The organism is Gemmobacter sp. (genome assembly GCF_046292685.1).
In the GTDB taxonomy this organism is placed as follows: domain Bacteria; phylum Pseudomonadota; class Alphaproteobacteria; order Rhodobacterales; family Rhodobacteraceae; genus Wagnerdoeblera.
Window position 1 is genome coordinate 1 of the sequence record NZ_JBKBQM010000022.1, and the last position, 47830, is coordinate 47830.

A 47830-nucleotide genomic window follows, 5' to 3' on the forward strand; every position below is an offset into this window, starting at 1 on the left:
GCTCTGGCCCTGTGGCGCGTCACTACTTCCCCGCGGGGGGGGGGGGGGGGGTGCGCCCCCCCGGCCCTTTTCGCATCGCGAGGGTCCGCATCATGCGCGCATATGCCATCGGCGACATCCACGGCCATCTGGACCTGCTGCAGGCCGCCCATGAGCGCATCGCCGCCGACCGGGCCGCGACGGGCGATGCGACGGCGCCGGTGATTCATATCGGCGATCTGGTGGACCGTGGCCCCGACAGCCGCGGGGTGATCGCGTATCTGATGGCCGGAATCGCCGCCGGCGCGCCTTGGGTGGTGCTGAAGGGCAACCACGACCGGATGTTTTCCTATTTCCTCGAAACCCCGTCGCGGCGCGACCCCAAGCTGCGGGCCGACCTGTCGTGGCTGCATCCGCGGCTGGGCGGGGGGCCGACGCTGACCAGCTACGGTGTGCATGCCCCCGCCGACCGGCCCGAAGCGGCAGTGCATGCCGATGCCCTGGCCGCGGTGCCGCAGGCGCACCGCGATTTCCTGGACGGGCTGCCGGTGCTGCATCGCCACGGGCAGGCAGTGTTCGTGCATGCCGGGATCCGCCCGGGGGTGGCGCTGGACGCGCAAACCGAAGACGACCTGACCTGGATCCGCCACGATTTTCTGGACGATCCGCGCGACCACGGGCTGCTGGTGGTGCATGGCCATACCGCGGTGGACCGCGCCACCCATTACGGCAACCGGCTGAACATCGACAGTTCCGCCGCCTATGGCGGCCCGGTGAGCGCGGTGGTGATCGAAGGACGCGACGTGTGGTTGCTGGGTGCGGCCGGGCGCGAACCGTTGCGACCCTGACGCTGCACAAGCGGGCGCGCCTGAAGGGGCGCGCGGGGGGCCAGCCCCCCGCCCCCCCCGCCCAATGGGGCTGTCGGCCCCCTTGGGGAACCCCCGAGGATATTTGCCTCAAGGTGAAAGGGGCGCCGGCAGGACGGGCGCCCCTGGTGGTTGTGGCCGCGGTGCGACCTACATGCAGGCGTCGAACAGGGCGCGGGTGTTTTCGCGCGTCATCGCCACCGGATTGCCGCCGCAGGAGGGGTCTTCGAGCGCCATGTCGGTGAGCATGTCGAGATCGGCCGCCTTGACGCCAAGCGCGGTCAGGTTGGCAGGGATCGCCAGTTCGGCGCGCAGGTCCATGATGCGGGCGCGGAAGCCATCGAACCCGCCGGCGATGCCGAGATAGGCGGCGGCGGCCGCAATCCGGTCTTCGATGGCGGGGCGGTTGAAATCCAGCACCATCGGCATCACCACGGCGTTGGTGGTGCCGTGGTGGGTGTTGTAAACCGCCCCGATCGGGTGGCTGAGGCTGTGGATCGCGCCCAGCCCCTTCTGGAAGGCCACGGCGCCCATCGCGGCCGCGCTCATCATGTGACCGCGGGCCATGAGGTTGCCGGGCTCGGCATAGACCACAGGCAGGTTTTCGAACACCAGCCGCATGCCTTCGAGCGCGATGCCCTGGCTCATCGGGTGATAGAACGGGCTGCAATAGGCCTCGAGGCAATGCGCCAGCGCATCCATCCCGGTGCCGGCGGTGATGAAGCGCGGCATGCCGACGGTCAGCGCCGGGTCGCAGATGGTGACGGCGGGCATCAGCCGGGGGTGGAAGATGATCTTCTTCTTGTGGGTGGCGCTGTTGGTCAGCACGCCGGCGCGGCCGACCTCGGACCCGGTGCCGGCGGTGGTGGGCACGGCGACGACGGGGGCGATGGCGGCAGCATCGGCGCGGGTCCACCAGTCGTCGATATCCTCCAGATCCCAGACCGAGAGGTCGTCGCGCTGGTTCGCCATCAGCGCGATCATCTTGCCCAGGTCGAGCGCCGAGCCGCCGCCGAAGCAGATCACCCCGTCATGGCCGCCCGCCTTGTAGGCAGCGATGCCGGCGGCCATGTTGGCCTCGTTCGGGTTCGGATCCACGTCGGAGAATACCGCCCGGCCCATGCCGGCCGCCGCCAGCACATCGAGCGCCTGCGCCGTGATCGGCAGCGCGGCCAGCGCCTTGTCGGTGACCAGAAGCGGCCGCTTGAGCCCGGCGGCGGCGGCGTGTTCGGCCAGTTCGGCAATGCGGCCGACGCCGAACTTGATCGCGGTCGGGTAGGACCAGTTGCGGTTGGGAACGCCGTGGGTCATGGGATCAGACCTTCTTGAGGTGATAGGATTTCGGCCGGGTCACCGAATGGAACCCGAGGTAGGACAGCGAATTGCCGCGGCCCGTGTCCTTGCAGCCGGTCCAGCACAGCGCGGGGTCGAGGTAATCGGCCCGGTTCATGAAGATGGTGCCGGTTTCGATCTGCGCGCCGATGGCGGCGGCGGTGTCGTAATCTTCGGTCCAGATGCTGGCGGTCAGGCCATAGGGGCTGTCGTTCATCAGGGCGATCGCCTCGGCGTCGTCCTTGACCGGCATGATGCCGACCACGGGGCCGAAGGATTCTTCCATCATCACGCGCATCTTGTGGTTCACGTTCACCAGCACCTGCGGCGCCAGGTAGGCGCCGCCATCGTCGGCAAAGCGGGCGGGGTCGATCAGCGGTTTCGCGCCGGCGGCCACGGCTTCGGCGATCTGGTCGCGCACGACGCGGGCAAAGCGCACGTTGGCCATCGGGCCGAGCGTGGTGGCGGCATCGAACGGGTTGCCCAGCACCAGGCTGTTGGCCCAGGCCACCGCCTTTTCCACGAAGGCGTCATAGAGCGTGTGGTGGACGTAGATCCGCTCGATCCCGCAGCAGCACTGGCCGGCGTTGTACATCGCACCGTCCATCAGCGTATCGACGGCGGCATCGAGGTTGGCATCGGCGCGCACATAGCCCGGATCCTTGCCGCCCAGTTCCAGCCCCAGCGGCGTAAAGGTGCCGGCCGCGGCGCGTTCCATCGCCTGCCCGCCCGCAACCGAGCCGGTGAAGTTGACGAAGTTGAAGGCGCGGGCACGGATCAGCCCTTCGGTGGTGGCATGGTCCAGCACGACGTTCTGGAACACGTCTTCGGGCACCCCGGCGGCGTGGAAGGCGGCCGCCAGCCGCTCGCCCACCAGCAGGGTCTGGCTGGCATGCTTGAGCACCACGCTGTTGCCGGCGATCAGCGCCGGAACCAGCGTGTTGATGGTGGTGAGGTAGGGGTAGTTCCAGGGCGCGACGATGAATACCACGCCCAGCGCCTCGCGCGCGAGCAGGCGGCGGAAGGCGGCACTGTCCTCGATCACCTTCGGCGCCAGGGTTTCGGCGGCGATGCCGGCCATATACTCGGTGCGGGCGTTGACGCCGCCGAATTCGCCGCCATAGCGGGTGGGGCGGCCCATCTGCCAGGCCAGTTCCTCGACCACGGGGTCTTTCATGGCGTTCAGCGCTGCCACCCCGGCCTTGACCAGGGCGATGCGCTCGTCCAGCGGGCGCGCGGCCCAGGCCTTTTGCGCCGCGCGGGCACGGGCAACGGCGGCCTCTGCCGCCTCGGGCGTCAGCGGCATGCGTTCGGCATAGACCCGGCCATCGACCGGCGAGATCAGTTGAATCGGTTTCATCCTGTCACCTGTAAAGCGGGGCCGGGCCCCGCCGTTCGGGGGCAAGGCCGGGGAAAGCCCCCAGACCTACGCCCGTTCCAGCAGTCGCTGCAATTCGAAATCCGTCACCACGCGGTCGGTTTCCGAAATCTCCCACCGTGCGGCGTGGACGTAGTGATCCACCACATCGTCACCGAAGGCCGCGCGCAGCATGGCCGACCCTTCCAGCAGGTCCGCCGCCTCGCGCAACGTCTTCGGAATCTCGCGGATGCCCCTGGCCGAATACATGTCGCCTTTCAGCTCCGGTTCCAGTTCCAGCTTGCGTTCGATGCCGTCGAGCCCGGCGGCCAGCAGAGCGGCACAGGCAAGATAGGGGTTCACGTCGCTGCCGGGAATGCGGCATTCCACCCGCACGGCCTTGGTCCCCTCGCCGCAGACGCGGAAGCCGGCGGTGCGGTTGTCGGCGCTCCAGACCGCCTTGGTGGGGGCGAACATGCCGATGGTAAACCGCTTGTAGCTGTTCACGTAAGGCGCGAGGAACGCCGTGATGTCGCGCGCATGGGCCAGCTGGCCGGCCAGAAAGTGCTTCATCAGCGCCGACATGCCATGCGGGTCCGAAGCGTCGGCAAAGGCAGCGGTGCCGTCGAGGCCCCAGAGGCTCTGGTGCACATGGGCGGACGAGCCGGCCTTGCGATGGTCGTATTTCGCCATGAAGGTCACCGACTTGCCCGCGGCATGCGCAATGTCCTTGACGCATTGCTTGACGACCACATGGTTGTCGGCGGTGTCGAGCGCATCGGAATAGCGGTAGTTCACCTCGTGCTGGCCGCTGTCAGCCTCGCCCTTGGTGTTTTCCACCGGGATGCCCGCACCATAGAGCCCGTTGCGCACCGCGCGCATCAGACCTTCTTCCTTGGTGGTCTGGAAGATGTGGTAATCCTCGTTGTAGGCACTGATCGGGCGCAGGTCGCGCAGGCCGTGGTCGCGCAGGTTCTCGTAGCTGTTCTCGAAGATGTAGAATTCCAGCTCGGTCGCCATCATCGGCGCAAGCCCCATCGCCCGCGCCCGCGCCACCTGACGCTTGAGGATCGCGCGCGGCGAAATCGCCACGTCCTCGTGGGTGTGATGGTCCAGCAGATCGGCCAGCACCAGCGCGGTGCCCGGCAGCCAGGGCAGGCGCCGCAGGGTGGCCAGATCGGGCTTCATCACATAGTCGCCATATCCCTGCTCCCACCCGGCGGACTTGTAGCCGGGCACGGTGGTCATCTCCATGTCCACCGCCAGCAGATAGTTGCAGCAATGGGTTTCCTTCCAGCCGCCATCGACGAAAAACGCGGCGTGAAAGCGCTTGCCCATAAGGCGGCCCTGCATGTCGATGCCCGCGACCAGCACAGTGTCGATCTCGCCGCGCTCGACGGCCTCTTTCAGCGCCTCAAGGCTCAGGTTGCCCGGCATTCCCTGTCACTCCCACAACGGACCCGACGGACCCGCTTCATTTTCTGTCTCGAAATATCCTCAGGGGGGTCTGGGGGGCAGAATGCCCCCCAGTGCCACACTTACCGATACGGCGCGCCCGCCTTTTCCGCCACGGCGTTGTAAGCCTTGAAGATTTCCACCACCTTGGCCTTGGTCGGGCTTTCGGCGGCGATCTCGTCCCAGAACTTGCGGGCGGCTTCCTCGACCTGGGCCCATTCCTCGGCCGGAATCGAGGTCAGCTTCAGCTTGTCGCCATTCACGCGCAGGTTCGCCTCGCCGTTCCAGTACCACTGCTGGCGGTGCAGGTGCGACTGGTCGCAGGCCAGCTGGAACAGCGCCTTGAGGTTGTCGGGCAAGGCGTTCCAGCGGTCCATGTTGGCAAAGAAATGCCCGATCCATGCACCCGAGATGTTGTTGGTCAGGAACCAGTTGGCCCCGTTCGACCAGCCGTTGGTATAGACCTCGGTGATGCCCGACCAGGCGATGCCGTCGAGCTCGCCGGTTTGCAGCGCCACCTCGACATCCTCGAACGGCAGCGTCACCGGCACCACCCCGAACTGCGCCAGGAACCGCCCCGCGGTGGGGAAGGTGAACACCCGCTTGCCGCGCAGGTCGGCCAGGCTGTTGATCGGATCCTTGGTCGAGAAATGGCACGGATCCCACGACCCGGCAGACACGTGCTTGACGCCGACCTTGGCGTATTCTTCTTCCCAGATCTGCTTGAGGCCCCAGTTGTTGAACAGCGCCGGCACGTCCAGCGAATTGCGCAGCGCCAGCGGGAAGTAGCCGCCGAACACCGTGACTTCGGTCGGGCTGGCCATGCTGTCGTCGTCCGACTGCACGGCGTCGATGGTGCCGCGCTGCAGCGCCTGGAACAGCTCGCCCGTGGGCACCAGCTGGTCGGCATAGAACAGTTCGATTTCCATCTGCCCGGCGGCGGCCTGGTTGAACAGGTCGATCGCGGGCTTGATGACCTCGGCCCCCAGCGCGGCGCCGGCATAGGTCTGAAGCCGCCAGCGGATCGGGGCCTGTGCCAGCACGGCCGGGGCGGCCAGGGTGCTGGCGCCGGCGGCCAGTGCGCCGGTGGTCAGGAACTTGCGTCGTGTCGTGGTCATGGTCTTACCTCTTGTTGCAAATCCGGGCCGTTCGGGCCTTCTCAGGGGTTGTAAAGCGTGTCGGGCAGCCACAGGGCGATTTCGGGAAACGCCATGACGATGCCGAGCGCGACGATCATCACACCGACAAACGGGAAAATCGAGACGTAGATGTCGCGCAGGCTGACCTCGGGCGGGGCCATCGCCTTCATCAGGAACAGGTTGTAGCCGAAAGGCGGGGTCATGTAGGCGATCTGGCAGGTGATGGTGTAAAGCACGCCATACCAGATCAGGTCGAAGCCCAGCGCCGCGACCAGCGGCACATACAGCGGCGCCACGATCACCAGCATCGCGGTATCGTCGAGGAACGTGCCCATCACGAGATAGCTGAGCTGCATCAGGATGAGCAGCGTCCAGGGCGACAGGCCCATGTCGGTGAGGAACAGCCGCTTGAGCGCATCGACGGCGCGCAAGCCGTCGAACACCGCGCCGAAGGCGAGCGCCGCGAGGATGATCCACATGAACATGCACGAAACCAGCAGCGTCTGGCGGGTGGCGGTTTCGAATACGGTCCAGGTCAGGCGGCCCTTGATCCAGGCGGCGGCCAGCGCGGCCAGCGCGCCGATGACGCTGCTTTCGACCAGCCGGGTGTAGCCCATCACGAAGGGCCCCATCATCACCACGAAGATGCCCAGCGGCAGCGCCCCGGCCCACAGCAGCCGCCGGCGTTCGGCCGGGGTGATGCGGGCGCGTTCCTCGGCACCCAGGGCCGGGCCGAGCCGCGGGTTGATGCGGCAGCGGATCCAGATGTAGGCGATGAACATGGTGGCCATCAGCAGGCCGGGCAGCACGCCGGCCAGCCACAGCTTGCCCACCGGCTGGCGCGCGATCATGGCATACAGCACCAGCACCACCGACGGCGGAATCAGGATGCCAAGCGACGACCCCGCCTGAATCACCCCGGTCATCATGATCTTGTCGTAGCCGCGCCGCAGCAGTTCTGGCAGCGCGATGGTGGCGCCGATGGCCATGCCCGCCACCGACAGGCCGTTCATCGCGGAAATCAGCACCATCAGCAGGATGGTCCCGATGGCCAGCCCCCCGGGGACGGGGCCGAACCAGACATGGAACATGCGGTAAAGGTCGTCGGCCAGCCGCGCCTCGGACAGAACGTAGCCCATCAGGATGAACATCGGCAGCGTCAGGATGGGAAACCACCCCATCAGCTTGATCGTCTGGGCAAAGGCCAGGTCGTAGCCGCCCCGGTCCCCCCACAGCCACAGCGCCGCGACCACGGCGACAAAGCCGATGATGCCGAACATCCGCTGCCCGGTCAGCAGCAGCATCAGCATCGAGCTGAACATCATGAGCGCAATGAGGTCGGTGGACATCAGATCTCGCGCCCCCGCAGTTTCGCAATGTCGCGGATCAGGAAGGCGGTGCATTGCAACAGCATCATGCCCAGGCCCAGCAGCATCACCGCCTTGATCGGCCACATGTAGGGCCGCCACAGCCCGCGGCGCCGCTCGGCGGTGTCGATGGCGTATTGCAGGCTTTCGGTGCCGCCCCAGAGCATGACGACAAGGTAGAAGATGATGGCCAGGATCGTGACCGCATCGACCGCAGCGCGGGTGCGGTCGGACCAGCCGGAATACAGCAGATCCATCCGCACCGCCGAGCCCTGCTGCAAGGCATAAGCCCCGCCCAGCATGAAATAGCCCACCATCAGGAACTGCGCCATCTCGTCGGTCCAGACCTGCGGCGCCCAGGCGGCGCGGGCGACGGCGCCCCACAGCAGCACCCCCATCAGCAGGTAGAGCGACCACATCGCCACCTTGCCGATGCGGCGGTTGAAGCCCTCGACCCAGCGGACATAGGCGACAAGGAACCCCGGCATCATGCCCCCTTCAGCGCGACAAGCGCGCGGGTCAGCACCGGGGCCAGACGGTCGGCCATATGCGCGCAGGCCTCGGGATCGGCGATCAGGTCGTTGCGGATTTCCAGCATGGCATGCGGCAGGCCATAGGGCACAGCGTGCAGGCGCAAAAGGTGGGTCACCTCGTCGGCCGCGGAATAGGGGGCGTTGAGCTCGGCGCGCAGGTCGGTCATCGCCCAGGCGGCCGCCAGCACGGCGCGGGCGAAACGGTCGTCGCCGGGGCGGGTGTCGTCGTGGATGACGCCGAGTTCCACCTCGCGCGGCACGCCGTGCCAGACCGGGGTGAAGGAATGCACCGTCACCATCACCGGGTGCAGGCCCAGAGCGATGCGCCGCGCCACCACGGCAGAAAGGCCGGCATGGAATGGGTCGTAAACGGCGGCGACGCGCGCGGCGCGGTCGGCCGGGGTCAGGCCGCGGTTGCCGGGGATGTCGTAGACCTCGGACCGCTGCGGCATGGCGCCGGCGCTGTCGGGCGCGCGGTTGAGGTCGTGGATGAGCCGGCTGACCGGGGCATGCACGAGGCAGGCGTCGAGCCGCTGCGCCAGGGCGCGCGCCAGGTCGAGTGCGCCCGGATCCCAGGCGATGTGCGCGCGGCGAGCCGCGGGATCCAGCCCCAGATCGCCCCAGGGGGGCGGAAAGGCATTGGACGCATGCTCGCACACAAGTAACATTCTGGACGGCGCGTCAGGATTTTCCACCTGCGCCGCAAATCCGTGCTGGTCGGTCATAGGCCGAGTCACCCCTGTTGTGCCTTCAGGCTGGCGCAGGCCGGGGCGGTCTGTCAAGAATCTTTCGTTCGCTGAAATTCCTGTTACAAAGCTTTCAATGTCTTCGGGAGGTGCAACGATGAACATTCAGGCAGACCCCGCCGCAACCATCGAGGAACAGATGCGCCGTGCGATGGGCGAGCTGACGCCGACCGAACGCAAGCTGGCCGCGCATGTTCTGGACCACTACCCGGTGGCGGCGCTGGGCTCGATCACGGCACTGGCGCGGGCGGCCGATGTCTCGACCCCGACGGTGGTGCGGCTGGTGCAGAAGCTGGGGTTCAAGGGCTATCCCGATTTTCAGCATTCCTTGCGTGCCGAGGTGGAGGACATGCTGGCCAGCCCGCTGGCCAAGCACGACAAATGGGCCGGCGCGGCACCGGAGGCGCATATCCTGAACCGCTTTGCCGACCAGGTGGCGGCCAACCTGCAGGCCACCCTGGCCGGGATCGACCCGGCAGAGTTCGATGCCGTGGCGGCGCTGCTGGCAGACGGCAACCGGCGCGTCTATGCGCTGGGCGGGCGGATCACCCATGCGCTGGCGGACTACCTGGTCACACTGATGAAGATGGTGCGCCCGGACGTGACGCTGCTGTCGGACATGACGAATGCCTGGCCGCCGGCGCTGCTGGACATGCAGCCGGGGGATGTGGTGGTGATCTTCGACATCCGCCGCTACGAGAACTCTGTGTTGCAGGTGGCAGAGTTGGCGGTGGAGCAAGGCGCCGAGGTGGTGCTGGTCACCGACCGCTGGATCTCGCCTGCGGCCAGCCACGCGCGGCACATGCTGGCCGCGCATGTCGAGGCGCCATCGGCCTGGGACAGCACGGTGTCGATCCTGGTGCTGGTGGAAACGCTGCTGGCGGCGGTGCAGGGCCTGCGCTGGCGCGACACGGAAAGCCGGCTGAAGCGGATGGAAGACCTGTACGAGCGCGTCCGGCTGTTTCGCCGGTTCCGCTGAGCCGGCCGGCGCAACACCCGGCCCCGGCCCCGGGGCGCTGCCCCGGACCCCGGGATATTTGGGTCAAGGTGAAAGGGGGGCGCAGGCCGCAGAGGCGGCCCGGGGCTTGCCGGGGGGCGTGGGCCGCGCCATGCTGGCAAGGCGAAGGAGACCCGACCATGACCCGATCCGAGTTGTTCGCCGCCTTGTCCGCCCGGCTGGGCGCGCGTTTTCAGACCGGGGCGGCAATCCGCGACCAGCACGGGCGCGACGAAAGCCATTTGCCGGCCGCGCCGCCCGAAGCGGTGGCCTGGCCGCTGGACACCGCCGAGGTCGCAGCCATTGTTGCCGCCTGCGCTGCGGCGCGTTGCCCGGTGGTGGCCTGGGGGGCCGGCACCTCGCTGGAAGGGCATGCGCTGGCGGTGCAGGGCGGCATCGTGCTGGACATGACGCGGATGGACCGCGTGCTGGCGGTGCGGCCCGAGGACATGGATTGCACCGTGCAGCCCGGCATCACGCGCGAGGCGCTGAATGCGGCCTTGCGCGCGACGGGGCTGTTCTTTCCGGTCGATCCGGGCGCGAATGCGACGCTGGGCGGCATGGCCGGCACCCGCGCCAGCGGCACCACGGCGGTGCGATACGGCACCATGCGCGACAACGTGCTGGGGCTGGAGGTGGTGCTGGCCGACGGGCGCATCGTCCGCACCGGGGGGCGGGCGCGCAAATCCTCGACCGGATACGACCTGACGCGGCTGATGGTGGGCTCGGAAGGCACGCTGGGAATCATCACCGAGCTGACCTTGCGCCTGCATGGCCAACCCGAGGCGGTGGTGGCGGCGGTCTGCGGTTTTCCCGAGATCGGGGCGGCGGTGGACGCGGTGATCGAGACCATGCAGGCCGGGGTGCCGATGGCGCGGATCGAGTTCGTGGACGAGGCCGCGATTGCCGCCTTCAATGCCTATGCCGGGGCCGCGATGCCTTTGCGCCCGCATCTGTTCCTGGAGTTTCACGGTTCGGCCGCCGGAGTGGCGGAACAGGCCGAGACGGTGGGGGCGATCATGGCCGGGCATGGCGCGGGCGCCTTTCGCTGGGCCACGGCGACCGAGGACCGCGCGCGGCTGTGGAAGATGCGCCACAACGCCTATTACGCCGCCAAGGCGCTGCGCCCGGGGTGCCGGGTGCTGACCACGGATGTCTGCGTGCCGATTTCGGCGCTGGCGCAGGCGGTGCGCGAAACGCGGGCCGACATCGACGCAAGCCCCCTGCCCGGCCCGATGCTGGGCCATGTGGGCGACGGCAACTTTCACGTCACGCTGCTGATCGACCCCGACAGCGCCGCCGAACGCGACGAGGCGTTGCGGCTGGCGCACCGGATGGCCGAGCGCGCGCTGGCGCTGGGCGGCACCGTCAGCGGCGAGCATGGTGTGGGCCTTGGCAAGCGCAAGTTCATGGCGGCCGAGCATGGCGAGGGCTGGCAGGTGATGGGGGCGATCAAGGCGGCGCTGGACCCCTTGAACATCCTCAACCCCGGCAAGATCGTGCCGTGAGGGCGCGCCGCTACCACAGGCGGGCAAAGGCGACGGCCCCGGCGTAAAAGGACCATTGCGCGGCGTAACACAAGGCAAACCCGTTCGGCACCCGCAGGAACAGCACCGGAAAGACCCGGCCGAACAGGGTGGCGAAGCCGGTGAAGCGCACGGTATAGCCGACGGGGCTGCCACCAAGCAGCAGCAGCAGGTGCGTCAGGCCGAACAGGAGCCCGCAGAGCACCGCCATGCGCCGCAGCGGCACGCGGGCATTGGCCAGCCCGAGCACAAGGGCCGCGATCAGGATCTGCTGGAACAGGATGTCGACCGACTTCGGCAGGAAATACCACGCGTTGGCCTGCGGCATGTCGGGAGGAGAAAGGCGACCCGCGGCATCGAAGCTCGGCAGCGCCGGCAGCACATGGGCGACATAGGCCACGGCGGCCGCCAGCAGCAGCGTCCACAGCGCGATGGCGACCGGCGCGCTGGAAAAGCTGGGCCAACAGGCATGGTCGGACCAGGTGGCCAGCGTCGGCCAGAGCAGGATGACCGCGACCCCGATCCAGTAAAGGTAATAGAGCGCTGCCGCAGCCGGGTCGTGGTTGTAGCTGGGCGAAAACCCCAGCCAGGGCAGCACCACGTAGTAGCCGGCATCGGACAGCACCCACAAGGCGCATACGGTCGCCAGCGTGACCCACAGCCGGGCCGGCGCGCGCCGGGGCGTCGGGCGGGGCGACCCTGTGGAGGGGGAAGGAGGTGTCATGGCCGGGCCGCTCCTGCTGTGCCGCGCCCTCAGTAGTGCCGCAGGACGGCGCGCAAGGCCACCCCCGCCAGCGGCGCGGCGCAGCGCCGGGGCTTGCGCCGCAGGCGGGCGGGGGGCTAGCCTTGCCCCGACAGCACGACCCCGCGCAGGAGCCCGCCATGACCCGACCCGTTGCCCTTGTCACCGGCGCTGCGCGCGGCATCGGGCTGGCCACGGCCCGGCTGTTTCTGGACGATGGCTGGCGCGTGGCGATGGTCGACCGCGATGCCCCGGCGCTGGACGCGGCGGCCGAGGGGCTGGAGGGCGCCTTGCCCGTGGTCTGCGACGTGTCGGACCCGGTGCAGGTGGAAACGATGGTGGCCGCGGTGCTGGCCTCGCTGGGCCGGATCGACGCCCTGGTCAACAATGCCGGCGTGGCCGATTTCGGCCCGATTGCCGAGCATGATTTCGCCCGGTGGCGGGCAGTGATGGCGACCAATCTGGACGGTGTGTTCCTGGTGTCGCAGGCCTGCATCCCGGCGCTGAAGGCCAGCCGCGGGGCCATCGTGAACATCGGGTCGATCTCGGGGTTGCGCGCCTCGACGCTGCGGGTGGCTTACGGCACCTCGAAGGCGGCGGTGATGCACCTGACGCGGCAACAGGCGGCGGAACTGGGCGAATGGGGCGTGCGGGCGAATTGCGTCTGCCCCGGGCCGGTGCGCACCAGGCTGGCGATGGCGGTGCATTCGCCCGAGATCGTCGCCGCCTATCACGATGCCATTCCGCTGAACCGCTACGGGTCGGAGGCAGAAATCGCCCAGGCCATCCGGTTTCTGTGTTCGGATGCCGCCAGCTACATCACCGGACAGGTTCTGGCCGCCGATGGCGGTTTCGAGGCGACGGGCATCGGACTGCCGGCCTTGCGGCGATAAGCGGTTGCGCCCGGGCGCCGGGCGTGGAAAAGCGGCACCAAACCACAGGGCGCGCGCGAAGGCCAGATGCTGGAGATCCTCTACAAGACCCTGCCGTTCTTTGCCCTGGTGGGCCTGGGCTACTGGGCGGCCTGGATCCGGTTCTTCCCGGCCGAGGCGACGGCCTGGCTGACGAAGTTCGTGTTCTATTTCGCGCTGTCGGCGATGCTGTTCCGCTTTGCCGCCAACCTGTCGGTCGCCGAGCTGTTCGATGCCCGCTTTGCGGCGGCCTATCTGTGGGGCTGCGGCGTGGTCTATGCCGTTGCGCTGGCGGTGGCCTTTGCCCGGCGGGTGAGCCTGGAGGAAGCCGCGATCGAGGCGCAATGCGCGGTGATCGGCAACACCGGGTTTCTGGGCGTGCCGATGCTGGTGGTGCTGCTGGGGCCGCAGGCGGCGGGGCCGGTGCTGCTGGTGCTGGGGCTGGACATGATCGTGTTTTCCAGCCTCATCACGCTGATCATCACCGGGGCACGCGAAGGCCGCATGCGGCTGAGCACCTTTCGGGCGCTGGGGCTGGGCCTGGTGAAGAACCCGATGCTGGTGTCGATGGTGCTGGGGCTGTGCTGGGGCGCGACCGGATGGGCGGTGCCGGGGCCGGTGAACGATTTTCTGGGCATCCTGGGCGCGGCGGCAACGCCGGGGGCGCTGTTCGCCATCGGCGCGTCGCTGGCGGGGCGGGGGGCGGAACGCTGGCAGGTGGCGGCCTGGCTGAGCTTTGCCAAGTTGGTGCTGCACCCGCTGGCGGTGGCGTTTTCGGCGCTGGTGCTGTTCAAGGTGGACGCACAGGCGGCCGGGGTGATGATTGCCGCGGCGGCGCTGCCGGTGGCGGGCAACACCTATATCCTCGCCGCGCATTACGGGGTGGCGCCGCAACGGGTCAGCACCTCGATCCTGATTTCCACGGCGGTCAGCATCGTGACCGTCACGGCGGTGATCGCCTGGGTGACAGGCGGGTGAACGGACAGCGGAGGAGTGGCATGCGCACGATCAGCGAAAACCGGGCTTTCGGCGGGGTGCAGGGGGTTTATGCCCATGACAGCCAGGCCACCGGCTGCGAGATGACCTTTGGCCTGTTCCTGCCGGCCGAGGCCGAGGACGGCGCCGTGCCGGTGTTGTGGTTTCTGTCGGGGCTGACCTGCACCCACGAAAACGCGATGCTGAAATCGGGGGCGCAGAAATGGGCGGCCGAGGCGGGCATCGCGCTGGTGTTTCCCGACACCAGCCCGCGCGGCCCCGGCGTGGCCGACGACCCGGCCTTTGACCTGGGCCAGGGGGCGGGGTTCTATGTGAACGCCACCGAAGCGCCCTGGGCGCCGCATTTCCGCATGTGGGACTATGTCGCCGAGGATTTGCCGCGGGTGCTGTTTTCGGCCTTTCCGCTGGCCGAGGACGCGCAGGCGATCACCGGGCATTCGATGGGCGGGCATGGCGCGCTGACGCTGGCCATGAGCCTGCCGGGGCGGTTCCGGTCGGTTTCGGCCTTTGCGCCGATCGCCCACCCGACCGCGGGCGACTGGGGGCGCAAGCAGTTTGCCGCCTATCTGGGGCGGGACGAGGCAAAATGGGCCGCGCACGACAGCACCCTGCTGATGCGCCGGCGCGGCTTCGACGGGCCGGTGCTGGTGGATCAGGGTGCGTCGGACCAGTTCCTCGACCTGCTGCGCCCCGAGGCGCTGACCGAGGCGATGGCGGCGCGGCGCCAGCAGGCCACCTTCCGCATGCAGAAGGGGTACGACCACAGCTACTGGTTCGTGTCGAGCTTCATCGAAAGCCATGTGGCCTTTCATGCCGATGCGCTGCTGGCCTGAGCGCGCGGGGGCTCTGCCCCCGCACCCCCGGGATATTTGGACAAGGTGAAAGGCATGCCGGCGGGGTGCACGATCTGGGTCGATGCCGATGCCTGCCCGGTGCGGGCCGAGGTGGAGCGGGTGGCGACGCGCCACGGGCTGCGCGTGGTGATGGTGTCGAACGGCGGCATCCGGCCATCCGCCAACCCGCTGGTGGAGATGGTCTACGTGCCGGCCGGCGCGGACGAGGCGGACATGCGTATCGCCGAAAGGGTGGGCCCGGGCGATGTGGTGGTGACGGCCGACATGCCGCTGGCCGCGCGGGTGGTGGCCGCCGGGGCAAGGGCGATCCGGCCCGACGGCAGCCTGCTGGACGCGCGCAACATCGGCGAGGCGCTGGCGATGCGCGACCTGATGTCCGACCTGCGCGCCGCCGACCCGTTCCGGCAAGGCGGGGGCAAGGCCTTTGGTCCGGCGGACCGGTCGCGGTTTCTGGACCGGCTGGACCGTCTGGTGCGCGGGTGATGTCGCATTCGGGCAAGCGCGTTGGCCGCCGCCGGCGCAGGATGGCGCCATGACCATGGCCCCTGCCCGCGCAACCCCGATGACCGGCATCCTGCTGGCGATCGGAGGCAGCCTGGTGTTTTCGGTCAACGATGTCGCCATCAAGTTCCTGTCGGGCGACTATCCGCTGCATCAGGTGGTGCTGGTGCGGGCGGTGATCGGGCTGGCGTTTCTGGCCGGGGTGATTGCCACCACGGGCGGGCACTGGGGGCAGTTGCGCACCACGCGCGGCGGCACGCACCTGTTGCGGGCGCTGGTCGTGATCGCCTCGAACGCGACCTATTTCCTGGCGCTGGCGGCCTTGCCGCTGGCCGATGCGGTGGCGCTGGCCTTTGTTTCGCCGGTGTTCATCACGCTCTTGTCGATTCCCATGCTGGGCGAAAGGGTGGGGCCGCATCGCTGGGCGGCGGTGGCGGTCGGGCTGATCGGCACGGCGGTGATGCTGCGCCCCGGCGCGGGCGCCTTTCAGCCGGCGGCGGTGCTGGTGCTGATTTCGGCCGCCTGCTACGCGTTTTCGCAGATGCTGGCGCGCGGGATGCGCGAGACGGAAAGTGCGGTGACGCTGAGCTTCTACAACCAGGCCGGGTTCCTCGTCAGTTCTGCGGCGATGGGGCTGGTGGCAGGCGACGGGCGCCTTGCCGGATCGTCCGACCCTTCGGTGCAGTTCCTGTTTCGGGCCTGGGTCTGGCCGCCGGTGGCGGACTGGCCCGCCTTTGCCGCCACCGGGCTGGCGGTTGCCCTCGGCGGGCTGATGATGGCGCAGGCCTACCGCACCTGCGAGGCGGCGGTGGTGGCGCCGTTCGAGTATTCGGCGATTCCGATGGCGATCCTGTGGGGGGCGGTGGTGTTCGGCACCATGCCCGATGCCGTGGGCCTGGCGGGCATGGCGCTGATCGTGTCGGCCGGGCTATACACGCTCTGGCGCGAGACGGTGCGCCGCAAGCAGGGATAGCCGATGCCGCCCGAGGTGATGGTGTTCGATATCGGCCGGGTGCTGATCGGCTGGGATCCCGAAGGGTTCTACGACCGTGTCATCGGCGTGCCGGCGCGGGCGCGGCTGTTCGCCGAAGTGGACCTGCACGGCATGAACCTGGCGATCGACCGGGGCGAGGGGTTCGGCAGCGTGGTGGCGGCCTGCGCGGCGGCGCATCCGGCCTGGGCGGGCGAAATCATGCTGTGGCACGACCGCTGGAGCGAGATGGTGACCGGCCCGATCGAAGGGTCGGTGCGGCTGTTGCGCGCGCTCAAGGCGCGCGGGGTGCCGGTGCTGGCCCTGACCAACTTCGGCCGCGAGACGTTGCAGATCGCGCAGGCGCGGTTCGATTTTCTGAACGAATTCGATGCGATGGTGGTGTCGGGGCACCTGGGCGCCGTCAAGCCCGAGCCGGCGATCTACGCTGCGCTGGAATCGGTGGCCCATGTGCCGCCCGACCGGCTGTTCCTTGCCGACGATGTGGCGGCGAACTGCGCCGCCGCCGCAGCGCGCGGCTGGCACACCCACCTGTTCCAGAGCCCCGAGGGCCTGGCGGCTGCGCTGCTGGCGCATGGATTGCTGACCGAGGAGACCCTGCCGTGACCCCCACCATCGTGCCGCGCGCGGCCGAAGCGCATCTGGACTGGATCGGGCTGACCGAAGCGATGAAGGCCGGCCATCGCCTGCCGAAGGCCGAGATCGCCGATCTGTTCCTGTATCGCGGGCGCGACACCTTGCTGGACCGCGCGGCCTGGATCGACGGCCTGGGCTCGGCGGTCAAGGTCGCCAACGTCTTTCCGGGCAACCCCGCGGCGGGGCGGCCGATGGTGAACGGGGTGGTCAACCTGTTCGACGATGCCACGGGCGAGCTGGAGGCGCTGGTGGACTTTCACCTGGTGACCAAGTGGAAGACCGCCGGCGACAGCCTGCTGTCGGCGCGGCTGCTGGCGCGGGCGGATGCGCGGGATTTCCTGATCGTCGGGGCGGGGACGGTGGGCCGCTCGATGATCGAGGCCTACGCGGCCGCGTTTCCCGGGGCGCGGTTCACGGTGTGGAACCGCTCGGCCTCCGGGGCCGAACGCATGGCCGCCGACGTGCCGGGGCTGGCGGTGGCGCCGGATCTGGCGGCCGCGGTGGCGGCGGCCGACGTGATCTGCACCTGCACCATGACGACCGAACCGCTGATCCGCGGTGCCTGGTTGCGCCCCGGCCAGCATCTGGACCTGATCGGCGCCTATCGCCCCGACATGCGCGAGGTGGACGATGCCGCCATCGCCCGCGCCCGCGTCTTTGTCGACAGCCGCGCCACCACCATTCACCACATCGGCGAGATCAAGGCCCCGCTGGCCAGCGGCGCGCTGACCGAATCCGCGATCCAGGGCGATTTCTACGACATCGCCGCCGGGGCCTGGGTGCGGCATTCGGACGAGGAAATCACGCTGGCCAAGAACGGCGGCGGCGCGCATCTGGACCTGATGACCAGCCGCTACATCCTCGACCGCTGGCGCGCCGCCGCCGGCTGAGGCGGCCGTTCACGCAGGTTTGCAGCGGCAATCCGCCGCCGATGCGCCGCGCCGGCCTGCCGGCCTGCGCGGGCCTGTGCTAGGCTGCGGGCAACGGGTGGTGCAAGGGGTGTTCCGCATGTCGGTATCGCAGGCTCTGGCGGCGCATCGGTTCGGCTTCGGGCCGCAGGCGGGGCGCTTGCCGGCGCGGGCGCCTGCCGCGCAGGTGACACAGGCCGACAAGGCGGTGCGCGACTTTCCGCTTCCGGGCACGCTGGCCACGCTGGCGCAAATGGCCACCTGGCGCGAAAGCCTGCGCGGCCTGCCCGACGGCAGCCAGGAACGACGGGCGGCCATCAAGGCCCGGCAAGGCGAAATCGAGGCTCTGGTGCTGCAGAATGCCCGCATGGAACTGGCGCGGGCAGTCGGCGCCGAGGACAGCTACCGCGAACGGCTGGTGCGGTTCTGGGCCGATCACTTCACGGTCAAGGCGCGCCAGCCGCCGATGCGGCCGATGGTTTCGGCCATGACCGACGATGCCATCCGCCCGCATGTCACCGCCCGCTTTGCCCAGATGCTGCGCGCGGCGGTGCTGCACCCCGCGATGCTGGGGTTTCTGGACCAGGTCGCCTCGGTCGGACCGGACTCGGCCTTCGGGCAGCGCCGGGGGGCGGGGCTGAACGAAAACCTCGCGCGCGAGCTGCTGGAGCTGCACACGCTGGGCGTCGAAGGCGGTTACACCCAGGCCGACGTGCGCCAGACCGCCCTGCTGCTGACCGGCCTGGCCGTGAACGAGACGGAAGGCACGGTGTTTCAGCCGCGCCGCGCCGAACCGGGGGCGGAAACCGTGCTGGGCCGCAGCTATGGCAGCAACCGGCAGCCGCGGCTGGACGACATTCACCAGTTGCTGGACGATCTGGCGGCGCACCCGACGACGGTGCGCCACCTGTGCGGCAAGCTGGCGGTGCATTTCGTCTCCGACACCCCCGATCCGGGGCTGGTCGCCGACCTCGTCGCCGTCTGGACGCGCAGCGACGGCGACCTGAAGGCCGTATCGCAGGCGCTGGCCGAGCACCCGGCCGCTGAGCGCCCGGTGCTGGAAAAGGCGCGCCAGCCTTTCGACTTTGTCGTCGCCGCCTTGCGTGCCCTGGGCGTGACGGGTCAGGAGATCGCCGGCTGGAACGACCGCACCCTGCGGCGCACCGCGCTGTTGCCGATGCGGGCGATGGGCCAGCCCTGGCAAGAGCCGAACGGCCCCGACGGCTGGGAAGAAGGCTTCGACACCTGGATCACGCCGCAGGCGCTGGCCATCCGCATCGACTGGGGGATGAACATGCCGTCGCGGCTGCGCCCCGATCTGCCCGATGCGCGCGACTTCGTGCGGCTGGCACTGGCCGACCTGGCAGATGACGATCTGGTCCGCATGGTGTCGCGGGCCGAGCGCAATGCCGAAGGGGTCGGGCTGGTGCTGGCCGCCCCCCTGTTCAACCGACGCTGAAAGGACGGCACGATGACGCAAGGCATGGATCGGCGCGGTTTCCTGCGGGGCGGGCTGGCGCTGGGGTGTTCGGCAGCGGCGTTTCCGCTGCTCAGCCACGCCACCTTTGCCAGCGCGCCCTTCGATCACCGGCTGGTGGTGGTGATCCTGCGCGGCGCGATGGACGGGCTGGATGTGGTGCGCCCGGCGGGCGACCCTCGCTTGCGCCGCTGGCGCCCCGACCTGGCCGCGACCGAAGGCCCGGCGCTGGACGGGTTCTGGCAGTTGCACCCGCAGCTGTCGGGGCTGATGCCGCTGTGGCAGGCGGGCGAACTGGGCGCGGTGCAGGCGGTTTCCACCCCCTACCGCGACAAGCGCAGCCACTTCGACGGGCAAGATCTGCTGGAGGCCGGCACCGCGATGGATACGCCCGCCGGGCTTTACCGCGACGGCTGGTTGAACCGGCTGTTGCAAGGCGTGCCCGGGGCCGAGGCGAAAACCGCCTTTGCCATCGGGCGCGAGGCGCTGCCGATCCTGGGCGGGCCCGCCCCGGTGCAACGCTGGGCCCCCGACACCGACATGCGCGTCAGCCCGCAGGCCCGCCGCCTGCTGGAACAGCTCTACGAGGCCGACGCGCCGTTCCATGCCGCCGCCTCGACCGCGCTGGAACTGACCGAGATGATGACCGAGCCCGATGATGCCGCCATGATGGCAGGCGGGGATGCCCCCGCGATGGCGGTCCCCTTGCCGCCCGAGGCCCCGAAACCCGGCCCCGAGGTTGCGGCCTTTGCCCGGTTTGCCGCCGAACGCCTGCGCGAGGATACCCGCATCGTGGCGCTGTCGCTGGGGGGGTGGGATACGCATGCCGGGCAGGCCGGCAGCATCCGCCGCCCCTTGGCCAACCTGCAACAGCTGATCCTCGAACTGCGCGCCGGGTTGGGCCCGGTCTGGGGCAAGACCGCCTTTGTCGCCATGACCGAATTCGGCCGCACCGTGCGGCAGAACGGCTCGGCCGGCACCGACCACGGCACCGGCGGCGCGATGATCACCGCCGGCGGTGCCATCCGGGGCGGCAAGGTGCTGGGGCGCTGGCCGGGCCTGGCCGCAGGCGACCTTTACGCCGGGCGCGATCTGATGCCGACGGGCGACGTGCGCGCGGTGGCCGCCTGGGTGTTGCACGCGCTGATGGGGGTGGACAAGGCCCGGCTGGAACAGACGGTATTCCCCGGCCTGCGCATGGAGCCGAATCCGGGCATCGTCTGAGCCGGGCCCCACCGGCAGGACCGGGGGTTTTGCACCCCCGGACCCCCGCAGGATATTTGGGTCAAGGTGAAGGTGGGCGCGGGATCAGAGGCTCGCATCGAGCGCTGCGACGATGGCATCGCCCATTTCGGCGGTGGACACCGGGGTGCCGCCCGCCGGCCCCATCAGGTCGGCGGTGCGCACGCCGTCGGCCAGCACCTTTTCCACCGCCTTTTCGACCCGCGTTGCCTCCTCGCCCATCGCGAAGCTGTAGCGCAGCGCCATGGCAAAGCTGAGGATGCAGGCGATCGGGTTGGCCTTGCCCTGGCCCGCGATGTCGGGGGCCGAGCCGTGCACGGGTTCGTAAAGCGCCTTGGGCCGGCCGTTGGCCATCGGGGCGCCGAGGCTGGCCGAAGGCAGCATGCCGAGCGAGCCGGTCAGCATCGCCGCAAGATCCGACAGCAGGTCGCCGAACAGGTTGTCGGTCACGATGACGTCGAACTGCTTGGGCCAGCGGGTCAGCTGCATGGCGCCGGCATCGGCATACATGTGCGAAAGCTCGACATCGGGGTATTCCTTGTCGTGCACTTCCTGCACGACCTGGCGCCACAGGATGCCCGATTCCATCACATTGGCCTTTTCCATCGAGCAGACCTTGCCCGTGCGCTTGCGCGCCAGCTCGAAGGCCGAACGGGCGACCCGGGCGATTTCGGATTCGGTATAGCGCTGGGTGTTGATGCCCACGCGCTCGTTGCCTTCGGTGAAGATGCCGCGCGGTTCGCCGAAGTAGACGCCCGAGGTCAGTTCCCGCACGATGACGATGTCGAGCCCGGCGACGACTTCCTTCTTGAGCGACGAGAAGTCGGACAGGGCGTCGAAGCATTGCGCGGGGCGCAGGTTGGCGTAAAGGTCCATCTCCTTGCGCAGGCGCAGCAGGCCGCGTTCGGGTTTGACGCTGAAATCGAGGCTGTCGTATTTCGGGCCGCCGACGGCGCCCAGCAGCACGGCATCCACCGCCTGGGCCTTGGCCATCGTGGCATCGGTCAAGGGCGTGCCGTGGGCGTCATAGGCGCAGCCGCCGACCAGATCCTCGGACACGTCGAAACGGATGCCGCGGCGCGCGCCCATCCAGTCGATGATCTTCTTCACTTCGGCCATGACTTCGGGGCCGATACCGTCGCCGGCAAGGATGAGTAGGGAAGGATTGGCCACGGGGTGTCTCCTGCGCTGGGGTCGCCAGCGGGGTAGCGAATGGGAGCCGCAGGGTCAAGGTGGCGCAAGGGTCAGGTCCAGCCAGACCATGCGGTGCGCGGCCGGTTCGGGCGGGGCGGGATGCAGGCCGTGGCCCGCAACCGCCAGCCCGTGCGACGGCTGGAGCAGCGACAGCGCGGCCGGTTGCCCCGCAAGCAGGGACGAGGGGCCATGCGGCGGCCTATGCAGCGCAGGGTGCGCGGCAAGGGCAGAGAGTGCTGCGCCGTCGCCCTGCCCTGGCCCGAGGTTGGGCAGGCCGATCAGCACGAAGGGGTCGGAGGGCACCCCTTGCCGCAGCCTGTGCAGCCAGAACGCCGTTTCGTCGTGGTTGCGGTCGGGGTTGCGGGCGCCGAAGGCAGGGGGCGTGGCCGCCCAGGCCCACAGCTGCACGCTGCGCCCGCCGCCCGGATCCAGCGCCAGTTCCCAATGCGCCGAGGACGACAGCCGCGCCACCCCTTGCGCCGCCCCCGGCAGTGCCCCGAGCCTGGCCCCCGGCAGGTCGGCCCAGAGCCGGCCGGAATGGTCCGCAAGCAGCCGCACGGGGTGGCGCGACAACAGCGCCATCGCCCCATCGCCGGAAAACCGGCCGTAGCCTTGCGCATCGTCGGGGTCGCCGAGGCGGCCGTTGCCGTCGAGATCGAGCCCCGAAGGCAACCCGCGATTCTGCGGCGGAGCAAACCGAAAGGGGTAGTCCAGCCCCGCCGCCGCCAGCCGTTGCGCCAGCGCGCCCAGCGCCACCCCGGCGAAGTCGTGGTCAAAGCGGGTGAACAGCACCGCGTCGGGGCGCACCGCCAGCAGACCGGCGACCACCGCCTCGACCTCGGCATCCTTGCCCGACAGGATGTCGCGCAGCAACAGGCCCGGGCCATCGCGCGACAGGTCGGCGTTCCATGTGGCAAGGCGCAGGCCATCGGCCTGCGCCCCGGTTGCAGCCAGCAGAAGGACGAACGCCCAGAGGATCAGGCGTGCGCCAGCCGATTCTCCTCGGCCTCGCCCGACAGGCGGCGCTGTTCGCGGATCAGCTCGGCCACCCGCCCCATGGCGATGCCGCGCATGAACAGGCTGGCAGGAAGAAAGGACCATGCGGCCATCGTCCAGATCAGAACTTGCGGGTTTTCCAGCGTGATCGGGGCGATTCCGCTGGTGGCGGCCTGCACCACCGCCGGCATCAGGAATGGCAGCAAAAACCCTAACGCAATGTTAATGCGGGCGTCGCGCTCCAGCCGGTTCACCACATCGCCGCCGGCGGTGGGGTCGAAGGTGGGCAGGTTGAGCCAGACGTTGAAGCTCGACCCGCGCGCCGGCCAGTGCCCGGCCCGGATCATCAGCACGAAGACGGCCAGCATCAGCAGCGAAACCATGTAGCTGATCCCGGCCGCCGCCCGCACCAGGGCCACATGCACTTCGCCCAGGTCCGCCGACACGGTCAGCACCACCAGCCGCACGGGGCTGTAGGGAAAATCGATCAATTCGCCGATCGCCTGCCCCAGCGCGTGCAGCAGCAGCGTGAAGTGGCTGGGCGCCGCCTCGGCCCGCGCCATCAGCGCCAGCACGAAGACCGTAAGGAACAACGACAGGAACCGGATGCGGTTGAAGGGGGGGCGCGTGGCGAAACTCGATCAGGCTGGGGTAGGTGGCGGCATATTCCACCAGCGTCAGCGCGCCGAGGAACAGCGCGATCAGGGCCACCATCTGCTTGGTGTCGGTGCCGATGTCGGCCAGCAGCAGCGACGGCGTGGCCACCAGCACCATCACAAGCACCGCGCGCACGACCGCGCCGGTCAGGCGTGACACCATGTCCACGTATCCCTCGCTGGGCCGGGGTGCGGACCACCCCGTTTTCCATTTCGTTGCCTGTGTCCGCGCTTTGTGGCGGATTGCCTCAATCTTGCCCAATTTTTGCCTCTTTTCCCCTGAGACCGCAACCATGTGTTAACCAGACCAAGGATTTGCGGCGGAAAAGCGGAGAATCTGTCGCCAACTTGCATCAAATGCAGGAAGAAAAAGGGGCCGCCCGGCAGGGCGACCCCAGATGTTGTGGCCGGCGGGCCGGGTGGCCCAACCCGGTCAGACCCAGGGGCGGGCAACGGCGGCGCGCGCCTCGTAACTGTCGATCGCGGCCACCTTTTCCAGGCTCAGCCCGATGTCGTCCAACCCGTTCAGCAGGCAGTGCTTGCGGAAGGGATCGACCTCGAAGCCGAAGGTCTGCCCGTCGGAGGTGGTCACCGTCTGCGACGGCAGGTCGATGGTCATGCGCGCGTTGGCGCCCTTGCGCGCATCGGCCATCAGCACCTCGACCACCTCGGCCGGCATCACGATGGGCAGGATGCCGTTCTTGAAGCAATTGTTGTAGAAGATGTCGGCGAAGCTGGTGGAGATCACGCAGCGGATGCCGAAATCCAGCAGTGCCCAGGGCGCATGTTCGCGCGAGGAACCGCAGCCGAAGTTGTCGCCGGCCACGAGGATCTGCGCCGAGCGATACTGCGGCTGGTTCAGCACGAAGTCGGGAATCTCCTGCCCGTCCGGGGTATAGCGCATCTCGTCAAACAGGTTCTTGCCCAGGCCGGACCTCTGGATCGTCTTGAGGAACTGCTTGGGGATGATCATGTCGGTGTCGATGTTGACCAGCGGCATGGGGGCTGCGATGCCGGTCAGGGTGGTGAACTTGTCCATGTCTCTTTCCCTATGGGGTTGTAAGGTCGCGAATTGCCTGAATGGTGTGGCGGAAGCTGGCGGAACGGGCGTTGCCCGGATCGAGGTGCGGAGCAATGTCTCGGGCACCGATAATCTTGCCATATTCCGGCCGCAACCGCTGCATTTCCTGGACCGGATGGGTAATGCTGTCTGGATCGCGCCTTGCAAATTTCGGCGAACGTCCTTGCTCCAGATATCCAGATGCAACAAGGGCGGCAACATCGGCCAGAAACCATGCCTCCAGTTCCTGACAGACGACGCGAACCATTGTCGCCCCCCCTTTCCGGCATTTTCGGCAAGTCGAAAGAGACGTGCTTTCACCAACTTGCAATCGGGCGCTCGATCATTGTCCCGCAGAATCAGGAACCGTGCATCTGGCACTTGCCACGCCCGCAGTTTACGCGGGATCGACTGCTCGAGGTCCGACTTTCCCTGATGGGCGATGATGATGAACTCGGCTGGAGCTACCCCCAGGCGGGGCAGAAGCGCCTCAAGCGTAACCTTCATTGAAGGCTCTTCCGTGAGGATCACCAGATTCATGCTGGATCGGCCCCGCGAAACAGGCCCTGTCGCCACAGCCAACCCGGCTGGTCGCCCTCCGCGACCAAAGCTCGCAGTTGTCTGTCGTCGGCTCCTCGCGCAATGGAGGAAAATCCTTCGTGTTTTCGAAGCCAATAGATGGACTCGAGCGGCACCGCTGCCAGGAAATCAGGCGAGTGAGTGGTCACAAAGACCTGAGCATGGTCTCTACGCCTGCGGGCATAGGCAGCAAATTCCTCCGCGAGGATAGGAAGAAGGTTCGGGTAAAGCTGGTTTTCGGGTTCCTCGATGCACAATAGCGGGTGCGGCGCGGGATCGGACAACAGCGCCAGATAGGCGAACATCTTGATCGTCCCGTCCGAAACATAGCGTGCCAGAAAGCCTTTGCGGAATGCAGCATCCCGGAACCGAAGCGCAATGCGGCCGTCGCCTGTGTCCTCAGGCGTCACTTCGGCAACGCCCGGAACACGATCGGCCATACGGCGGAGGAGGTCGGAAAAAAGGGCCGGATGTTCTTCGTGCAGGAATTGCGCATATAACGCCAGATTGGAGCCGTCCTCGTTCAAGTGCTCCGCAGGACCGGCGTCCGGCTCCATCCGGGCCTTGTCGATCCGAAAGTCGCTGACCTGCCACCCTTCGATCAATTCGCGAAGCTGACTGGCTGCCTCAAAACGCTTGAGCTGACCAAGAGCCTTGAGCGCAAGGATTTCCGGCGCGTCGAGCAATACCTCCTCGCGCCGGAGAGCGGTCTCCTGCAAATCTGGCCGATCTTCGACCGCACTGCCCCGTCCTTCTGCGAAATCGAGAAAATTGAACGGCTTGCCACCGCCGCCCCGTGTCCAGCGCAACTGCTCGCGCTTGACGACGACACGGCGGTCACGTTCGCCGATCTCGAGCAGATAGGTCACCCGCCGCTCCCGCCCGTCGGCAAAGGCAAGGTCGAGCTTTAACTCGATTGCAATGTCTTCGCCTTCGCGGCCGCGCGACACCAACTGTGCAAATCCCGCCCTTTTGTGGACCGCAGTTCTTGCATTGCCCGACAAGCAATCGCGCAAGAAACCAAAGACGTCGATGAAGGTGGATTTGCCGGTTCCGTTCGCGCCAATCAACACAGCGAAATTCGGGATGTCCCGCATGTGGACATCCCTCAGACTCTTGAAGTTTCTGACGCGTACGGAATGGATGCGCATCACGCCTGCACGCCCATCAGCTCGCGCACATCCGTCAGGTGGCCGGTCACGGCCGCCGCCGCGGCCATCGCGGGGCTCATCAGGTGGGTGCGCCCGCCGCGGCCCTGGCGGCCTTCGAAGTTGCGGTTGCTGGTGGCCGCGCAGCGTTCGCCGGGGGACAGCTGGTCGGGGTTCATGGCGAGGCACATCGAGCATCCCGCCAGCCGCCATTCGAAGCCCGCGTCGATGAAGATCTGTGCCAGCCCTTCCTCCTCGGCCTGGGCGCGCACAAGGCCCGAGCCGGGCACGACCATCGCGCGCTTCACCTTGATCTTCCTGCCCTTCAGGATTTCGGCCGCGGCGCGCAAATCCTCGATCCGGCCGTTGGTGCACGAGCCGATGAAGACGGTGTCGATGGCGATGTCGGTCAGCTTCATGCCAGGCTTGAGGCCCATGTAGTCGAGGCTGCGGCGCGCGGCCTCGACCTTGCCGCCGGCAAAGCTTTCGGGGTCGGGCACGGTGCCGGTGATCGGCAGCACGTCCTCGGGGCTGGTGCCCCAGGTGACGACGGGGGCGATATCCTCGCCGCGGATCGTCACCACCTTGTCGAAATGGGCGCCCTCGTCGGTGAACAGGGTTTTCCAGTAGGCCATCGCGGCCTCCCACTTGGCGCCTTTCGGTGCATGCGGGCGGCCCATGACATAGGCAAAGGTCTTTTCGTCGGGCGCGATCAGGCCAGCGCGGGCGCCGCCTTCGATCGCCATGTTGCACACCGTCATGCGGCCTTCCATCGACAGCTCGCGAATGGCCTGGCCGCAGTATTCGATGACATAGCCGGTGCCGCCCGCGGTGCCGGTGGCCCCGATGACCGACAGGGTGATGTCCTTGGCGGTGACGCCGGGGCGCAAGCTGCCGGTGATTTCCACCTTCATGTTCTTGGATTTCTTCTGGATCAGCGTCTGGGTGGCCAGCACGTGTTCCACCTCGGAGGTGCCGATGCCGTGCGCCAGCGCGCCGAAGGCGCCGTGCGTGGCGGTGTGGCTGTCGCCGCAGACCACGGTCATGCCCGGCAGGGTCCAGCCCTGTTCGGGGCCGACGATATGCACGATGCCCTGGCGGATATCCGACACCGGATAGTAGTTGATGCCGAAATCGCGGGCGTTGCGGTCCAGCGCCTCGACCTGGATGCGGCTTTCCTCGTTGTCGATGTGCTTGTCGCGCCCGGGGGTGGTGGGCACGTTGTGGTCGGGCACGGCGATGGTCTTTTCGGGGGCGCGCACCTTGCGGCCGGCCATGCGCAGCCCTTCGAAGGCCTGCGGGCTGGTCACCTCGTGCACCAGGTGGCGGTCGATGTAGAGCAGGCAGGTGCCGTCTTCGGCCTGGTGGACGACGTGGTCGTCCCAGATCTTGTCATACAGCGTGCGCGGAGCGGTCATGGCTCATCTCTCGGATATGGCGGTGAAACGGGAAAGGCGGCGCCGGGGCGCCGGAACGCGACCGGGGCGAGGTCAGCGAAGTCGCGCCAGAACCGACCGCGTGTCGCGGGCGAAGCGCCAAGGCAGGCGCGCGTGGTCGGCCATGTCGAAAAACCGGATCATGCGGGTTGTGTAGCCGCGAATCCCCTGTCAGGCAAGGGCGCAAGGAGAGGTCGCATGCGCTGGTTCACCGCGTTGACAGGTTTGCCCGACGACCGGCCCGCCACCGTGCGCGCCGGACTGGCGGTGCAGGGGGAATGGCTGGTCTCGCGCGGCAACGGCCGCCGGATGCGTGCCGGGCGGCTGACGCTGCCGTCGCTTGCGTCCTTGGCCCGGCCGGCGGGCGGGGGCCGCGCCAGTTTGCGCGAGGTCGTGGCCGACGTGCGCGATCTGCACGCCGATCCGGCCAACGCAGGCGCGGTGTTTCAGGTCGCGTCGCAGTTCAACCTGCTGGAAATGATCGGCCCCGAGGTCACGCCCGAACAGGGCATCGCGCGCTATGCCGACGACCCGACCCAGGGCCCCGCCTGCGCGATGGCCTGCGCCGCCGGCACGATCTGGCGCGCCTATCTGGTGCCGCTGGACGGCCAGACCGGCCAGACCGCCGCGCGCCAGATCGACACCGCCCGGGCGCTGGGGGCGGCGCTGGGGGTGCCCTGGACCATGCGCAACGGCTATCTGTTGCCGCATCCCGGGGCGCTGGCCCCGCTTGCGCCGCGAATCGCCGCCCGGGCGGCAAAGCTGCGCGGCCTGCTGCAGGTGGGGGTGCAGGCCGATACCGAAGTCACGCTGCCGGGGGCCGGCCACACGGTGACCCAGGTCTATGCCTCGGCGGTGCCGGTGGCCTATGGCCGCCTGCCCGCGGCCGAGGTCGAACCCCTGGCGCGGCTGGTGCTGGAGGCGGCCTACGAGGCGACGCTGGCGATTGCCCAGGCCGAGGCGCTGCGCACCGGCAACCGCCGGGTGTTCCTGACGCGGCTGGGCGGCGGCGCCTTCGGCAACCCCGATCGCTGGATCGACGACGCCATCCTTGCCGGCCTTGGCCGCCTGCCGGGGCTCGATCTGGACATCGCGCTGGTCAGCCACGGCCGAAGCCACCCCGCCAACCGCGCGCTGGTCGCGGCCGGAACGCAGGTTCTGCTTGCATCGGGGGGCCGAACCGGCTAAGCGCCGCCCCTTGCCCCGCCGTTGAGGTTGCCCGCTGGCGGTGCTAGGCTGCGGGCAGCCCGGTGCCGGGGCCATGCGGCATGTTTTCGGGAGGGTGAACCCCTGTCTCATTCCGATCCTGCGACCGGGCTGCCGGTCGGCCCCCGGGCGGCTCGCCCCCTTCGCACCGACTATGCGCCCCAAGACGTGCTGGCCGCGGTTCTGGCCTCGGTCGACGACGACAAGGCCGAGGACATCGTGCAGATCGACCTGCGCGGCCGCTCCGACGTGGCCGATTACATGGTCATCTGCTCGGGCCGGTCCACCCGCCAGGTTGCGGCCATCGCCGAAAAGCTGTCCGAGCGGCTGAAGACCGCCTTCGGCATCAACGCCAAGATGGAAGGCAAGGAAACCGCCGACTGGGTGCTGCTGGACGCCGGCGACGTGATCGTCCACGTCTTCCGCCCCGAAGTGCGCGAGTTCTACCAGCTCGAAAAGATGTGGCAGCCCGGCGCGGCCCATCGGTCGCCCCAGGTCTGATGCGGGTGCATGTGGTGGCGGTGGGGCGGCTGCGCGCCGGCCCCGAACGCGACCTGCATGCCGATTACGCCACCCGGTTCGACCGCACGGGGCGCGCCTTGGGCCTTGGCCCGCTGACCTTGCACGAGGTCGAGGATCGCAAGGGCGGCGGCATGGCCGCCGAGGCCGAGCTTCTGGCCCGGGCCATTCCCGCCGGTGCGCTGGTCTGCACGCTGGACGAACGCGGCAGCGCGATGTCCAGCCCCGAATTCGCCGCGCAACTGGCGCGCTGGCGCGATGGCGGGCGGCAGGACCTGGCCTTCGTCATCGGCGGGGCCGACGGGATCGACCCTGCCTTGCGCGCCCGGGCCGAGGCATCGGTCAGCTTCGGGCGCATGGTCTGGCCGCACCTGCTGGTGCGGGTCATGCTGGCCGAACAGCTGTATCGCGCCGCCACCATCCTCGCGGGCTCGCCCTATCACCGCGCCTGAGCGCACAAGGTGACCGGCGCGCGCTTTCGTGCCATGATGCAAGGCAGGAGGACCACACCATGACCCGCCCCGCCGGCCAGACCGTCATCACCACCTTCGAAATGACCCCCGCCACCGCACAAGACCTGCTGGAACGCCTGCAGGACGCCTACGATCAGGTCATCCGCCACCAGCCGGGGTTCATCTCGGCGCGGCTGCACATGAACGATGCGATGACGCGGATCTGCAATGCCTCGCACTGGCAGCGGCGCGAGGATTATCAGGCCATGCTGCGCACCCCCGAAATGCGCGAGCGCAACCGCCACATCGCCGCGCTTTGCAAGGGGTTCGAGCCTGTGATGTATGATATCGTGGCCGAGTTCTGAACACAGCAAGGAGACCCGGAAGATGGGCATCGAAAGCATCGTCGCGCTGCTGGTGGTGGGGGCGGTTGCCGGCTGGCTGGCCGGCAAGATCGTCTCGGGCTACGGCTTCGGGCTGGTGGGCAACATCGTGGTCGGCATCCTCGGGGCGCTGATCGCCTCGTTCGTGCTGCCGCGGCTGGGCATGGGGCTGGGCGGCGGCTGGCTCTCGGCGATCGTGCATGCCACGCTGGGCGCGGTGATCCTGCTGGCGCTGCTGCGGGTGGTCAAACGCGCCTGATTGCGGCCGCAATCCTGCCACGGGGCGCTGCCAGGCTGCGGCGGGCAACGAACCGCGGGAGGTGACCATGCGCATACCCCTTGTCCTGCTGGTCGCCAGCCTGCTGGCCGCCGGCGCGTCCTGGATGCTGCCGGGCCTGCGCGGCACCGTGCTGCCCGTGGCGCTGCTGTCGGCGCTGGCAGCGGCGCTGCTGCTGGCGCTGGCGGCCCGGCGGCGCCGGCCCGAAACCGCCGCGCGACGGATCGTCGTCGACGGGTCGAACGTGCTGTTCTGGAACGGCGGCACCCCGGCGCTGGCAACCGTGCAGGCCGTGGTGCGCAGCCTGTCCGACCGGGGCTTTGCCCCCGGCGTGATCTTCGACGCCAATGTCGGCTACCGCATCGCCGACCGCTACCTCGACGACGCCGACCTTGCCCGCCGCCTGCGCCTGCCGGCCGACCGCGTGCTGGTGGTGCCGCGCGGCACCCCGGCCGATGCCGTGATCCTCGACGCCGCGCGCGAGCTGCGCGCCCCGGTCGTCACCAACGACCGCTACCGCGACTGGGCCGACCGTTACCCCGAGGTGGCGCAACCCGGCTTTCTGGTCCGCGGCGGGTGGCGCGAGGGCCGGGTCCGCCTCGATCTGCCCGGCTGAGCCTTGCCGCCATGCGTCGGGGCGATGTTGCGCGCCCGGCACACCCCGTGTATCACCCTGCGGCAGAAACCGGCAGGAAAAAGGGGGCAGGAACATGCGCAGGGTCGTCGTCACGGGAATGGGCTTGGTCACGCCGCTGGCCTGCGGTGTCGAACAGACCTGGTCGCGCCTGCTGGCCGGCCAGTCGGGCGCCGGCCCCATCACCCGCTTCGACCCGGCGAATGTCGCCACGAAATACGCCTGCGAAATCCCGCTGGGCGACGGCAGCGACGGCACCTTCAACCCCGACGACTGGATGGATGCCAAGGACCGCCGCAAGGTCGACGACTTCATCCTGTACGGCATGGCGGCGGCGGTGCAGGCGGTGCGCGATTCCGGCTGGGTCGCCGAAACCGCCGAACAGCAGGAACGCACCGGGGTGATGATCGGCTCGGGCATCGGCGGGCTGACCTCGATTGCCGAAACGGCCGTGCTCATCAAGGAAAAGGGGCCCAAGCGGGTTTCGCCCTTCTTCATCCCCGGCGCGCTCATCAACCTGATCTCGGGCCAGGTCAGCATCCGCTTCGGCTTCAAGGGCCCGAACCACGCGGTGGTCACCGCCTGTTCGACCGGCGCCCACGCCATCGGCGATGCGGCGCGCCTGATCCAGTGGGGCGATGCCGACGTGATGGTCGCCGGCGGCGCCGAAAGCCCGATTTCCGAAATCGGCATCGCCGGCTTCAACGCCTGCAAGGCCCTGTCCACCAAGCGCGCCGACGACCCCACCCGCGCCAGCCGCCCCTATGACGCCGAGCGCGACGGCTTCGTCATGGGCGAAGGCGCCGGCGTCGTGGTGCTGGAAGAATACGAACACGCCAGGGCCCGCGGCGCGAAGATCTATGCCGAGGTGCTGGGCTATGGCCTGTCGGGCGATGCCTACCACATCACCGCCCCGTCCGAGGATGGCGACGGCGGTTACCGCAGCATGCAGGCGGCGCTGAAGCGCGCGGGCCTCACCCCGGACCGGATCGACTACATCAACGCCCACGGCACCAGCACGATGGCCGACACCATCGAACTCGGGGCGGTGGAACGGCTCTTGGGCGATGCGGCCGACAAGGCCACCATGTCCTCCACCAAATCCTCGATCGGGCACCTGCTCGGCGCCGCCGGCGCGGTCGAGGCGATCTTCTGCGTGCTCGCCATCCGCGATCAGGTGGCCCCGCCCACCATCAACCTCGACACTCCCGCGGCAACCCCCCGGCTCGACCTCGCCGCCAACGCCCCGGTGCGCCGGCGCATCGACGTGGCGCTGTCCAACAGCTTCGGCTTCGGCGGCACCAATGCCTCGCTGATCCTCGGCAAGGTCACCGGCTGATGTGGCGCTCCATCGCCTCGAACGCGCTCACGCTGTTCATCATGCTGCTGGTGGCGCTGGCCGGTTTGCTGGCCTGGGGCAAGCAGCAATACGAAGGGCCGGGGCCGCTCGACCAGGCGATCTGCTTCCGGGTCGAGCGCGGCGCCAGCTTCGCCGCCGTGTCCCGCGCGCTCGAGGCGCAAGGCGCCGTCTCCGACGCCCGCATCCTGCGCATCGGCGCCGACTATGCCGACAAGACGCAAGGGCTGAAGTTCGGCTCCTACCTCATCCAGCCCGGCACCAGCATGGCCGACATCGTCGATCAGCTGACCCGCGGCGGGCAGTCGAGCTGCGGCGCCGAAATCAACTACCGCATCGGCGTCGCCGCCGCCGACATCGTGCTGCGCGAGCTCGACCCCGCCACCCAGCGCTACGAGGAAGTGGCCAAGTTCGACCCCGCCACCGAAGCCGCCCCCGCCGCCTATACCGAGGCGCTGGCCGACCCCGCCATCCGCCTGCGCGTGACCCTCGCCGAAGGCACCACCGTCTGGCAGGCGGTCGAGGCGCTCAAGCGCGCCGATTTCCTCGCCGGCGATCCGGGCGCGCCTCCGCCCGAAGGCACCCTGGCCCCCGACAGCTACGAGGTCGCCCGCGGCGCCGACCGCGCCGCCCTGCTGGCCGAAATGCAGGCCCGCCAGACCCGGATCCTCGCCGATCTCTGGGCCGCCCGCGCCCCCGACCTGCCCTACCGGACGCCGGAGGAGGCGCTGGTCATGGCCTCGATCGTGGAAAAGGAAACCGGCGTGCCCGACGAAAGGGGCACCGTGGCCTCGGTCTTCGTCAACCGCCTGCGCGCCGGGATGAAGCTGCAGACCGACCCCACGGTGATCTACGGCGTCACCCGCGGCCAGGGCGTGCTGGGCCGCGGCCTGCGCCAGTCGGAACTGCGCGCGGCAACACCGTGGAACACCTACGTCATCGACGGCCTGCCCCCCACCCCCATCGCCAACCCCGGCCGCGCCAGCATCGAAGCCACGCTGAACCCGCCCGACACGCCCTTCCTCTTCTTCGTCGCCGACGGCACCGGCGGCCACGCCTTTGCCGAAACGCTGGCCGAACACAACGCCAACGTCGCCAAATGGCGCCAGATCGAGGCCGAACGCGCGCGCAATCAGCCGGCAAGCCCCTGATCGCTCCGGGCCTTGCGGCGGGGTCTTCACCTTGACCGAAATATCCTCGGGGGGTGAATGCGCCGCACCCGCGGCGCAGAGGGGGGCAGACAGCCCCCCTGCCCGCTATCCGCCGGCGCGGCGAAAGGTCAGATAGTGCGGGGTGCGCCCTTCGCGCAGGGCCTTCTGCTCGTAGCGGGTGCTGATCCAGTCTTCCCAGGCCTCGTCCGGGCCGGCCTGACGGACCAGCTCGAAACCGGCCTTCGGCACTTCCTCCAGCGTCTGGCGCACGTAATCGGGGATGTCGGTCGCCACGCGGAACTCGGCCCCCGGCGCCATGACCCGCGCCAGCGGGATGAGGTAGCCGGGCGTCACGAAGCGGCGCCGATGGTGGCGCGCCTTGGGCCAGGGGTCGGGATAGTTCAGGAATACCTTCGACAGGCAGGCATCGGGCAGCACGTCGAACAGGTCGCGCACATCGCCCGGATGCAGCGCCAGGTTCGCCACCCCGGCGGCCCGGATCTTGCCCAGCAGCATGGCGATGCCGTTCACGAACGGCTCGCAGCCGATCAGGCGCACATCGGGATGGCGCGCGGCCATATGCACCAGATGCTCGCCGCCGCCGAAGCCGATCTCCAGCCAGACCGGCCCCTGCCCCGGCAGCACCCCGAGATCGAGGCGCGCGCGTCCCGGGTTTTCCGCCTGCGTCACCCCGCGCAGGCTCAGCCGGCCCAGGTCTTCGGCCAGATAGGCCTTTTGCGCCGGCCGCAGGGTCTTGCCGTGGACGCGGCCATAGAAGTTGCGGCGTTCGGGTGGTGTATCGGTCATGCCATTTCCAGCGAACGGCGGGGGGCCAGCCCCCCGCACCCCCCGCCGAAGGGGGCTGTCTGCCCCCTTCGGAAACCCCGGAGGATATTTCGACAAGGTGAAAGCGTCAGACGGCCTGTTTCAGCGCCTCGACCAGATCGGTCCTTTCCCAGCTGAAGCCGCCGTCGGCCTCGGGGGCGCGGCCGAAATGGCCATAGGCCGCGGTGCGCTGATAGATCGGCCGGTTCAGCCCCAGATGCGTGCGGATCCCGCGCGGCGTCAGGTCCATGCAGGTGTTGACCGCCCGTTCGATCGCGTCGTCCGGCACCACGCCGGTGCCATGCGTATCGACATAGATCGACAGCGGCCTGGCCACGCCGATGGCGTAGGAGATCTGCAGCGTGCAGCGCCGCGCCAGGCCCGCCGCGACCACATTCTTGGCCAGGTAGCGCGCGGCATAGGCGGCCGAACGGTCGACCTTGGTCGGATCCTTGCCGGAAAACGCGCCGCCGCCATGCGGGGCCGCGCCGCCGTAGGTATCGACGATGATCTTGCGCCCGGTCAGGCCGGCGTCGCCATCCGGCCCGCCGATCACGAAGGTGCCGGTCGGGTTGACCCACCATTCGGTCTTTTTCGTGATCCAGCCTTCGGGCAGGACTTCGCGGATATAGGGTTCCACGATGCCGCGGATCACCTTCGAGGTCTGGCGCTTGCTGGTGTGCTGGGTGGACAGCACGATCGAGGTGACCTCGACCGGCTTGCCGTCGGCATAGCGCACCGACAGCTGCGACTTGGCATCGGGGCCCAGCGCGGGTTCGGCGCCGGACTTGCGCGCCTCGGCCAGCCGCCGCAGGATGGCATGGGCATACTGGATCGGCGCCGGCATCAGCTCGGGCGTCTCGTCCACGGCATAGCCGAACATGATGCCCTGGTCGCCGGCGCCGTCGCGGTCGACCCCCTGGGCGATATGCGCCGACTGTTCGTGGATGTAGTTGCCGACCTTGACCTTCTGCCAGTGGAACTTCTTCTGCTCGTAGCCGATGTCGCGCACGCAGTCGCGCACGATGCCATCGACCCGCGCCATCATCGCCTGGGTCTTTTCCGGGCTGGAAAGCCCCACCTCGCCGCCCACAACGACGCGGTTGGTGGTGGCAAAGGTTTCGCAGGCCACGCGGGCGTCGGGTTCTTCGGTCAGGAAGGCATCCAGCACCGCGTCGGAAATACGGTCGCAGACCTTGTCGGGGTGGCCTTCCGAAACGGATTCGGAAGTGAACACGTAATTCTTGCGGGACATGAAAGATGCTCCATTGGGGTCATCCGCAACGCCAGGAAGCCGTTGTCGCGGTCAATGGCAGCGCTTATCCTGCGGCTTGGCCGCGGTCAATGCCGCAAGGCGCGCCGGCGCAACAGCAGCCCCAGGCCAAGCAGCCAGACCACAGCCGCCGGCCAATCGCCCCAGCGCGCATAAGGCGTGGGCGGCAAGGCGCCCGGCAAGGCAACGTCGAGCGTGCCCATCCGGTTCAGCCCCAGCTCGGCCACCACCCGCCCGCGCGCATCGACCACGGCCGAAACGCCGGTGTTGGCCACCCGCACCAGCGGCAGGCCGGTTTCGATCGTGCGCAGCCGGTTCAGCGCCAGGTGCTGATAGGGGCCCGACACATCGCCGAACCAGGCGTCGTTGGTGATCTGCAGCATCCAGTCGGGCCGTGCCACCGCCCGCGGGAACCAGGCGAAGACCGCCTCGTAGCAGATCAGCGGCAAGACCCGCCCCAGCGGCCCGAGGTCGAGCAGCGCCGGCCCCGGACCGGCGGAATAGCCATAGCCTTCCTTCGGCGCAAAGGACGGAATCGACAGCCAGTCGACCAGCAGATCGCCCCCGGGGATGTATTCGCCGAACGGCACCAGGTGGTGCTTGTCGTAGACCGCGCGCAGCGCGGGCGCGCCATCGGCGCCGCGGTCCAGCACCGCCAGGCTGTTGTAGCCGCGCAGGCCCTCGGTGCGCTGCACGCCGAAGACGATGGGCACGCCATCGGCCGCGGCCACCATGCGCTCCAGCCCGTCCCAGGGTTCGTTCAGCAGAAACGGCACCGCGGTTTCCGGCCAGACGATCAGGTCGGGGCGGCGCGCGGCCGGGGCGGCGGTCAGATCGAGATGGCGGGCAAAGAACGCGCCGGCCCATTCGGGCTGCCACTTCAGCATCTGGTCGGCATCTGGCTGCACCAGGCGGATCACCGGGCCCGGCGCCGGCGGCACCGGCTGGCGCGCCTGCCAGGCGCCCAGGCCGAAGGCCGCCGCCAGCAGCACCGCCGCCAGCCCTGCCCCGCGCCAGCGCGCCGCCACCGGCAACGCCGCCGCGGCCAGCGTCAGCAGCATCAGCGCCTCCGCCCCGCCCCAGGCCGCCAGCTGTTCGGGCGCATGGCCCAGCCAGATGTGCCCCGGCTGCGCCCAGGGAAAGCCGCTCAGCACCCGGCCGCGCGCCCATTCCGCCGCCGCCAGCGCCAGCGCAAAGCCCAGCACCCGCCGCGGCGCCCGGGCCGACACGGCACCGGCCAGCGCCCAGAACAGCGCCAGCCCCGCCGCCATCAGCACCAGCGCGAAGGGCGCCATCCAGCCGTCGCGCGCGGCATCCACCTGGAACGGCTCGGTGATCCAGTGCAGCGCCAGCAGGAAATGGCCACAGCCGAACAGCCAGGCCCGCCCGGCGGCCGCCCGCACCCCCGGCGCCGTGGCCACCAGCCACAGCCCCAGCGCGTAACCCGCCAGCGCCAGCGGCCACAGCGACCAGGGCACCTGCCCCGCCGCCGCGGCCAGCCCGGCCAGCAAGGCCAGACCCGGGCCCAGGCCGGGACGCAACGGGGTGTGCATCGTCACGGCCGCGGATACAGCCCTTCGTAGATCGGTTGCAGCGTCTCCACCTCGAACAGCGAGGACACGCTGGTGCCGTTCCAGATGTTCAGGATCGCCTGGGCAAAGATCGGCGCCGTCGGCACGATGCGGATGTTGTGCGCGCCGCGCACCGCCTCGGTCGGTTCGATGCTGTCGGTGATGACCAGCGACTTCATCACCGATTTCGTCACCCGCTCCACCGCCGGGCCCGACAGCACGCCATGGGTGATATAGGCATGCACCTCGGCGGCGCCATTCTCGATCAGCAGGTCGGCGGCCTTCACCAGCGTGCCGGCGGTATCGCAGATGTCATCGACGATGATGCAGGTCTGGCCCTTCACATCGCCGATCACGGTCATCTCGGCGACCTCGCCGGCCTTTTCGCGCCGCTTGTCCACGATGGCCAGCGCGCAGCCGATGCGCTTGGCCAGTTCGCGCGCACGGGCCACGCCGCCCACGTCGGGCGACACGATGGTCACATTGTCCAGCCGGCCGCGGAAATGATGCTCCACATCCATCGCAAAGATCGGGGCGGCATAGAGGTTGTCCACCGGAATGTCGAAAAAGCCCTGGATCTGCGCGGCATGCAGGTCCAGCGTCAGCACCCGGTCCACCCCCGCCTCGGTCAAGAGGTTGGCCACCAGCTTGGCCGAAATCGGCGTGCGCGCCTTGGCGCGGCGGTCCTGGCGGGCATAGCCGAAATAGGGGATCACCGCGGTGATGCGGTCGGCGCTGGACCGGCGCAGCGCATCGGTGATGATGAGCAACTCCATCAGGTTGTCGTTCGCCGGGTTCGACGTGGGCTGGATCACATACATGTCCTCGCCGCGCACGTTGTCGTAGACCTCGACAAAGATTTCCTGGTCGTTGAACCGTTCCACCCGCGCGTTCAGCAGCCCCACCGACATGCCGCGGTGCATCGACATGCGCCGCGCGATGGCGGTGGCCAGCGACTTGTTGGCATTGCCGGCGATCAGCTTGGGTTCGGTCATCACGGGCATCTGGCTCTCCGGCGCGGGGGGATTCGAGGCGTTGACACCGCTTACCACCCGTCTAGGGTCTTGCCAAACCTGAACCGGCGCCCGGGGGCTGCACATGCCGCATATCGACTATTACTTCACCACCCTGTCGCCCTGGGCCTATCTGGCCGGCCTGCGGCTGGAGGAGATTGCCCGCCGCCACGGCGCCACCATCGCCTATCGCCCGGTGGACATCGCGCAGGTCTTTGCCCGCACCGGCGGCAAGATGCTGGCCGAACGCCCGCAGGCGCGCAAGGATTACCGCCTGCAGGAACTGACGCGCTGGTCGGCCTTTCTCGGCATGCCGCTGAACCTGTCGCCGGCGCACTGGCCGGTCAACCCGGCGCCGTCGTCCTATGCCATCATCGCGGCGCAAAAGGCGGGGGGCGGCGATCTGGGCGGCCTCGTGCACGGGGTGATGCGCGCCGTCTGGGCCGAAAACCGCAATATTGCCGAGGACGAGACCATCCGCGACCTGCTGTCGGCCCACGGCTTCGACCCGGCGCTGGCCGACAAGGGCCTGTTCGCCGGCGCCGAAGCCTACGAGCGCAACACCGAAGACGCGGTGGCGGCAGGCGCCTTCGGCTCGCCCTTCTACATCACCGACGACGGGGCGCGGTTCTGGGGCCAGGACCGGCTGGATTTCCTCGACCGTCACCTTGCGGGCCGCGCGGCATGAAGACAGAGACGATCGCCGGCCACCCGGTGCACCTGCGCCGGATGGGCACGGGGGCGCGCCCGGTTCTGGCGCTGCATTGTTCGCTGGCGCATGGCGGCGCCTGGGGCGCGATGGCGGCGCATCTGGGCAATGCGGCCACGCTGACCGCCCCCGATTTCCCCGGCCACGGTGCCAGCGCCGACCTGCCCGCCGGCGCCGACCTGCACGACCTGTCCACCGCCATCGCCGCCACGCTGGCCACCCGCATCGGCGGCGGCGCGCCGGTGGATGTGCTGGGCCATTCCTTCGGCGGCACGGTGGCGATCCGGCTGGCGCTGGAACGCCCCGACCTCGTGCGCAGCCTTGCCCTGTTCGAGCCGGTGCTGTTCTCCGTGGCCCGCGTGGCCGGCGGCCCGGCCTGGGAGGAATGGCTGGCCGGGCAGGAACCCTTTGCCGCCATGATCGCCCAAGGCGACCGCGCCGGGGCGGCGGCCTGGTTCCACGGGCTCTGGGGCCAGGGGCCGGCGCTGGCCGACCTGCCCGTCACGCTGCAACGCTACATCATCGACCGCATCCACCTGATCCCGGCCACCAACGCGGTGCTGTTCGACGATATCCGCGGCCTTGTCGTGCCGGGGCGGCTGGAATCGTTGCGCCTGCCGGTGCTGCTGGCGCAAGGCGGCGCCTCGCCGGCCATCGTGGCGGCGGTCAACGGCACGCTGGCCGCGCGCATTCCCGGGGCGCGCGCGATTTCGGTGCCGGGGGCCGGGCACATGCTGCCGCTGACCCACGCCGCCGACCTCGCGCCGGCCCTGCGTGCGCATCTGGGCCTGCCGGCCGAGGCCGCGCGTCAGTAAAGATCCCAGGCATCCTCGTCGGGCAAGGGGCCGATCGCCGTCCAGTCCGCGCGGATGCGGGCGATGCGCGTGTCGCTCCAGGTGCGGAACACCAGGTCGAAGCCGGTTTCGGTGATCCGCTCGGCGCTCAGGTCGGCGCGCAGGTTGGTGCGCCCGTCGGTATCCCACATCGAAATGCCCACCATGACCGCCGGCGGCGCGGCAAACGCCTCGGGAAAGCGGATGGCATGGCGGCTTTCGCGCGGGCCCGAGCCTGTCCACATCGGGCCATCGTCGGCAAAATCGGAAAACAGCATCCGCTGCCCCTGCGCGATGCCGACCGGATGCGAGGATATGCGTTTCATGGGCCTTCCGAACCGAACCGGGTCCAACCAGTGATCCCGGTTTATGAGGCAAAACTGTGCCGGAAAAGCGGAATCTGCCGGTCAGCCCGGCGGCGCGGGGGCAAAAGCCGCCTCGGGCACCGTCTCCAGCACGGCCAGCAACCGCGCGAGATAAGCCGCCGCGCGCGCCGCCGCCGCCTCGGCCCGGCCTTCGGCCACCGCCGCGACCATCGCGGCATGGTCGGCGGCGCCATCGGGCAGATGCCCGGCCAGTTGCGCCCGCAGCAAGGGCACCTGCATCGCCGGCATCAGCCGCATCAGCTCGGCATTGCCCGCCAGTTGCGTCAGCGCCCGGTAATAGCGCGCCCGCCCGCGCCCGGGGTCGTCGAGCCCCGCCACCGCCTGCAGCAGCGGCGCCGGGTCGGCGCCCAGCGCCACCGCCTCGGCCGCCTGCCGTGCCGCCAGCGCCAGCAGAACCGCCGCCACCCGCAGCACGTCGCCCGCCTCGCGCCGGGTCAGCCGCCGGATTGCCGCCCCGCGATGAGGCACCTGGTCGACCAGCCCCGCCGCCGCCAGCCGCCCCAGCGCCTCGCGCACCGTGCTGCGCCCCACGCCGTAGCGCGCCATCAGGTCGGGCTCGGCCAGCCGCTGCCCGGGGGCGAAACGGCCCGCCGCCAGCCCTTGCACGATGTCGCGCGCCAGCACCTCGGGGCCGGGAACCGCCGGCACCGTCACGCCCGCCGCGCCATGTCCCGGGCGATCTCGGCCAGGGGGGCCGCGCGCGCGCCCAGCTCGGCCGCGTTCGGGTCGGCCGCCGTGCCGTCCAGCGCGCGCCGCGCGATGCCCTGGAGGATCGCGGCGATGCGGAACAGGCTGAGGATGATGTAGAAATCGAACCTTTCGGGCCGCGCCCGCCTAGTTCGGCGACACCAGGCCTGCACATATTCGTCCTCGGTCGGAATCCCGGTGCCCGCCAGCGGCACGCCGCCCAGGCCGCGGAACAGCTCGGGCGCGATGCGCCAGGCCATGACGTTATAGGCGAAATCGGCATAGGGGCAGCCCAGCGTCGAAAGCTCCCAATCCACCACCGCCAGCACCCGCGGTTCGGTCGGATGCAGGATCAGGTTGTCCAGCCGGAAATCGCCGTGGGCGATGCGCACTTCTTCGGGCGCCTGCGGCAGGTTCTGCGGCAACCAGTCGATCAGCGCGTCCATCGCCGGGATGTCGCGGGTCTGGCTGGCGCGATACTGCTTCGTCCAGCGCGCCACCTGCCGTTCGACATAGCCGCCGTGGCGGCCATAGTCGCCCAGACCCACCGCCACCGGGTCCACCATCGAAATCGCCGCGATGGCCGCGTTCATGCCGTCGAAGATGCCCGCCCGCTCGGCCGCCGACAGGCCCGGCAGGCGCGGGTCCATCAGCACCCGGCCCTGCACGCATTCCATCACGAAGAACATCGAGCCCAGCACCGCCGGATCCTCGCACAGCGCATGCACCCGCGGCACCGGCACGTCGCTGCCGGCCAGCGCGCGCATCACCCGGTATTCCCGGTCCACCGCATGGGCCGAAGGCAGCACCGCCCCGACCGGCTTTTGCCGCAGCACATAGGCGCCCGAGGGCGCATCGACCCGCCAGGTCGGGTTCGACTGCCCGCCCGACAGCCGCGTCAGCCGCCCCGGGCCGCGATAGCCTTCGACATGCGCCGTCAACCATTCGTCCAGCATGGCTGCCCCCCTGTTGCCCGCGCCCACCATGCCAAGCGCGGCAACCGGGCGTCAAGCCGGATCGTCGGACGATCTTGTCAGATGCGTTGCGCCGCGCTAGCCTGTGCCCGGACAGGAGGCCGCCATGATCCCCGACAAGACCCCCCGCGTGCTCGATCTGGAAACCCGCCTGCGGGATTTCATGGACCGGCACATCTACCCCAACGAATCGCGCTACCTGACCCAGGCCGAGGAGCTGGGGCCATTCTCCACCTATCCGGTTATCGAGGAGCTAAAGCCGCTGGCCCGCGCGGCGGGGCTGTGGAACCTGTTCCTGCCCGAAAGCAGCCACGGCGCGGGGCTCAGCAACGTGGAATACGGCCACCTGTGCGAAATCATGGGCCGCTCGCTGCTGGCGCCCGAGGTGTTCAACTGCAACGCCCCCGACACCGGCAACATGGAGGTGCTGGAACGCTACGGCACCGCCGAACACAAGGAACGCTGGCTCAAGCCTCTGCTGGCCGGCGAAATCCGCTCGTGCTTTGCCATGACCGAACCCGATGTCGCCAGTTCCGATGCCACCAACATCCAGGCCGAAATCCGGCGCGACGGCGACCACTACGTCATCAACGCGCACAAGTGGTATACCACCGGCGCCAGCAACCCGGCGACGAAGATCTGCATCTTCATGGGCAAGACCGACCCGGCCAACCCCGACCGGCACCGCCAGCAGTCGATGATCCTGGTGCCGATGGACACGCCGGGCATCACCGTCACCCGGTCGCTGCCGGTGTTCGGCTATTACGGCGTGCCCGACCGCGCGTCCGAGGTCTTGTTCGAAAACGTGCGGGTGCCGGCGTCGAACCTGCTCCTGGGCGAAGGGCGCGGGTTCGAAATTGCCCAGGGCCGATTGGGGCCGGGGCGCATCCACCACTGCATGCGCGCCATCGGCCTGGCCGAGCGGATGCTGGAATCGATGTGCGACCGCGCGCTGTCGCGCGTGGCCTTCGGCAAGCGGCTGTCCGATCAGGGCGTCACCCGCGAACGCATCGCCAACGCCCGCATCCTGATCGACCAGAGCCGCCTCTTGACCCTGCACGCCGCGCACAAGATGGACACCGTCGGCAACAAGGAGGCGCGCGCCGAAATCGCGATGATCAAGGTGGCCGTGCCGGCGATGGCCTGCCAGGTCGCCGACTGGGCGATCCAGATGTTCGGCGGCGGCGGCACCGGCAACGACTTCGGCACGGCGCTGGCCTTTGCCACCGCCCGGGTGCTGCGGCTGGTGGACGGCCCCGACGAGGTGCACCGCGACCAGCTGGCCCGGATGGAGCTCAAGCGCCGCGAAGGCCGCAACCACCCGGGCTGGACCCGGCAGGTCACCCGGCTCGGCCGCAACCCGGGGCTTGCGCCGTGACGACCACGTTGTCGGGCAAGGTCGCCATCGTCACCGGCGCGGCGGGTCGCCTTGGCCGCGCCGCGGCGCTGCTGATGGCCGACCGCGGCGCCCGGGTGCTGTGCGTGGACCGCGCCCCCGAGGTCATCGACACCGTCGGCCTGCTCGCCGCCCGCGGCGGACAGGCCGACGCGGTGCAGACCGACTGCGCCACCGAAAAGGGCGTCGCCGCGATGGTGGACCAGGCCGTGCGCGATTTCGGGCGGCTGGACATCCTGCATGCCAATGCCGGGATCCTTGGCCCCTTCACCCCCAGCTTCGACGAAGGCGCCGAGGATTTTGCCGAAATCCTGCGCGTCAACCTGATCGGTCCCTGGCTGGCGATCCGCGCGGCCGTGCCGCGCATGGCGCCGGGCGGGGCCATCGTGGTGACCTCCTCGGTGGCGGGGCTGCGCTCGGGCGCGGGCGGGGTGGCCTATTCGGCCTCCAAGGCCGGGCTCATCAACCTGGTGCAGACCACGGCGCAACTGCTGGCCGGCACCGGCATCCGCATCAACGCGGTGGCGCCCGGGCTGGTGGAAACCGGCATGACCCAGGCGCTGTTCGATGCCGCCCGCTCGCGCGGGCGCGAAGCGCGCATCGGCCAGCTCAACCCTGCGCGCCGCGCCGGCGAGCCTGCGGAAATCGCCGAGGCGGTGGCCTTTCTGGCCTCGGATGCGGCCAGCTACATTTCGGGTCAGGTGCTGGTGGTGGATGGCGGGCTCAGCTCCAGCCTGCCGGTGGCGCCGCGTCCGGCCGGGATCTGAGCCCGGGCCGTCAGGCTTCCGGCACCCGGCCGTGCAAGGGCACGATCACCCGCGTCTCGAAGCCGATGCGCGGCACGATCCAGTGCAGATCGGCGCGCGAAAACGCAACGCAGCCCGCCGTCGGCGCCCCCGGCCGCCGCCACTGGTGCACAAAGATCGCCGAGCCGCGCCCCCGCACCGCCTGCGGCCAGTTCCAGCCCAGCACCAGCACGATGTCATACATCGGGTCGGCGCGGCGCAGGCGCTCGTGGCTGTGGGGATAAGGCGCGCGGACCATCAGGTTGTAATCCTCGTGCCCCGCATCGTCCGACCACAGGTCGCCCGGCCCGATGGGCAAGGCCCAGTCGGCCGGGCGCGCAATACGGTCGGGGCGGTAGAGCAAGCCCACGATCCGGTGCACCCCCGCCGGTGTCGCCCCGTCGCCTTCGCGCTTGCGCCCCGGCGCCACCACCCCGCCGCGCCCCAGCGTGCAAGGAAACCGCCGGCCGAGGAAGCGCGCCCCGGTCGGCATGACGACGATATCCTGCGATGTTGCAAAACTCACAGCAGATGCCCCGATTTCGCCGCCTTGGTCGCCAGATAGGCACGATTCTGTTCGGTCTCGCCCACGCGCAGCGGCACGCGCTCCACCACGTCCAGCCCTTGCGCCTGCATCATCGCCACCTTGGCGGGGTTGTTCGTCATCAGTCGCACCGCGCCAAAGCCCATGCGCCGCAGGATCGCGGCCCCGATGCGGAAATCGCGCTCGTCATCCTCGAAGCCCAGCCGGTGGTTGGCCTCCACCGTGTCGAAGCCCTGATCCTGCAAGGCATAGGCGCGCATCTTGTTGGCCAGCCCGATGCCGCGGCCTTCCTGGTTGAGATACAGCAGCACCCCCGCGCCTTCGGCCCCCATCTGCGCCAGCGCCGCGCGCAGCTGCGGGCCGCAGTCGCATTTCAGCGACCCCAGCACATCGCCGGTGAAACAGGCCGAATGCAGCCGCGCCAGCACCGGCGTGCTGCGGTCGGGCGACCCGATCTCGATGGCGTAATGCTCGACCCCGCCATCCTCGGGGCGAAACACATGCACGCGCCCCGCTTCGGAGGCGACCATCGGCACCCGCGCCGCCACCACCGGGTGCAAGGGCCCGGTGCGGAACAGCTCCGGCCCCGCCTCGGCCAGCGCCACGAAGGTCAGCCCCTGCCGCCCGGCAAAGGCCAGCCCGTCGGGCACCGCCACGCTCAGCACCGCCGGCAGCAGCTGCGCCGATTTCGCCAGCGCCAGCGCCGCCCGGTGCAGCCCGGCATCGCCGTCGCGCAGGCTGGCGAAAGGCCCCTTCATCGGCGCGGCCAGATCGTCCTTGGGGTCGGCCACGGCACGCAGCCAGTCCAGCCCCGCGGCCGCCGGCACCACCAGCCGCGCCAGATCGCCGTCATAGGCGCGCGCTTTCAGCGTTTCCGCCCGCCGCGCGGTGATCGCCAGCACCGGCACCCCCAGCGCGCGCAGGTCGGCCAGCCGTTCGGCGCTCAGGCTTTCGACCGCCGCCACCACCAGCGCGCCGCCCGCCCCCGCCAGCACCACCGGCAGCCCCATGCGCAGGTCGGCGCGGGCGCGGTTCAGCCGTTCGGGCAAGGTGGGGGTCAGGGTCATGGCAACTCCTCTGCCGCAGCGATACGGCGCCCGCGCCCCCGGGGCAAGGGCCGCGCGTGCGACACATCCTGTAACAAACCGCCGCTTTCCGACACGTGCGCGTGACCGGCTGTTGCAAAACTTGAACCCCGGGCCGCCCGACCTCACGTTCCCGGCATGGCAACCAAGGAGGCGACACATGGCCAACCTGCGCAAGATCCTGCTGGTGGACGATGATGACGACCTGCGCGAGGCGCTGTCGGAACAGCTGGTGATGACCGAGGATTTCGACGTGTTCGAAGCCGCCACCGGCGCCGAAGGCATGGAGCGCGCCAAGGCGCAGCACCACGACCTCATCATCCTCGACGTGGGCCTGCCCGACACCGACGGGCGCGAGCTGTGCAAGCGCATGCGCAAGGCCGGGGTCAAGGCGCCGATCCTGATGCTGACCGGGCACGATTCGGATGCCGACACCATTCTGGGCCTCGATGCCGGCGCCAACGACTACATCACCAAGCCGTTCAAGTTCGCCGTGCTGCTGGCGCGCATCCGCGCCCAGTTGCGCCAGCACGAACAGTCCGAGGATGCGGTGTTCCAGATGGGCCCCTATACCTTCAAGCCGGCGCAGAAGATGCTGGTCGATGCCAGGGACAAGAAGGTGCGCCTGACCGAAAAGGAAACCAACATCCTGAAATACCTCTATCGCGCCGGTCAACAGGTGGTGGCCCGCGACGTGCTGCTCCACGAGGTCTGGGGCTACAACGCCGGCGTCACCACCCACACGCTGGAAACCCACATCTACCGCCTGCGCCAGAAGATCGAGCCCGATCCCTCGAACGCCCGCCTGCTGGTGACCGAAAGCGGCGGCTACAAGCTCGCGGTGTGACGGCGCCTGTCATATTGTTGCCGGATTCACTGGATATTAACAGGTGTCAGGCAGCTTCGTTTCCATACCTTCCCCTGGCCGCGTCGGGGTCATGACGCGGCATCCTCCCTGTTGGACCTGGCCCGGGCCTTTGTGCCCGGGTCTTTTTTGCAACGCCGACGGGAATCGAAACATGAAAGACGCATATTGATTTGGATCAAGGCGTCTTGTGACCTATACCCATAACTACGGATTACCTCCCTGTTGGACCTGGCCCCGACGCACGCTGCGCCGGGGCTTTTCTTTTGCCGCGCCTGCCGCCAGGGGCGCAAAGGCGGCACGGCACGGGCGCACGCTTTCGGCTGGTTTCCCCTGCAGGCGAACGGTATCCTCGGCGCCTGCAACCGCCGGAGCCTGCCGCATGCCCTTTACCCTTGCCACCTGGAACATCAATTCGGTCCGCCTGCGCGAACCCCTGGTGGCCCGCCTGCTGGCCGAGGAGGCGCCCGACATCCTCTGCCTGCAGGAAATCAAGACCCCGCTCGACAAGTTCCCCCGCGAAGGCTTCGAAGCGCTGGGATACCGCTACATGGTCGCCCGCGGGCAAAAGGGCTACAACGGCGTCGCCATCCTGTCGAAACGCCCGATCATGGAGGTGGGCGCCGAAGATTTCGCCGGGCTCGGCCATGCCCGCCACATCGCGGCGCAGCTGGAAAACGGCGTGACCATCCACAACTTCTATGTCCCCGCCGGCGGCGACATCCCCGACCGCGAGGCGAACGAGAAATTCGGCCAGAAGCTCGATTACCTCACCCAGATGCGCGACCATTTCCACTGGCAGCGCCCCGACCGCGCGATCCTGGTGGGCGACCTGAACATCGCCCCGCGCGAGGACGATGTGTGGGATCACAAGGCCCTGCTCAAGATCGTGTCGCACACGCCGGTCGAGGTCGAACATCTGGCCCAGGTGCAGGCGACCGGCTGGGTCGATGTGACGCGCGCCGACATTCCGCAAGGCCGGCTTTACAGCTGGTGGTCCTATCGCGCCGCCGACTGGGACGCGGCCGACAAGGGCCGCCGGCTGGATCACGTCTGGGCCACGCCCGACATCGCCGGGGCGGCCCATTCCAGCCGCATCCTGCGCGCCGCCCGCGGCTGGGACCAGCCCAGCGACCACGCCCCGGTGTTTGCCACCTTCGACCTCTAGCAGGCTGCTGAAGAAGTCAGCCCTCGACCCGGAGTTAGGAACATGATTCACCCTTTGCACGACAACGGTGGGGGTGATGATGCGCGGGACGGACGAGACGAGCGGGTCGCTGT

51 protein-coding genes and 1 riboswitch are annotated in these 47830 nt (G+C 69.1%); of the genes, 27 read left to right on the plus strand and 24 right to left on the minus strand.

Annotated elements, in window-relative coordinates; genetic code table 11:
- Window positions 1-92: 92 nt before the first annotated feature.
- Window positions 93-827 carry a metallophosphoesterase gene (locus tag ACK4S2_RS08015; RefSeq protein ID WP_409622648.1) on the plus strand — a complete coding sequence of 245 codons (735 nt, stop codon included), beginning with the start codon at window positions 93-95 and terminating at the stop codon, window positions 825-827.
- Window positions 828-995: 168 nt separating this feature from the next.
- Here the strand turns inward: ACK4S2_RS08015 and ACK4S2_RS08020 are convergent, their stop codons facing one another.
- The 7 genes from ACK4S2_RS08020 to ACK4S2_RS08050 form a co-directional block, all read right to left on the minus strand.
- Window positions 996-2156, minus strand: a complete 1161-nt coding sequence (locus ACK4S2_RS08020; RefSeq protein WP_409622651.1) for an iron-containing alcohol dehydrogenase — start codon at window positions 2154-2156, stop codon at window positions 996-998.
- 4 nt (window positions 2157-2160) lie between these two features.
- Entirely contained in the window at window positions 2161-3537 is a 1377-nt protein-coding gene (locus ACK4S2_RS08025) for an aldehyde dehydrogenase family protein (RefSeq protein ID WP_409622654.1), read from the minus strand.
- 66 nt (window positions 3538-3603) lie between these two features.
- The gene (locus tag ACK4S2_RS08030; RefSeq protein WP_409622657.1) at window positions 3604-4971 is read right to left on the minus strand and encodes a glutamine synthetase family protein; all 1368 of its coding nucleotides are present in this window, start codon (window positions 4969-4971) and stop codon (window positions 3604-3606) included.
- Window positions 4972-5072: 101 nt separating this feature from the next.
- Entirely contained in the window at window positions 5073-6107 is a 1035-nt protein-coding gene (locus ACK4S2_RS08035) for a TRAP transporter substrate-binding protein (RefSeq protein ID WP_409622659.1), read from the minus strand.
- A gap of 41 nt (window positions 6108-6148) precedes the next feature.
- The gene (locus ACK4S2_RS08040; RefSeq protein ID WP_409622662.1) at window positions 6149-7477 is read right to left on the minus strand and encodes a TRAP transporter large permease subunit; all 1329 of its coding nucleotides are present in this window, start codon (window positions 7475-7477) and stop codon (window positions 6149-6151) included.
- Window positions 7477-7986, minus strand: a complete 510-nt coding sequence (locus ACK4S2_RS08045) for a TRAP transporter small permease subunit (protein ID WP_409622665.1) — start codon at window positions 7984-7986, stop codon at window positions 7477-7479. The genes ACK4S2_RS08040 and ACK4S2_RS08045 overlap by 1 nt, the downstream gene beginning before the upstream one ends.
- Entirely contained in the window at window positions 7983-8696 is a 714-nt protein-coding gene (locus ACK4S2_RS08050; protein ID WP_409622668.1) for an N-formylglutamate amidohydrolase, read from the minus strand. The genes ACK4S2_RS08045 and ACK4S2_RS08050 overlap by 4 nt, the downstream gene beginning before the upstream one ends.
- Window positions 8697-8871: 175 nt before the next feature.
- Between ACK4S2_RS08050 and ACK4S2_RS08055 the strand changes: the two genes are divergently transcribed.
- Both ACK4S2_RS08055 and ACK4S2_RS08060 read left to right on the plus strand, forming a co-directional pair.
- On the plus strand, window positions 8872-9753 hold the full coding sequence (locus ACK4S2_RS08055) for a MurR/RpiR family transcriptional regulator (protein ID WP_409622671.1): 882 nt from the start codon (window positions 8872-8874) through the stop codon (window positions 9751-9753).
- Window positions 9754-9911: 158 nt separating this feature from the next.
- On the plus strand, window positions 9912-11279 hold the full coding sequence (locus ACK4S2_RS08060; RefSeq protein ID WP_409622674.1) for an FAD-binding oxidoreductase: 1368 nt from the start codon (window positions 9912-9914) through the stop codon (window positions 11277-11279).
- Between the two features lie 10 nt (window positions 11280-11289).
- On the opposite strand, the gene ACK4S2_RS08065 is transcribed toward ACK4S2_RS08060, so the two are convergent.
- Window positions 11290-12021, minus strand: a complete 732-nt coding sequence (locus tag ACK4S2_RS08065) for a hypothetical protein (protein ID WP_409622677.1) — start codon at window positions 12019-12021, stop codon at window positions 11290-11292.
- 158 nt (window positions 12022-12179) lie between these two features.
- Between ACK4S2_RS08065 and ACK4S2_RS08070 the strand changes: the two genes are divergently transcribed.
- The 9 genes from ACK4S2_RS08070 (at window position 12180) to ACK4S2_RS08110 (ending at window position 20537) form a co-directional block, all read left to right on the plus strand.
- Window positions 12180-12932 (plus strand): SDR family NAD(P)-dependent oxidoreductase, encoded by a 753-nt coding sequence (locus ACK4S2_RS08070; RefSeq protein WP_409622680.1) that lies wholly within the window; start codon window positions 12180-12182, stop codon window positions 12930-12932.
- Window positions 12933-12998: 66 nt separating this feature from the next.
- Window positions 12999-13928: an AEC family transporter gene (locus ACK4S2_RS08075; protein WP_409622683.1), complete on the plus strand. Its 930-nt coding sequence runs from the start codon at window positions 12999-13001 to the stop codon at window positions 13926-13928.
- A gap of 20 nt (window positions 13929-13948) precedes the next feature.
- A complete protein-coding gene (gene fghA / locus ACK4S2_RS08080; RefSeq protein ID WP_409622686.1) occupies window positions 13949-14779 on the plus strand; it encodes an S-formylglutathione hydrolase in 831 nt (276 codons plus the stop codon).
- A gap of 54 nt (window positions 14780-14833) precedes the next feature.
- Window positions 14834-15283 (plus strand): YaiI/YqxD family protein, encoded by a 450-nt coding sequence (locus ACK4S2_RS08085; RefSeq protein ID WP_409622690.1) that lies wholly within the window; start codon window positions 14834-14836, stop codon window positions 15281-15283.
- 49 nt (window positions 15284-15332) lie between these two features.
- Entirely contained in the window at window positions 15333-16274 is a 942-nt protein-coding gene (locus tag ACK4S2_RS08090; RefSeq protein ID WP_409622693.1) for a DMT family transporter, read from the plus strand.
- 3 nt (window positions 16275-16277) lie between these two features.
- Window positions 16278-16898: an HAD family hydrolase gene (locus ACK4S2_RS08095; protein ID WP_409622697.1), complete on the plus strand. Its 621-nt coding sequence runs from the start codon at window positions 16278-16280 to the stop codon at window positions 16896-16898.
- Window positions 16895-17818, plus strand: coding sequence for an ornithine cyclodeaminase family protein (locus ACK4S2_RS08100; protein WP_409622700.1), 924 nt, complete (start codon window positions 16895-16897; stop codon window positions 17816-17818). The genes ACK4S2_RS08095 and ACK4S2_RS08100 overlap by 4 nt, the downstream gene beginning before the upstream one ends.
- A 118-nt stretch (window positions 17819-17936) precedes the next feature.
- Window positions 17937-19295 (plus strand): DUF1800 family protein, encoded by a 1359-nt coding sequence (locus ACK4S2_RS08105; RefSeq protein WP_409622703.1) that lies wholly within the window; start codon window positions 17937-17939, stop codon window positions 19293-19295.
- Between the two features lie 12 nt (window positions 19296-19307).
- A complete protein-coding gene (locus ACK4S2_RS08110; protein WP_409622706.1) occupies window positions 19308-20537 on the plus strand; it encodes a DUF1501 domain-containing protein in 1230 nt (409 codons plus the stop codon).
- 84 nt (window positions 20538-20621) lie between these two features.
- On the opposite strand, the gene leuB is transcribed toward ACK4S2_RS08110, so the two are convergent.
- From leuB to ACK4S2_RS08125, 3 genes are all read right to left on the minus strand, one after another.
- Complete coding sequence (gene leuB / locus ACK4S2_RS08115; RefSeq protein WP_409622709.1) at window positions 20622-21728, minus strand: 3-isopropylmalate dehydrogenase; 1107 nt, start codon at window positions 21726-21728, stop codon at window positions 20622-20624.
- 54 nt (window positions 21729-21782) lie between these two features.
- Window positions 21783-22622: an endonuclease/exonuclease/phosphatase family protein gene (locus tag ACK4S2_RS08120; protein ID WP_409622712.1), complete on the minus strand. Its 840-nt coding sequence runs from the start codon at window positions 22620-22622 to the stop codon at window positions 21783-21785.
- Window positions 22623-22726: 104 nt separating this feature from the next.
- Window positions 22727-23338: a hypothetical protein gene (locus ACK4S2_RS08125; RefSeq protein WP_409622715.1), complete on the minus strand. Its 612-nt coding sequence runs from the start codon at window positions 23336-23338 to the stop codon at window positions 22727-22729.
- 34 nt (window positions 23339-23372) lie between these two features.
- Between ACK4S2_RS08125 and ACK4S2_RS08130 the strand changes: the two genes are divergently transcribed.
- Entirely contained in the window at window positions 23373-23558 is a 186-nt protein-coding gene (locus tag ACK4S2_RS08130; protein WP_409622718.1) for a hypothetical protein, read from the plus strand.
- 276 nt (window positions 23559-23834) lie between these two features.
- On the opposite strand, the gene leuD is transcribed toward ACK4S2_RS08130, so the two are convergent.
- The 4 genes from leuD to leuC form a co-directional block, all read right to left on the minus strand.
- Window positions 23835-24440, minus strand: coding sequence for a 3-isopropylmalate dehydratase small subunit (gene leuD, locus ACK4S2_RS08135; protein ID WP_409622721.1), 606 nt, complete (start codon window positions 24438-24440; stop codon window positions 23835-23837).
- Between the two features lie 10 nt (window positions 24441-24450).
- Window positions 24451-24729: a DUF4276 family protein gene (locus ACK4S2_RS08140; protein WP_409622723.1), complete on the minus strand. Its 279-nt coding sequence runs from the start codon at window positions 24727-24729 to the stop codon at window positions 24451-24453.
- 268 nt (window positions 24730-24997) lie between these two features.
- Window positions 24998-26191 (minus strand): AAA family ATPase, encoded by a 1194-nt coding sequence (locus tag ACK4S2_RS08145; protein WP_409622726.1) that lies wholly within the window; start codon window positions 26189-26191, stop codon window positions 24998-25000.
- The gene (leuC, locus tag ACK4S2_RS08150) at window positions 26191-27606 is read right to left on the minus strand and encodes a 3-isopropylmalate dehydratase large subunit (protein ID WP_409622729.1); all 1416 of its coding nucleotides are present in this window, start codon (window positions 27604-27606) and stop codon (window positions 26191-26193) included. The genes ACK4S2_RS08145 and leuC overlap by 1 nt, the downstream gene beginning before the upstream one ends.
- A gap of 216 nt (window positions 27607-27822) precedes the next feature.
- Between leuC and ACK4S2_RS08155 the strand changes: the two genes are divergently transcribed.
- The 8 genes from ACK4S2_RS08155 to mltG all read left to right on the plus strand — a co-directional run bounded on the left by ACK4S2_RS08155 (window position 27823) and on the right by mltG (window position 33603).
- The gene (locus tag ACK4S2_RS08155) at window positions 27823-28812 is read left to right on the plus strand and encodes a hypothetical protein (protein ID WP_409622732.1); all 990 of its coding nucleotides are present in this window, start codon (window positions 27823-27825) and stop codon (window positions 28810-28812) included.
- A 189-nt stretch (window positions 28813-29001) separates the two neighbouring features.
- Window positions 29002-29331, plus strand: a complete 330-nt coding sequence (gene rsfS, locus ACK4S2_RS08160; RefSeq protein WP_409622786.1) for a ribosome silencing factor — start codon at window positions 29002-29004, stop codon at window positions 29329-29331.
- The gene (gene rlmH, locus ACK4S2_RS08165) at window positions 29331-29801 is read left to right on the plus strand and encodes a 23S rRNA (pseudouridine(1915)-N(3))-methyltransferase RlmH (protein ID WP_409622735.1); all 471 of its coding nucleotides are present in this window, start codon (window positions 29331-29333) and stop codon (window positions 29799-29801) included. Before rsfS ends, rlmH begins: the two co-directional genes overlap by 1 nt.
- A 59-nt stretch (window positions 29802-29860) precedes the next feature.
- Entirely contained in the window at window positions 29861-30166 is a 306-nt protein-coding gene (locus ACK4S2_RS08170; RefSeq protein WP_409622738.1) for an antibiotic biosynthesis monooxygenase family protein, read from the plus strand.
- A 22-nt stretch (window positions 30167-30188) separates the two neighbouring features.
- Window positions 30189-30443, plus strand: a complete 255-nt coding sequence (locus ACK4S2_RS08175; protein ID WP_409622740.1) for a GlsB/YeaQ/YmgE family stress response membrane protein — start codon at window positions 30189-30191, stop codon at window positions 30441-30443.
- Window positions 30444-30510: 67 nt separating this feature from the next.
- Entirely contained in the window at window positions 30511-31077 is a 567-nt protein-coding gene (locus tag ACK4S2_RS08180; protein WP_409622743.1) for an NYN domain-containing protein, read from the plus strand.
- Window positions 31078-31171: 94 nt separating this feature from the next.
- Window positions 31172-32434 (plus strand): beta-ketoacyl-ACP synthase II, encoded by a 1263-nt coding sequence (fabF, locus tag ACK4S2_RS08185; protein WP_409622746.1) that lies wholly within the window; start codon window positions 31172-31174, stop codon window positions 32432-32434.
- Complete coding sequence (gene mltG / locus ACK4S2_RS08190) at window positions 32434-33603, plus strand: endolytic transglycosylase MltG (RefSeq protein ID WP_409622749.1); 1170 nt, start codon at window positions 32434-32436, stop codon at window positions 33601-33603. Before fabF ends, mltG begins: the two co-directional genes overlap by 1 nt.
- Before the next feature lie 105 nt (window positions 33604-33708).
- Here mltG and ACK4S2_RS08195 read toward each other — a convergent pair whose 3' ends face one another.
- From ACK4S2_RS08195 to ACK4S2_RS08210, 4 genes are all read right to left on the minus strand, one after another.
- The gene (locus ACK4S2_RS08195) at window positions 33709-34410 is read right to left on the minus strand and encodes a tRNA (guanine(46)-N(7))-methyltransferase TrmB (RefSeq protein ID WP_409622752.1); all 702 of its coding nucleotides are present in this window, start codon (window positions 34408-34410) and stop codon (window positions 33709-33711) included.
- 106 nt (window positions 34411-34516) lie between these two features.
- Window positions 34517-35683, minus strand: coding sequence for a methionine adenosyltransferase (metK, locus tag ACK4S2_RS08200; RefSeq protein WP_409622755.1), 1167 nt, complete (start codon window positions 35681-35683; stop codon window positions 34517-34519).
- 6 nt (window positions 35684-35689) lie between these two features.
- A riboswitch (SAM-SAH riboswitch) is annotated at window positions 35690-35737 on the minus strand.
- A 32-nt stretch (window positions 35738-35769) separates the two neighbouring features.
- Window positions 35770-37254 (minus strand): apolipoprotein N-acyltransferase, encoded by a 1485-nt coding sequence (gene lnt / locus ACK4S2_RS08205; RefSeq protein ID WP_409622790.1) that lies wholly within the window; start codon window positions 37252-37254, stop codon window positions 35770-35772.
- A 2-nt stretch (window positions 37255-37256) separates the two neighbouring features.
- Entirely contained in the window at window positions 37257-38276 is a 1020-nt protein-coding gene (locus ACK4S2_RS08210) for a ribose-phosphate pyrophosphokinase (RefSeq protein WP_409622757.1), read from the minus strand.
- A 94-nt stretch (window positions 38277-38370) separates the two neighbouring features.
- Between ACK4S2_RS08210 and ACK4S2_RS08215 the strand changes: the two genes are divergently transcribed.
- Together ACK4S2_RS08215 and ACK4S2_RS08220 are read left to right on the plus strand one after the other, a co-directional pair.
- Window positions 38371-38973 (plus strand): 2-hydroxychromene-2-carboxylate isomerase, encoded by a 603-nt coding sequence (locus tag ACK4S2_RS08215; protein ID WP_409622759.1) that lies wholly within the window; start codon window positions 38371-38373, stop codon window positions 38971-38973.
- Window positions 38970-39809, plus strand: coding sequence for an alpha/beta fold hydrolase (locus tag ACK4S2_RS08220; RefSeq protein ID WP_409622761.1), 840 nt, complete (start codon window positions 38970-38972; stop codon window positions 39807-39809). Before ACK4S2_RS08215 ends, ACK4S2_RS08220 begins: the two co-directional genes overlap by 4 nt.
- Here the strand turns inward: ACK4S2_RS08220 and ACK4S2_RS08225 are convergent.
- From ACK4S2_RS08225 to ACK4S2_RS08235, 3 genes are all read right to left on the minus strand, one after another.
- The gene (locus tag ACK4S2_RS08225) at window positions 39803-40153 is read right to left on the minus strand and encodes an H-type lectin domain-containing protein (protein WP_409622763.1); all 351 of its coding nucleotides are present in this window, start codon (window positions 40151-40153) and stop codon (window positions 39803-39805) included. The two genes, ACK4S2_RS08220 and ACK4S2_RS08225, sit on opposite strands and share 7 nt — an antisense overlap.
- Window positions 40154-40234: 81 nt before the next feature.
- A complete protein-coding gene (locus tag ACK4S2_RS08230) occupies window positions 40235-40867 on the minus strand; it encodes a GntR family transcriptional regulator (RefSeq protein ID WP_409622765.1) in 633 nt (210 codons plus the stop codon).
- Window positions 40864-41856: a phosphotransferase family protein gene (locus ACK4S2_RS08235; RefSeq protein WP_409622767.1), complete on the minus strand. Its 993-nt coding sequence runs from the start codon at window positions 41854-41856 to the stop codon at window positions 40864-40866. The genes ACK4S2_RS08230 and ACK4S2_RS08235 overlap by 4 nt, the downstream gene beginning before the upstream one ends.
- A 124-nt stretch (window positions 41857-41980) precedes the next feature.
- On the opposite strand from ACK4S2_RS08235, the gene ACK4S2_RS08240 reads away from it, so the two are divergent.
- Window positions 41981-43252, plus strand: a complete 1272-nt coding sequence (locus ACK4S2_RS08240) for an acyl-CoA dehydrogenase family protein (protein WP_409622769.1) — start codon at window positions 41981-41983, stop codon at window positions 43250-43252.
- On the plus strand, window positions 43249-44037 hold the full coding sequence (locus tag ACK4S2_RS08245) for an SDR family NAD(P)-dependent oxidoreductase (protein ID WP_409622771.1): 789 nt from the start codon (window positions 43249-43251) through the stop codon (window positions 44035-44037). The genes ACK4S2_RS08240 and ACK4S2_RS08245 overlap by 4 nt, the downstream gene beginning before the upstream one ends.
- Before the next feature lie 10 nt (window positions 44038-44047).
- Here ACK4S2_RS08245 and ACK4S2_RS08250 read toward each other — a convergent pair whose 3' ends face one another.
- Together ACK4S2_RS08250 and ribA are read right to left on the minus strand one after the other, a co-directional pair.
- Window positions 44048-44548 carry a L,D-transpeptidase gene (locus tag ACK4S2_RS08250; RefSeq protein WP_409622774.1) on the minus strand — a complete coding sequence of 167 codons (501 nt, stop codon included), beginning with the start codon at window positions 44546-44548 and terminating at the stop codon, window positions 44048-44050.
- A 29-nt stretch (window positions 44549-44577) separates the two neighbouring features.
- Window positions 44578-45666 carry a GTP cyclohydrolase II gene (gene ribA / locus ACK4S2_RS08255; RefSeq protein ID WP_409622777.1) on the minus strand — a complete coding sequence of 363 codons (1089 nt, stop codon included), beginning with the start codon at window positions 45664-45666 and terminating at the stop codon, window positions 44578-44580.
- Between the two features lie 178 nt (window positions 45667-45844).
- Here ribA and ACK4S2_RS08260 point away from each other — a divergent pair, with 178 nt between their 5' ends.
- Both ACK4S2_RS08260 and ACK4S2_RS08265 read left to right on the plus strand, forming a co-directional pair.
- Entirely contained in the window at window positions 45845-46531 is a 687-nt protein-coding gene (locus ACK4S2_RS08260; protein ID WP_409622780.1) for a response regulator transcription factor, read from the plus strand.
- A gap of 400 nt (window positions 46532-46931) precedes the next feature.
- Window positions 46932-47717: an exodeoxyribonuclease III gene (locus tag ACK4S2_RS08265; RefSeq protein WP_409622783.1), complete on the plus strand. Its 786-nt coding sequence runs from the start codon at window positions 46932-46934 to the stop codon at window positions 47715-47717.
- Window positions 47718-47830: the final 113 nt, after the last annotated feature.

Coding starts and splice junctions, on each gene's coding strand:
- ACK4S2_RS08015 (WP_409622648.1), top strand. CDS start 93: ATGCGCGCATATGCCATCGGCGACATCCACGGCCATCTGGACCTGCTG.
- ACK4S2_RS08020 (WP_409622651.1), bottom strand. CDS start 2,156: ATGACCCACGGCGTTCCCAACCGCAACTGGTCCTACCCGACCGCGATC.
- ACK4S2_RS08025 (WP_409622654.1), bottom strand. CDS start 3,537: ATGAAACCGATTCAACTGATCTCGCCGGTCGATGGCCGGGTCTATGCC.
- ACK4S2_RS08030 (WP_409622657.1), bottom strand. CDS start 4,971: ATGCCGGGCAACCTGAGCCTTGAGGCGCTGAAAGAGGCCGTCGAGCGC.
- ACK4S2_RS08035 (WP_409622659.1), bottom strand. CDS start 6,107: ATGACCACGACACGACGCAAGTTCCTGACCACCGGCGCACTGGCCGCC.
- ACK4S2_RS08040 (WP_409622662.1), bottom strand. CDS start 7,477: ATGTCCACCGACCTCATTGCGCTCATGATGTTCAGCTCGATGCTGATG.
- ACK4S2_RS08045 (WP_409622665.1), bottom strand. CDS start 7,986: ATGATGCCGGGGTTCCTTGTCGCCTATGTCCGCTGGGTCGAGGGCTTC.
- ACK4S2_RS08050 (WP_409622668.1), bottom strand. CDS start 8,696: ATGTTACTTGTGTGCGAGCATGCGTCCAATGCCTTTCCGCCCCCCTGG.
- ACK4S2_RS08055 (WP_409622671.1), top strand. CDS start 8,872: ATGAACATTCAGGCAGACCCCGCCGCAACCATCGAGGAACAGATGCGC.
- ACK4S2_RS08060 (WP_409622674.1), top strand. CDS start 9,912: ATGACCCGATCCGAGTTGTTCGCCGCCTTGTCCGCCCGGCTGGGCGCG.
- ACK4S2_RS08065 (WP_409622677.1), bottom strand. CDS start 12,021: ATGACACCTCCTTCCCCCTCCACAGGGTCGCCCCGCCCGACGCCCCGG.
- ACK4S2_RS08070 (WP_409622680.1), top strand. CDS start 12,180: ATGACCCGACCCGTTGCCCTTGTCACCGGCGCTGCGCGCGGCATCGGG.
- ACK4S2_RS08075 (WP_409622683.1), top strand. CDS start 12,999: ATGCTGGAGATCCTCTACAAGACCCTGCCGTTCTTTGCCCTGGTGGGC.
- fghA (WP_409622686.1), top strand. CDS start 13,949: ATGCGCACGATCAGCGAAAACCGGGCTTTCGGCGGGGTGCAGGGGGTT.
- ACK4S2_RS08085 (WP_409622690.1), top strand. CDS start 14,834: ATGCCGGCGGGGTGCACGATCTGGGTCGATGCCGATGCCTGCCCGGTG.
- ACK4S2_RS08090 (WP_409622693.1), top strand. CDS start 15,333: ATGACCATGGCCCCTGCCCGCGCAACCCCGATGACCGGCATCCTGCTG.
- ACK4S2_RS08095 (WP_409622697.1), top strand. CDS start 16,278: ATGCCGCCCGAGGTGATGGTGTTCGATATCGGCCGGGTGCTGATCGGC.
- ACK4S2_RS08105 (WP_409622703.1), top strand. CDS start 17,937: ATGTCGGTATCGCAGGCTCTGGCGGCGCATCGGTTCGGCTTCGGGCCG.
- ACK4S2_RS08110 (WP_409622706.1), top strand. CDS start 19,308: ATGACGCAAGGCATGGATCGGCGCGGTTTCCTGCGGGGCGGGCTGGCG.
- leuD (WP_409622721.1), bottom strand. CDS start 24,440: ATGGACAAGTTCACCACCCTGACCGGCATCGCAGCCCCCATGCCGCTG.
- ACK4S2_RS08140 (WP_409622723.1), bottom strand. CDS start 24,729: ATGGTTCGCGTCGTCTGTCAGGAACTGGAGGCATGGTTTCTGGCCGAT.
- ACK4S2_RS08145 (WP_409622726.1), bottom strand. CDS start 26,191: ATGCGCATCCATTCCGTACGCGTCAGAAACTTCAAGAGTCTGAGGGAT.
- leuC (WP_409622729.1), bottom strand. CDS start 27,606: ATGACCGCTCCGCGCACGCTGTATGACAAGATCTGGGACGACCACGTC.
- ACK4S2_RS08155 (WP_409622732.1), top strand. CDS start 27,823: ATGCGCTGGTTCACCGCGTTGACAGGTTTGCCCGACGACCGGCCCGCC.
- rlmH (WP_409622735.1), top strand. CDS start 29,331: ATGCGGGTGCATGTGGTGGCGGTGGGGCGGCTGCGCGCCGGCCCCGAA.
- ACK4S2_RS08170 (WP_409622738.1), top strand. CDS start 29,861: ATGACCCGCCCCGCCGGCCAGACCGTCATCACCACCTTCGAAATGACC.
- ACK4S2_RS08175 (WP_409622740.1), top strand. CDS start 30,189: ATGGGCATCGAAAGCATCGTCGCGCTGCTGGTGGTGGGGGCGGTTGCC.
- ACK4S2_RS08180 (WP_409622743.1), top strand. CDS start 30,511: ATGCGCATACCCCTTGTCCTGCTGGTCGCCAGCCTGCTGGCCGCCGGC.
- fabF (WP_409622746.1), top strand. CDS start 31,172: ATGCGCAGGGTCGTCGTCACGGGAATGGGCTTGGTCACGCCGCTGGCC.
- mltG (WP_409622749.1), top strand. CDS start 32,434: ATGTGGCGCTCCATCGCCTCGAACGCGCTCACGCTGTTCATCATGCTG.
- ACK4S2_RS08195 (WP_409622752.1), bottom strand. CDS start 34,410: ATGACCGATACACCACCCGAACGCCGCAACTTCTATGGCCGCGTCCAC.
- metK (WP_409622755.1), bottom strand. CDS start 35,683: ATGTCCCGCAAGAATTACGTGTTCACTTCCGAATCCGTTTCGGAAGGC.
- lnt (WP_409622790.1), bottom strand. CDS start 37,254: ATGCACACCCCGTTGCGTCCCGGCCTGGGCCCGGGTCTGGCCTTGCTG.
- ACK4S2_RS08210 (WP_409622757.1), bottom strand. CDS start 38,276: ATGCCCGTGATGACCGAACCCAAGCTGATCGCCGGCAATGCCAACAAG.
- ACK4S2_RS08215 (WP_409622759.1), top strand. CDS start 38,371: ATGCCGCATATCGACTATTACTTCACCACCCTGTCGCCCTGGGCCTAT.
- ACK4S2_RS08220 (WP_409622761.1), top strand. CDS start 38,970: ATGAAGACAGAGACGATCGCCGGCCACCCGGTGCACCTGCGCCGGATG.
- ACK4S2_RS08225 (WP_409622763.1), bottom strand. CDS start 40,153: ATGAAACGCATATCCTCGCATCCGGTCGGCATCGCGCAGGGGCAGCGG.
- ACK4S2_RS08235 (WP_409622767.1), bottom strand. CDS start 41,856: ATGCTGGACGAATGGTTGACGGCGCATGTCGAAGGCTATCGCGGCCCG.
- ACK4S2_RS08240 (WP_409622769.1), top strand. CDS start 41,981: ATGATCCCCGACAAGACCCCCCGCGTGCTCGATCTGGAAACCCGCCTG.
- ACK4S2_RS08250 (WP_409622774.1), bottom strand. CDS start 44,548: ATGCCGACCGGGGCGCGCTTCCTCGGCCGGCGGTTTCCTTGCACGCTG.
- ribA (WP_409622777.1), bottom strand. CDS start 45,666: ATGACCCTGACCCCCACCTTGCCCGAACGGCTGAACCGCGCCCGCGCC.
- ACK4S2_RS08260 (WP_409622780.1), top strand. CDS start 45,845: ATGGCCAACCTGCGCAAGATCCTGCTGGTGGACGATGATGACGACCTG.
- ACK4S2_RS08265 (WP_409622783.1), top strand. CDS start 46,932: ATGCCCTTTACCCTTGCCACCTGGAACATCAATTCGGTCCGCCTGCGC.